A 57,292-nucleotide genomic window follows, 5' to 3' on the forward strand; every position below is an offset into this window, starting at 1 on the left:
CTCAGGGAGAGGGGCCGGGGGTGAGGGCCTCAGGGAGAGGGGCCGGGGGTGAGGGTGCCTCAGGGAGAGGGGCCGGGGGTGGTCGCCTATAGCAGCCTGGAGCGCTCAGGTGAGTGGCAAAGTGTCTTAATCTGGTTTGAAGCGACTTAGCTCCAAGAGGCTAGAGCAACAACGAGAGGGGCTGGTGAAGAGGGTTGCTTTGCCTAAAACCTTGGCCGCTGTGGGAGCGACTCTCCTCCTGCTCAACAGCCCGGTTGCCCCTGCCCAGACGCTCCTCGACCGGCAGCCTGTGCGGGTGGTGCAAGGGATCCCTTTGTACCAAGAGGAAGTCTGGATTGGGGACGATCGGATCCCGGTTGCCATCGTGGTCATTTCCCTTACAGCGGGCCAACTGCGCCCCATCTGGGCCAATCCTGCCAGTTTGGTGGGTCTGGGGGAGCTGTCTTCCTTTGGCCCTGAACAGGGAGCCGTGGCGGCCATCAACGGCGGTTTTTTCAATCGCAACACCCGCCAGCCGCTGGGAGCCATTCGTCGGGATGGCCGCTGGATCTCCAGCCCCATCTTAGGCCGTGGGGTCATCGCCTGGTCGGATGGGACGGCAGGGCAATCCGTGCGCTTTGCCCGTTTGCAGATGCAGGCAGAGTTGCGCAACGACCTTGGGGATCGGATCCCGCTGGTGGGCATCAACAGTGGCTACATCCTGCCCGGAGTTGCCCAGTACACCCCTGATTGGGGATCCACCTACACCACCCAAACGGATGGTGAAATGCTCCTGATGGTGCGGCAGGATCAGGTGCAAGACATTCTGCCGGCAGGCCTGGCCGGTAGTTTGACGGTGCCGATCCCGCCCAACGGCTACGTATTGGCAGCGCGGGGTCTGGAAGGTGCCCTGGAAGCCGGCAAACTGATCGCGGGGGATCGCCTCAAGTTGAGCTGGACTGTGGATCCGCCAGAGCTGGCTGCCTACCCCCACATGCTAGGGGCAGGGCCGCTCTTGCTCTTGGACGGCCAAGTGGTTCTGGATGCCCAATTAGAGGGATTTCAACCCCTTTTCCGCCGCCAACGGGCTGCCCGCAGTGCCGTCGGTCAACTGGACAACGGACATTTGCTGTGGGTGACCGCCGGCAATGCCCAGGAAAACCAAGGGCTCACCCTGCTGGAGATGGCGCAGTTGATGCAGCAATTGGGCTGTCGCCATGCCCTGAACTTGGATGGGGGCAATGCTTCCACCTTGGTGCTGGGGGGAGAAACCGTCAATTTGCAACACCGACACCCAGAACAACGCACACCCCGAGTTCACAACGGCCTAGGGTTTTTCCCCAGTTCAAGTCGTTGACATACTTTCTGACATAGAGGGTAAGGGTTCTTGTTACCGAAAACAGCGGTGCCCATCTCCACGGTCGTTCGGGCTATTCACGCCAGAGAAAAGACTTGGCTCCAGTTGCACAACGGGATCCCGCCAATCTCAGAACCCAAGGCTCTAGAGCTTGTATAGGTTAGCCTTACGTGGGATCCAAACTAAATGGCCAATGCTTATTTCTCGTGATAGGAATAGAGATTAAACTGAGAACAAAAAATTAGCCTTGAGATCGACCAGAAAAATAATTGAAGAGATAACTTGGCAAAAAATAGTTCCAGGATATAGAGGTTACATAATTCTTTGCGTCCCTTCTCAAAAAATATCGTTGATAAGTTGTTTTTGATGAAGGCAATTAATGGATTTGCATTTCGTCGCTTTCGAAATTAGAAATTAAGTTTAAGTTTTTGGACTTGCAGTCACACTTTTTCCAAAGTGAAGTCGAGACAACATGGGGGGCTCTCCGGCTCCTAGCCGAATAGATCCCCCGCTGGGCAAGGCTTTTGAGATGAGCAGAGCTTCGCCGCCATCTGGTGGCCAGGCCGCCGATATCGGTATTCCTGTTTGCAAGAGCTCATCTCATTCGGAAAACATTGATTCCTTGCTTGCATTTTTATAAGATACTTTTGTGCTTAAGTAAAATACCTCTACACTCAGATTTTTGTTTGGACTTGAACGTTAATTAAGATTTTGTTCAAAAGCTTTTCTTTTGGGCTCCTGCCTCTTGTGCCAAAAAGCTAAGATGGGCAAGGATTGTGTTTTCTGTCACTCTATTTGAGAGGATTTGTATGCCGGCCAGAAGCAGAACCAACTCGTTGACGGATACGCACAGGTGGTGTTTCATGGAATCCATAGCCGACGCTCTCCACCACTTGTAGGCCCTGTGAACCTAGGGCCTAGTTCCTTAACCCACTTGCGAGATCAAGCCGTGGTTTGCACTGCCTCTCCGAATCCTATGCCCTCCCCCAAGGATGCTGTTCCTGCGGCCCGGGTTAAGCAGCCTGCCGCTCACGACCGTTTCCTGCAGAGGGATGGAGCCTTCTCCACCCAGTTGATCCCCCAGGGATCCCTGCAGCTCTACACCCACCCCAGCCGGGGCATGTTTACACCCGTCATGGCTCAGGCGCTGCGGCTGGCCGGCCAGGGGACGCGGGTGTTGATCGTGCAATTTCTCAAGGGCGGGATCAACCAGGGGCCGGAAAATCGCCTCTCCCTGGGGCGATCCTTAGAGTGGGTTCGTTGTCGTCTGCACCGCTGCATCGATACGCCTCATCTGGAGCCCGAGGAGCAGATGGCTCTGGATGAGCTGTGGCAATTTACTCAGGAGGTCGTCAGAAGTGGCCGCTACGACTTGGTGGTGTTGGATGAGCTGAGCTTGGCCGTGAAGTTGGGCCTGATCCCGGAGGCGCAGGTGCTGGATTTGATCGATCAGCGTCCGGCCTGGATGGACATGGTGATCACCGGGCCGGAGATGCCGGACTCCCTTCTGGAGCGGGCCGACTTGATCACGCAATTGCGCCTACGTGCAGGGATCCGTGCTGCTGATGCGAACGTTGCTTGTCCTCCCGATCCTCCTCAAGTCCCCTAGCTTTCCAGGGAGTCTGCTGCAGCCATGCTGAAAAACGACCGCTGGATCTGCGAGCAAGCGCGGCAAGGGATGATCGAGCCGTTCTGTCCTGAGCTGGTGAGGGCCGTTGAGTCTCGACCTGTTTTGAGTTATGGCCTGTCCTCTTATGGCTACGACATCCGCCTGTCGCCGGTGGAGTTCAAGATCTTTCGCCATGTGCCCGGTACGGTGGTGGATCCCAAGCGGTTTAACCCCAAGAACCTGGAAGCGGTGGAGCTGCACCACGACGAGATGGGGGATTACTTTATCATCCCGGCCCATTCCTACGGGTTGGGCGTGTCTTTGGAGCGGCTGCAAGTCCCGGATAACATCACCGTGATCTGCATTGGCAAATCTTCCTATGCTAGGGTGGGCCTAATTGCCAACCTGACGCCGGCTGAAGCGGGGTGGCGGGGCTATCTCACCCTGGAGTTTTCCAATGCCTCCAGCGCCGACTGCCGTGTGTACGCCAACGAAGGGGTGGTACAGCTTCTTTTTCTGGAAGGGGATCCCTGCCAGGTGACCTACGCCGACCGCGCCGGCAAGTATCAGGATCAGCCCCAGCAGGTGGTGGTGGCCAAGGTTTAGCTTAATCGGCGGGAAGCCCCGCACTGTACTGGTGAATTGTGTTGACTCAAGAGCCAATCAGTGTCGGGATGAAAGCCGTTCGTCCTACAATTGAGGAGAATAAGTTAAATCTCTGGAGAGGTTCCCGCCGTGGGTCGCACGCTGAGACCTCTGTACAAACAAGTCTGTGAAGCGTGAAGCCCATACTCTATCTAAGTTGCGTTTACTCAACGAAGATGAGTGTCGGGAGTCGTTCACACGCCTCCCTTCTCCTAAAGGGTGGAGGCTTCCGGTTGGTGATCCCCAATCCTGTTGGATCTCGTTTTCGATCCATCTCCATGCCCGACTTTTCTGCGTCCGCTTCCCCCAACAAGGTCGAGCTGCCGCTTGGCGCCGGCGACAGAAAGCCTGATCCGGATCTGCTCACCGCTGCCTACGATTACACCCTTCCTCCCGACCGGATCGCGCAAACGCCGGCGGAGCCCAGGGATCAGGCGCGAATGCTGGTGGTGTACCCGGATCGGCACGAGCATCGCCGCTTCTGCGACCTGCCCGATTACCTGCGGCAGGGGGATCTGCTGGTTCTCAACGATACCAAGGTGATCCCGGCCCGCCTGTTCGGGGCTAAGGAGCCCTCCGGGGCGCGGGTCGAAGTGTTGCTGCTGGAGCCTCAGTTGGAAGGGATCCCGACCGTTGCGCAGCCTCTGCCTGACCGGGTGGGGTGGCGGGTTTTGGTCAGGCCGGGCAAACGGGTCAAGGTGGGGGATCGGATTCGTTTTTGGAGCAAGGAAGGATCCCCCGCTGGGCTGAGGGCCACCGTTTTGGCTTTGGATCCTGAGACCGGCGGGCGAGTTGTGCAGTTTGAGTGGGAGGGGGCGCGGCCTTTTGAGGCAATCCTGGAGCAGGTGGGCCGGATCCCGCTTCCTCCTTACATCAGAGCTGCGGGCTCAGCCCAGGTTCGCCCAGGAGATTACCAAACCCTCTGGGCCAAACATCCCGGCTCGGTGGCCGCCCCCACAGCAGGTCTACATTTTACCCAGGAGCTGCTGCAGAGGTTGGCCCAGAAAGGGATCCAAATCGCCTACATCACCCTGAACATCGGCCTGGGTACCTTCCGCCCGGTAGAAGCGGAGCGGGTGACCGAGCATCGCTTGCACAGCGAGTGGCTCAAGGTGTCGGCAGAGACGGTGGCCGCCATCCAAGAAACCCAGGCCCGAGGGGGGCGGATCATCGCGGTGGGAACCACCGTGGTGCGCTCTTTGGAAACGGCAGCAGCCTCTGGCGCTCTGCAGCCCTGGCAGGGGAAGAGCGATCTGTTCATCTACCCCGGCTACTCCTGGCGGGTGGTTCAGGGCCTGATCACCAATTTTCATCTGCCCCGCTCCAGCCTGATGATGCTGGTGGCTGCGCTGATCGGGCGGCAAAGGCTGCTGGATCTCTACCAAGAGGCCATCGACCAGGGATATCGCTTTTATTCCTTTGGGGATGGCATGCTGATCTTGCCTGCGGGGGATCCCTGAGAGCTTTTGCAGGAACTGGCCCCGCCAGCCGGGGTTGAAGGACGGTCTTGCCTGCCGGCAAACCAGTCCCGGATGCGATCCCACTCCACCTGGTGATAGCCATCTGCCGCCCAATTGGCCCGCCGCTGCAACAGGTGCAGAGGAAAGAAGGTGGCCAAAGCCAGCACCGGGATCCCTGCCGAACGGGCTGACTGGATGCCGGGATAGGTGGCCTCAATGCTTAAACACGCCTGAGCAGACAGCTCCATCCGCTGCAAAAGCAAACGGTGGCGCTGCCCTGGGGCCTCATCCCCTGTCACGCGGTAGGAGCCAGCCAGCCGAGTCAGGGCCGGGCAACGCGACTGGAAACGCTCCAGAAAAGCACTGAGCTCGGCTGTCGATTGGCCACACAGCAGGCCGACCTTCAGTTGCAGCCGCTCCAGTGTCTCCAGGGTTTCCGCCAAGCCGGGAATGAGAGACCATTCCGTGTGCCCCTCTAAAGCTTGTCGGTAGTACAGGGCCTTGCGTTTTAGCAGCTCTTCCAGTTGTTTGGGGTTGAGCACCCGCCCCTGCTCTCCCCACAAAGCCGGCAGTCGCTCGCGATCCGGTCGGCCCAGGTAGTGCAGCCGGTAAAGCTCCCGCTGGGATCCCGACTGGGGCCAGCGTTGCGTAGCAACAACAGTCCAGGGGCGCAGGTTCTCTTCCACCAGCAGTTGGTTGATGGCCTGCAGGTGCAGACCCTCGTCATCGGCCACCACCCCACTCCAGTTCAGGATCACCCCTTGCAGCGCCATACAGGCCCCATCACCTTCTGCCCACAACCGCAGCTCGGCTGCCGGATCTCCACTCCATCAAAACTCATTGACCTACTCCCCCATGGCGGCGCTGCAGCGTTTGCGGCTTGTCTATCCGTTTTGAACGCGACGCTCAAACTCCTCGCGGGTAGTGTCCACCAATTGCACCGCCTCTGGATAAAGCTCAGGATGGCTTTGCTTCAGCCAACTGAGCACCCGCGCCAGTTGGGCTGCACAGAGATCCAAATCGGCTTGAAAAATAACCGCCGCCGCCATGTGCTGAGCATATTCGGGCGGGTGGCCTTGCTGCGCCAGCTCTGCCGTCAAAGCGGCCAAGGCCTGCTGACGAACCGACGGCGACACACTTTCGGGAGAAGACATAGACCGAGCTCTTCAATCGGGAGAGTAGCGGCGCAAGGCTAGAGTGACGTTGTGCCCGCCAAATCCGAAGGCATTGACCAAAGCAGACTCGATGGCCATCGGCCGCCCCTTGTGGGGCACAAAATCCAGCCCCGCGCACTCTGGATCGGGGTTGTCCAAGTTGAGGGTGGGGGGAACCCAGCCGTGGTGGATGGCCAGAGCTGTGGCTACTGTGGCAATGCCACCTGCTCCCCCCAACAGGTGGCCGGTCATGGATTTGGTGGCGCTGATGGCCAAGCGGGGGGCATGCTCCCCGAAGACCGACTGGATGGCCTGGACTTCAGCGATATCCCCCACAGGGGTGCTGGTGGCGTGGGCGTTGATGTATTGAACTTGTTGAGGTTGGATCCCGGCGTCCTTGAGGGCCAACCGCATCGCCCGGGCTGCCCCCTCGCCGCCGGGGGCGGGGTTGGTCATGTGATGGGCATCGCACGTGAGACCGTAGCCCACTATCTCGGCATAGATCTTGGCACCGCGGGCGCGGGCGTGCTCCAATTCTTCCAGCAACAGGATCCCGGCCCCCTCTCCCATGACAAAACCATCCCGATCCCGGTCAAAGGGCCGGCAGGCTTGTTCGGGGGCGTCGTTGCGGGTGGAAAGGGCCTTCATGGCGCTAAATCCCGCCATCGACAAAGGGGTGACCGCTGCTTCCGTGCCGCCCGTAATCGCCACCTGCACTTCTCCCCTTTGGATAAGCCGAAAGGCATCGCCAATGGCATTGGAGCCGGAAGCACAGGCCGTAACCGTACAGGAATTGGGGCCTTTGGCGCCAAAGTGAATGGCCACGTGTCCCGCGGCCATGTTGGCAATCATCATCGGTACCATGAACGGGCTGCAGCGATCCGGCCCCTTGTGCAAGTAGATAGTCTGCTGCTCCTCCAAAACCCGGATGCCGCCGATGCCGGTACCCAAAATCACTCCCACCTGCTCGGCGTTGAGATCGGTGATGCGAAACTGGGCGTCCTCCAGCGCCTGTTGGGTGGCGGCCAAGGCCAGATGGACAAAGCGATCGGTACGCTTGGCATCCTTGCGCTCCAAATAGTCGAGGGGATCAAATCCCTTCACCTCCCCGGCAATACGGCACTCGTGGCGGGAGGCATCGAAATGGGTGATCGGACCAATGCCGGAGCGCCCTGCCAGCAAGCTCTGCCAAAATTCGGCAGGGGAGTTGCCGATGGGGGTAACGGCGCCCAGCCCCGTAATCACAACGCGGCGGGTCGGCCTGAGAGCAGTGGCGGGATCCAGGGTAGCCATCGTCTGGTATCAGCCCAGAGGTATGGGGGCAGGTTAGGCAGCTTTCTTCGAGAGAATGTAGTTAACAGCATCTTGCACCGTAGCAATCCCTTCCGCATCTTCATCGGGGATCTCTAGGTCGAACTCCTCTTCAAAAGCCATGACCAGCTCCACCGTGTCGAGGCTGTCGGCTCCCAGGTCGTTCTGGAAATTGGCTTCCGGAGTCACTTTGTCGTCCTCTACGCCCAGTTGATCGGACACGATCTTGCGAACACGGCTGTAAACTTCGTCTGCGCTCATGCTTGGAATCCCAACTCTCGATTCAGCGTGTCTTGGCCAGGCCAACCGGCGGCCAATGAAGCAACCCTCATTGTATCGAACAACGGATCCCCTTGCTGCTGCAACCAGGGGATGTGGGGGTTGGGCCACGGCCTTTTCGGCGGTGAGAAGGAGAGGTTAGGATAGTTTACTGCATCTCTACAACTGGATTGTCAAGGAGACCTCGCTTCCATGCCCCGCGCTTACGAAACGATGCTGATTGTGCGTCCCGATGTGTCGGATGAACCCCTCGAACAACTGCTCAGCAGCCAGGAGGCGCTCCTGCGAGAGAACGGGGTGACCCAGGTGGAGATTACCAATAGGGGCAAGCGCCGCTTTGCCGGCTTTGAGATGAAAAAGTTCAAGGAGGGCCTGTACATCCAATTCAACTATGCGGCTGAACCGAGCGCGGTGGCCGCCTGGGAGAAAAATCTGCGCATCAACGAGAGCGTGCTGCGCTACATGACCCTCCGCGTCGGCTAGGTTTGACGGGATCCCCATCTGCGGGCATGATGGAAATGCTGGTATCTGCCCTTCGACCCCTGAATGGCCCTGTCATGAACTCGATTGTATTGATGGGCGAGGTTCTGTCCGAGCCGGAGCTACGCTACACTCCCGATAACTTGGCTGTTACGTCCTTGGTGATCGGCTTTCCCAGCCTGCGCCCGGATGAGCCACCCTATCGGGTGCGCGTTTCTTCTTTTGGGGAACTGGCCAAAAGGGTGGTGGACACTTGCCACGTGGGGGATCAGGTCACGGTGGAGGGCCAACTGCATATGAATGTGGTGGAGCGGGATGGGCGTAAGGAAAAGCTGGCCGAGATCACCGCGCGTCGCGTCCACCAACTGGGATCCGCCCAGGTTCTCTCTCTGACGGGGATGGGTGAGTTTGCAACGGTGGACTCCTCGGAAGGAGAGGGGGCTTCCCCACCGGAGCCGGACGATATCCCGTTCTAGCAGCGCCGGGGATCCCCCATGTTTGCGGAACTTGGCGCCGGATCCCCGCAAGTTATCGGCTACTCGCTGCAGGGGCGCCCCATTTACCTTTGCCGGCTCACCCAGGGGATCCGCTCCTTGCTGCTGGTCGGGGGAGTACACGGGGATGAGGTAGAAGGCTATGCCCTGATCGAGCGCTATGTGGCCTCTGGGAAATGGAGATCCTTGGAGGGCAGGGCAGCGCTTTGGGCGATCCCACGCCTGAACCCGGATGGCTGTGCCCTGGGGCAACGGCTCAACGCCAACGGCGTGGATCTCAACCGCAATCTGCCCACGCAAGATTGGATCCCGGCCTCTTTGGAAGCTCGCTATCCGCCGGGGCCAGCCCCAGGCTCCGAGCCCGAGACACAGGCGTTGTTGGCGAGTTTGGCCCAGATTCGGCCTCAGTTTATCCTCTCTGCCCACTCCTGCCAAAGCAATCCCTGCGTGAACTACAACGGCCCTGCCCTTGAGCTGGCCCAGGTGATGGCTGCTCACAATGGCCTGCCGGTAACCGACGACATTGGCTATCCCACCCCCGGCTCTTTGGGCACCTGGGCAGGGCAGGAACGGCGGATCCCCACCCTGACGCTGGAACTCCTGCGGGGCACTCCCCTCGACCAAGTCTGGCAGGAGCAAGCCGAGGCGCTGCAGGCGGTGCTGGAGTGGGCGGTTCAGGACGATGCGTTCTGACCTGTGTCAAGATCTCTGAACTTTCATTGCCAATCCGACAAGTCATCCGAGATGCCCGCGGTTTTCTCGCCCAGATCTTCTACAACACAGATAGATGGAGGTAAAGAAAAGAGGAACTTGGAGTCGAAACCGAAGTCAAGCCTTGTCTTTTGCCCATCTGTTGGCCATTTGGAGGAAGTCGGTATGTTCAGCAGGATTTTGGTGGCGGTGGATCGGTCGGAGCTGAGCCAGGGAGTGTTTCAAAATGCCGTCCAACTGGCCAAGGCCATGCAGGCCGAGATGATGCTCCTCCATGTTTTGTCTCAGGAAGAGCCCGGTGCGCCGGAGCCGCCGATGATCCTAGGTGTAGATTACAGCTCCACCATCAGCGCCGAGCTGTGGCAGTCTTATCGAGAGCAGTGCGCCATCTTCGAGCAAAACCAGATCGACTATCTGCGCTCGCTGGTGGAGAAAGCCGCTGAGCAGGGAGTTCGCGCCGAGTACAGCCTCAACTACGGCAACCCCGGTCGGGTCATCTGCGATCTGGCCCGCTCTTGGCCGGCGGACTTGATTGTGGTAGGCCGCCGCGGCCATTCTGGCCTGAGCGAGCTGTTTTTGGGCAGCGTCAGCAACTACGTGCTCCACCGCGCCCCCTGCTCGGTGTTGACGATCCAGGGCGAGTCTCTCAAAAAAGCAGCGCCAGCCAAAGAAGAGACAACCACCCCCTCTGCCGGCTGAGATAAGGCCCGCCGGCCACCGCCTTCCTAGGAGCCCGCAGAGGATTCTGCCCCACTCTCCAGCAAGCGATTCACTTCGGTTTCCACGCTGTTGAAGGTGCTGAGGTCGATGACGGCAATGTCCGGCTGATAGCTGCTTCGTACGTAGGCGCGCAGACCGGCAGACGTCAAGCTCAACGTCAAGGGATCCCGACCGTCCTCGGTTTTGGGCTCAAAGGTCAGCTTCAGATCCGGCTCGGCCAGGGCTTTTTGGGCGTCGGGATCCGTCTCCGGCACGAACTCCTTGGCGCGGGCGGCGTTGAGGCTGGAGAAGAGAGAGCTGAGGTTTACAGGCTGGCCCGGTCGCTCTGGATTGTCCCAGCGCAGCTCCAGGGATCCCTTCTCCTGGGGCAGAGGGTTGAGGGTGAGCTGCTCCCCTTGAGACTCCAGGATGACTTGGCCCACCTGGTTGGGGTTGAGGCGGGCAAGGCGGTGATCCCGCAGCTCCTCGAAGTCGGAGCGGAGAATGTCGGCGGTGCTGGTGAGCAGGGCGGCCACCGCCGGGTGCTCCGAGGTGATGACATAGACTTGACCATCTTTTTCCGATCCCAAGGCCACCCTCAGGGTTTTGCCGTCCTTGAGCTCAACGGTTAGCTGAGCAGAAGGCTTCTCCAGACCATAAGGAGCCAGCTCCGCCTTGGTTTCAGCCGGGAACTCCACCGCCTGCAGGCGAGACAACGTATTGAGCAGACGGTCGACGTTGAGGTCATCAGCAGGCAGCGCCCTGGGCTCGAGGATCTGCCAAGTATCTTCTTGCCGCTGCAAACGAACAACCTCTGGATCGGCCTCAGCCAACTGCACCTGCAGAGACTTCACTGCCGCCGTCTCGAAGCGCAGCAGAGTTTTGTCCCGCAAAGCCAAAAGGGAAGGCAGCAGGGATCCCTTCTGGGCGCTGGCCAAGAGCACCACCTCTCCCCCTGCTGGCCGGGCGTAGAAGCCGGAACTGTCGAAGTTGTCGTTGCCGATGTCCAGGCGGTAGGGATCCCCTTCTTGGGGGAAGAGGGCGATCTGGTGGCGCGGCTGATCAAGACCAAAAGCGGCCAGGTCGGTGGCCCCTTCCAGCGTGATTTGAGGCGTGAGGCGGGAGAAGGTGTTAAGAAGTTGCTCCACCGGGAAGTCCAGCGCCGCTGACTGGATGGGACGGATAATGCGCCAACGGGATCCCTCTTGAGGGGCGCGCTCCAAAAGGATTTCCTCTGGCTCCCCCTCTTGCTGTTGGCGGAGCTCAATGCGGGCAATGGTGTCGGGGGCAAAGTGAAAGAGCCGCGCCCGCTCCGCCTGCTGCTGCTGCCGCAGTTGCTGGAAGTTATCGAAGAGGAAATACCCCAGCAGAGCAGCCACTGCCAAACCCAAAAGAATCCAGGTGCTGCGCTTGAACATGCTTGTCCTCCTTCGGCCCTACCGTCTTTGCCACCAGAGCACAGCTCCCGATCCCAACGCCACAACCGGCAGGAGCACCGTCGATCCCAGCACCAGCCAGCGGAAGTTTTGGCCGGTCAGGGTGAGACGGCGATCGGTAATGGATTTGGGGCGAATGGAGATTTGTTCAGTTCGCTCGGTGAGCCAGTTAACCGTGTTGAGGAAAAGATCGCGGTTGCCCTGCTGCCTCAGGTTGCCGTCGAGGGCAAAGTTGACGTTGCCGATCACCACCAGGCGGGCCTCGGTCGGCGACTCCTGGGCTTCTGAGTTGTTCTGATCGCCTTTCACCTGCCGGGTCAGGGCTACGCCCAAGGTCAGGGGGCCGGGCTTGTCTTGATTTGGGTCAAATTGCACGGGGCCAGCTTCCAGGTTGGGGCCGGTCTCCCCCCAGCTCTGCGGGCCGGTGCGCAGCAGGGGTGTGGCCTGGATCCCTTCGCGGGCTTGGGTTTCTACAGAACGAGCCAGAGGAAAGAGGGTCATCAGCCGCTGCTCGGCCAAGGGGGCGGTGATGGGGTGATCCCCGTAGGTGGTAACTAGGGCAACTGCCGGCCCCGTGCCCAGGAGTTGGCTGACGCTACTCACCTCGATAAGGATGTCATCTCCCAAAACCACGCCCCACTCCTCCAGCAAGGGATCCAAGCCGGCATCCACCCGCGGCCCAATGAGCAGCAGCAGCCGTCCTCCCTTGGCCAGGTAGTCCTGCAGCTTCTCCACCTCGCCGGGGAAGAGAGCCCGCTGCGGCCCCGCCAACACCAAAACCTCTGTCTCGTCAGGGATCTCGGCCTGCACCAGGTTCAAGGGCTCCACTCGGTAGCCCTCCTGTCTCAGGGCTGCCACGGCCTGGGCCAGGGTGGGGGTGCCTTCCCGCGCTTCTAGGCCCACTTCCCCATGCCCTTGCACGAAATAGGCCAGCAGCTCCCCGCGGTTGACCACTTTAGACAAGACGGGGGTCAGTTTGCTCTCCAGCTCAGGGGCAGGGGGCTGGGGCAGTTGCTGCCGGCTTTCTCCGGCCTCCACCACCAGGGTGTTGTTTTGCGTCACCTGCAGCCGCTGAATGGTGAGGGGATCCCGATTGGGATCGACAAACGCAAACTGGAAGCGCTCGGGGTTGAGGCGGCGGTAGCGCTCCAGTTGTTCCCGCAGGTTGGGATCCGGCGCCGTGGTAACCACCCAGACTTTGACGGGTTGCGCCAATCCCTGCACCAGTTGCCGGGTTTGAGGCGACAGGGTAAACAGGCCCTCCTCGGTGAGATCCAGGCGCAGGTCGTAGCGCACCGCTACCACATTCACCAGCACCAGGATGACGGCCATCGCCACCACCGCCACCAGGATGTTGGCGTTGGTTTGGGTGGAGCGCAGCCCCAAGAACAGGCTCACCTCCTGCCGGTGGGTGAAGCCCCAAACCAACACCAGGGCCAGGCCTACTGCCAGCAAGCTGAGGGGCACCGCCGTCCAGCCGGTGAGAGCGGATCCCACCAGCAGGCCAATGGCAATCACACCAAGGCCGACGATCCCCGCCCAATCTGCCAACGCCCGCCAATCTTTTATCACCGCACACCTCCCAAGACAACCTTAGCTCTGCTGCCAGCGCAGGCTTTCTACCGATTGCACCGTGGCAAACAGCCCCAGCAGGATGATGCTGAGGAAAAGGACGACGCTACTGCTGCTGAGGATCCCTTGCACCCAGTTGCTATATTGCTGCAGCAAAGAAATATGCCTCAGGGTAGCGGCAATCCAGTTGTTCTCCTGGCCGGCCGCCGCGTCGATCACCCAGAGCAGCAGAATTAGCCCAAAGGTAGCCACCGCCGCGATAAGGGTGCTGTCGGTCAGGGAAGAGATGAACAACCCCAAGGCCATGACGCTGCCCGCCAGCAGAGCAAGTCCCACATAGCCCATTAGGGTTAGGCGGTAGTCCACTGCCGGGGTGGCGCTGCTCAGCACCAGCACGTGGTAGACCAGCGGCGGCAACAGCAGCGTCATAAAAAACACCCAGACCGCCAGCCACTTGCCCAGGGCCACCTCCAAGTTGGTAATAGGGGAGGTGGCCAGCAGCTCCATGGTGCCCCGCCGCCGCTCCTCGGCGTAGGAGCTCATGGTAAAGATGGGCAATAAAAATAAGGAAAGCGTGCCCAAGAGGTTGAGAAACTGCTGCGACAGGATGGTGGCGGCATCAAAGGGGTTCTCTTGGCCAAACTGGGCAAAGAGATCCACCTGCTGGGAAAAGCTGATCACCCGCACCAAGATATTAAAGAAGAAAAACCCCGCCAGCCCCCAGAACACCGCCGCCACCACATAGGCAATGGGGGAGGTGAAGTAGCCGCGCAGTTCTTTACGAAAAATGGCCACTGCTCCGTTCATGCTGCTTCCTCCAATGCGCCCTCAGATCCCTCTTGGGTGGTGAGCTGCAGGAAAATCTCTTCCAAAGAAGCCTGGGGACGGCCGATCTCGTAGAGGGCGATCCCCGCCTGCACCAGGGCCCTGGCCACCTCCGGGATCCAGCCTAAGGACTCTGTCCCGCCGTCGCGAACAGCAGCAGCGTTGCTTTTAAGCTGCACCTGCCAGCGAGGGGGATCGGATCCCAGGGGCTGCAAACTCACCACTTCAACCTGGGGCAAATGCTGCAGGGCCGCTCGGATGGCTGCTTCCTCAGGAGCGCCCACCACCAGCTTCGCCTGCTGCCGATCCTGAAGCTGGGCTGTCAGCTCGGCGGGCGTGCCGATGGCCGCCACCTGGCCGCGGTTGATGATCACCACCCGGTCGCAGGTCATGCTCACCTCCGGCAAGATGTGGGTGGAGAGGATGATGGTGTGCTCTCCCGCCAAGCTCTTGATCAGGTTGCGCACCTCGATGATCTGCTTGGGATCCAGCCCAATCGTGGGCTCGTCCAGGATGATCACCGGCGGGTCGTGCACCAGAGCCTGGGCCAGTCCCACCCGCTGCTTGTACCCCTTGGAGAGCTTGCGGATCAAGGTGTGGCGCTTGTCTTCCAGGCTGCAGCGGCGGATCACCTCGTCCACCCGCCTAGGCCGGTCGCCGGGGCTGACCCGCTTGATCTGGGCGACAAAGTGCAGGTAGGCCTCCACGGTCATATCGGGGTAGAGGGGCGGGTTTTCCGGCAAATAGCCGATGCGCTGCCGCACCGCCATCGAGTTTTCGTGGACATCAAACCCGGCCACCCGCGCCGTCCCCTCGCTGGCGGGCAGATACCCTGCCAAAATGCGCATGGAGGTGGTCTTGCCGGCGCCGTTGGGGCCCAAAAATCCCATGATCTCGCCGGCGTTGACCTGGAAAGAGATATCGCGAATGGCCGTAAAGCTGCCGTAGGTTTTGCTCAGATGCTCCACTTCGATGGCAGCCGTGGTTGCAGGAGCAGTGGATAAACCTATCATCGGCGGCTCCTAACCTAGAGGGTCAGCGTGAGTTGGCCAACAGCCTAAGTCTGTAGGTGTGTAAAGCGAGCAGCCCCTGTCTTGAAACAAACAGAGGTGGGGAGCGACAGAGGCGGCAGCGCTGAGGCCATCAGCAAACTTAGCACAGCAGCGGCGGGGATAAGCAAACGGCACCGGGATCCCCTCCCCCCTTTTGGTGGGGTGCTCAGGGGGCCAGGGATCCCCACGCTTCCAACCCCAAGACTCGGCTCTCCCCAGGACAGGGCGCCACCACCTCGCCAATAGGGAAGGCTTCCGGCAGCAGCGATCTCAGCAAATCTTCCGCCTCAGGGGGCACCACCAGCACATAGCCCACCCCCAGGTTAAAGGTGTTGAACATCTCCAAAGTCTCCACCTGGCCCTGCTCCTGCAGCCAGAGAAATTCCTGTGGGATGGGCCAACTGTGGGGCTGCAGCCGCGCCGCCTGGTCAGGAGCCAAACAGCGGGGCAAGTTTTCCGGGATGCCGCCGCCGGTGATGTGGGCCATGCCGTGGATGGGGATCCCTGCTGCTTGCAGCCTCTGCACCGCCTGCACGTAGATGCGGGTGGGGGTGAGAAACACCTCCGCCAAAGGCCGAGCCCAACCAGAGGGCTGGTGATCCCAGCGCCAGCCCCGCTCGGCCACAATGCGTCGCACCAGGCTGAAGCCGTTGCTGTGCAGGCCGCTGCTGGGCAAGGCCCACAGCCGATCCCCAGCCTGCACCCGCGAGCCGTCGAGAATGTCCGCCCTCTCGACAATCCCGACACAAAATCCCGCCAGGTCGTACTTGCCGGGCGGATAAAACCCCGGCATCTCCGCCGTCTCTCCCCCCAGCAGTTGGCAGCCGGCCTCTTGGCAGCCCTCCAGAATGCCGTCGATCACCTGCCAGAGAGCTTCCGGCTCCAGCTTGCCGGTAGCCACGTAGTCCAGGAAAAACAGCGGCTTGGCTCCCACCGTCAGCACATCGTTGACACACATGGCCACCAGGTCGATGCCCACTCCGTGGTGCTGCCCCCACTGCTGGGCAATCTCCAGCTTGGTGCCCACCCCATCGGTACCGGCAACCAAAACCGGTGCCCGGTAGCCCGCCGGCAGCTCGAACAGGCCAGCAAAGCCGCCAATGCCCCCCAAGGTTCCTGAAGAACCTGAAAACGGGACTTTAGTTCGTTCAACGCGCTCGCGAATCCCCTTGACAAAGGCGCGGCCCAGATTGATGTCAACCCCTGCTGAGCGGTAGTCCAAGATGCCGAAAATCCTTGTGCTGACGGGACTTAGGCTTTTGCCCTCGACCGGGCAAGCTTGTCAACTTAGAAACCTATGGTACATTAACTTCTGTTTTACTGTCGCAGTGGATGTTGTACAGGAGTTTCGAGAGGAGCGCGGCCTCATGCGAAATTGGAAGCGGCTAGGACAGGGACTGGCTCCCGCCCGCCAAGTGGGCTTAGTCGGCTGTCTCTGTGTTACGGCTCTCAGCTTGCCGGCAGGCATGTTGGGCAGCCCGAACTCGCAGGCACAAGCCTCAACTCGCAGCGGATCTCCCAGTGCCAGAGCAACCCAGCCATCCCCCAAAGCCCACTCGCTCTCCCCGGCAACTGACCTTATCTCCCCTTCCCAACCCAACGCCCCCCTGCCGGCCAAACTCGGCACCTTGCACTCGCAGGACTCGGAGTCTCTCCTCCTATCTCGACAGGCGATCCCTTCGCGGCCGACAGAAGAACCTACCCTCAAGATCGGCGAACAACAGCAGTCGTCCAGCCAGCCTGTCTCCACCCTCTACGACTACCAGATGGACGGTCGGCAGGTGGTCACTGTCTATGTGAAGGATTTGCCTATTGTCAGCTTTGTCGAGCAGCCTGGGCTGGAACCACCGCTGCTGCGGGCCAGCACCCTGGTGGCCCGGCTCAACCAAATGGCCCAGGGATCCCTGAAGGACACGACCATCGCCCTGGCTTGGGCAGAGCCCCAATCCGGGGATCCCCTCTACGCAGTTCAGGTCAACGGCGAGGAATTGCTGCGCATCGACGGGGGAGTGCTGCTGCCAAATCACCAACGCCCGGTGGATACGGCGGTTTTGGCTGCCAATCGTCTGCGCCGTCTGCTGCTGGATGCGCCCCCCATTTCGGCTCCGGCCCTACCTCAACCGGCTGCTCTCACCGCCAAGGCCACCGTTGTAGGCCCTAAGCCAGAAACAGCCGCTCAACCAAAACCTGCCCCTGTCCGTACCGTTGGGCCTGTGCAGGAAGGGATCGCCTCTTGGTATGACCTGCACCCCACCCGCCATGAGATGACGGCTGCCCACCCCACTCTGCCCTTCGGTACCGAGGTGCGGGTCACCAACCTGAGTAACGGGCGCCAGGCCGTCGTGCGCATCAACGATCGCGGCCCCTTCATCCCCGGTCGGATTATCGACCTTTCCCTGCGGGCGGCAGAGGCCCTGGGGATGGTGCGCTCTGGGCTGGCGCCGGTGCGGGTGGAAGTGGTGCAGCCCTAGGCTAGGGTACAGGCGAAAAGCGCTTGGAATCGGGGGAATAGCGCCAAGAAATGCCGTCGGGATCCCGGCTGCGGCTCCACTCCGGAAAACCGGTTTTGAATTTCCAGTAGGTGATGGCGGAGACCACTACCCCCAGCCGCTCCGCCAACTGGGTTTGATTGAGGGGGCGCAGCGTCGCCCGCGGCACTGTAATCGCCTCCTGTGCAGGCGACTCTTGGGAGGGCACGGGCAATGAGGCTGTGGCTGCAGTTGCCAGTGCCTCCCGTTCCAACGGACGACTGGGACTGGGCCGCAGCAGGCTGAACTGGCTCAATAGGCCGACGTTTTCCAGGTTCAGAAGATTTTCTAGGTTAGAGGTCTGATGGATTAGCTCCAGCTCACGGCGTAACTCATCCTCCAGCACTCGCAGATAGTGTTCCCGCTTTTGCTCCGACTCGGCATCCTTGAGCAGACCCAGGGCAAAGCTGAGGTTCGAGAGGGGCTCACTCAGATCTTGCAAGAACTTCTTGAACAGAGTGCCCTTCACATCCGTGAACTGCTGCAACTGCTGCAGTTTTTGCCGCAGTTCCTCGATTCTTTTCTCTTCCAGCTTGCGGCTCTCCAGGCTCTGCCAGTGGTTGTGCAGGGCAATTTCAATGGTGGTGTAAAGTTCCCGCTCTTTGAAAGGCTTGATGATGTAACCGAAAGGCCGGGTCTCTTTGACGCGGGAGAGCGTATCGTCATCGGCGTAGGCCGTCAGATGCACCACCGGAATGTTGAAGCGCTCGGTGATCCGCTTGGCGGCTTCGATGCCGTCGATATCCCCCTTCAAGACGATATCCATCAAGACTAAGTCCACCGACATCTCTTCCAGCCGCCGGATCGCTTCTTCGCCGGAGGAGGCGATGGCCGGCACCGCATAGCCAAATTTTTTCAGGACGTTGGCGATATCCTTGGCGATGATCTTCTCGTCTTCGACAACCAGAATGCTGCCTTTGGCAAGCATGGGAACTTTCTTCAAGGCTGGCTCCTCGGAAAGGTGATGATGAAGGTAGTGCCCGATTTGTTTCTCAATTCTATCTTGCCCTGGAGCTGATCGGTGAGGGTTGCAACCAGTTGTAAACCCAGAGATTGAGTTTCCTTGAAGTCGAAATCGCGGGGCAAGCCGATGCCATTGTCAGAGACGCGCAACTGAGTATATTTGCGGGTTTGGCTAAAACAAACCTCTATCTCCCCGCTGCGACTTTTTGGGAAGGCATACTTGAGGCTGTTGGTGACCAGCTCGTTGATGATCAGGCCACACAAAACTGCATCGTCGAGGTTGAGGCGGATCCCTTCGGCGCGGATGCTGGCGCGAATGCTCTCGGGGTTCACTCCGTAGGAGTGAAAGAGGTTGGAGATCAAATTGTGTAAGTATTGCTTGAGATCCACAGCGGCCAGATTGTTGGATTGGTACAGGCCCTCGTGGATCAAAGACATCGCTTGAATGCGGCTGCCGGCATCCTTAAAAACGCGGGCGTACTTGCGGCTTTTGATTTGATCCGCCTGGAGCCGCAGCAGGCTGGAGATGATTTGTAGGTTGTTTTTGACGCGGTGGTGAATCTCCCGCAGCAGAATCTCTTTTTCCTGAAGGGCAGCCTGGATCTGCAGCTTCGCCTGTCTTTCTTCAGTAATATCTTCGCAAATGCCAATAACGAAGAGGTTTTTGCCTTCGGGATCCCGCACTGCCGAGACCGCCAGGCGGCACCAAACCACCTTGCCGCTGCGGTGGATGTAGCGTTTTTCTAGGTGGTAGTGATCTTGTTGGCCGTTCGAAACCTCCTGGAAAAGTTGCCAATCTTTGCCGATATCTTCCGGATGGGTGAGGTCGCAAAAACTCATGTGGGTCAGTTCGGCGGCGCTGTAGCCCAAGATCTCTTCCAGAGCGGGGTTTACCTTGAGGTAACGGCCCTGTCGATCGACGATGGAAATGCCCAGGGCCGACTGCTCGAAGATGCCCCGCAGGCTCAGCTCGCTTTGGCGCAGGGCCGCCTCCGCTTGTTTGCGCTCGGTAATGTCCAAAATTTGGCTGAGAAAGTAGCTGGGATCCCCTTGGGCGGTGCGCACCAGGGTGATGCGGAGAAGGGCGTAGACGATTTGCCCGTTCTTGTGGATGTAGCGCTGTTCCTGTTCGCAGTGGTGCACCTCGCCGGCCAGCAGGCGGTTACTGTTTTCCAAGGTGACGGCGATGTCGTCGGGATGGGTGATGTCGAGGACGGTTTTTCCCTTGAGATCCTCTAGGGTGTAGCCCAGGGTTTCGGTAAAGGCGGCGTTGATCTGCAAATAGGTGCCGTCCACCTGGGTCATGGCCTTGGCAATCGGGGACCACTCAAAAGATTGGCGGAAGCGTTCTTCACTTTCTTTGAGGGCGATTTCTGCCTCGACGCGGGCGCTGATGTCGATCACCTGGTTGAGAAACTGGGTGGGCTGCCCTTCCTCATCGCTGAGAAGCGTAGCCTGAAACAGGACATGGACGACCTGACCGGAACGATTGATGTAGCGAATCTGGCGCTGGCTGACAGAGACTTTCCCCACCAACAAAGCCTCATTGGCCCCCAGCAGTTGATTGACATCTTCCGGGTGGAGAATGTCCAGTTGTTGCCGATGTTTCAATTCTTCGGGAGTATGGCCGACAATCTGGGCAAAAGCCTCGTTGACCTGGATAAATCGCCCCTGCAAATCCACCAGGGCAATTCCATTGGGGGCCAGCTCAAAAATCTGCCGGAAATGGTTGGCGCTCTGTTGCCAGGCTTGCTCTATACGACGACGTTCGGCTTCCAGTTGCTTGGACTCGGTGATGTCTTCGACGATCCCTGCCACTCGATAGATTTTGCCCTCTTTGTCGGCAATAGGAAAGGTGCGTTCCCGCAGCCAGAGGATGCAGCCATCGGGGCGGCAGAGGCGAAAAACCACATCGGTGGGTTGGCCCTGAAGTTTGGCTTGAAAAATGGTGGGGAACAGCCAGCGATCGTCAGGGTGAATGTGGCGCATCCAGGCCTGGGGATTGGCGTAGGCCTCTGCAGGGGAAAGGCCCCAAATGGTTTCACAGGCGGGGCTGACGTAAATCAGCTCTTTGCCGCAGAGCGTTGAAATCCAGAACAGTTGTTGCGTATTCTCCGCCAGTTGTAGAAAACGATGTTCGCTTTCTCTGCGGGCTTCTTCTAACTGTTGTTGTCGTTCTTTAAGCTGGCGGGATGCTGTGATATCGGTAACAAATCCTTCAAAATAGAGGGGATCCCCCTGCTCGTCGTACAGGGTGCGGGCATTTAAAGAAATCCAGATGACTTTGCCGTCTTTGCGGCAGACCTGGCGCTCTGCATCCACGACTTGACCTTCTCTCAGCATGTGCTGCAGGAACTCAGATCGCTGCTCTGGGTCGCTATAGATTTGGGTGCCGATATCGGAGACATTGCGCATCAAATCTTCCGGGGATTCGTAGCCGAAAATATGGGCCAGAGCTGGGTTGGCAGCCAGATATTTTCCCTCAGGGGTGGTTTGAAAAATGCCTTCGACGGCGTTCTCGAAGATCTGTTGGTAGCGGGCAGCGGTGCTGCGGCTGTGCTGCAGTTGCGCCCGAAGTTGCGCGAGGGCTTGTCGCTGCTCCTGGGCCTGGAGCAGGATGTGTCGCAGGCTGAGGGCGATGAGGTCGATCTGTCCCCGTTCGGGGAGGCTCAGTGGGCGGGGGCGCTCCCCCCGCAGGTGAAGTGTCGCCAGCGGCCTCCCGCCCTCATCCAGCAGGGGAAAGGCTTCCTGAAAAGGCCAAGATCCGCCGATGGGGTTGGGCGGCTCGTTGCCAGGGATCCCCTGGGGGTCGCGGTAGAGGATCCCTTTTGCAGGCGAGTCGGGATCGGATCCCGGCTGGACCAGTTCTAGATAGACCAAGGGGACGTTCAGCAGTTGCCCCAGCAATTGCAACAGCGGGTACAGCGCTGCAGCGGACTCCGTATTCAATTCTGTATTCAGTTCAGTTTGAAGGGACGGCTCTTCCCTGGCGGCGGCCTGCCCGGCAACAAAACCGTTCACAACGGATCTCGGTGACCTAGAAATGGGAGGCGACATGGGAAAAACTCGGCTGGGAAGCTAGCTCTACCCAGTCCATCGCGATAGATGGGGGGCACCTGCTGAGTTGGTCTTCACAGGGCAAAAAGCAAAGGATCCCCGGCAGGTACGCCCGTTCTGCACCCACTATCTATACTTTAGCGATGCTCTGGAGAAACTTTAGTGAAACATGCTGCTGACGGAGCTGTCTTCGTGGATGCGCCAGATCGCCTCTCCCAGCACGTTCGCCACCGAGAGGACGGTCAAGCCTGGAAAACGCCGCTCTGGAGGAATGGGGATGGTGTTGGTGACGATCACCTCTTCAAACAGTCCGCCCTGCAGGCGTTCGATGGCCGGATCGGAAAAGACAGGGTGGATGGCGCAGGCATAGACCGCCTTGGCCCCCGACTTGCGCAGCAGCTTCGCCCCTTCCGAGATGGTGCCTGCCGTGTCGATCATGTCGTCTACGAGGATGGCGATTTTACCGCGCACATCGCCAATGAGGTTCATGACTTCCACATCGTTGTGGGCCTGGCGGCGCTTGTCGATGATTGCCAGCGGAGCTTCCTTGAGTTTTTTGGCAAAGGCACGCGCCCGCGCTACCCCGCCCACATCGGGAGAGACGACCACAATATCTTCGTCGAGCAGGCCTTTTTCTTTGAGGTAAGCCTGCAGTACCGGCTGGGCGTAGACGTGGTCGAGGGGAATGTCGAAGTAGCCCTGGATCTGGGCCGAGTGCAGATCCATGGCCAGCACCCGGTGTGCCCCCGCCTGGGTGATCATGTTGGCCACCAGCTTGGCGGTGATGGCTTCCCGTCCGGCGGTTTTGCGGTCGGCGCGGGCGTAGCCGTAGTAGGGCAAGACGGCAGTGATCTGGCGGGCCGAGGCGCGGCGGCAGGCGTCGATGATCACCAGCAGCTCCATCAGGTGATCGTTGACCGGGCGGCAGGTGGGCTGCACCAAGTAGACATCGGCACCCCGGATCGACTCCTGGATTTGGATGTACAGCTCGCCATCGGCAAAGCGCTTGCGCAACATAGGCCCCAGATCCATGCCCAGGTAGCGCGCCACCTCCTGGGCCAAATCCGGATTGGCGCTGCCTGAGAAGATTTTGAGGCGGTTACTGTCTGAGATGGGCGGCAGGGGAGAAGGGCGAAGCAGAGGGGCAGGGCGAACCACAGATCGATGCTGAACTCGTCCGTAGCCAACGCCTGACGGCGAGCTGCCGATATCGTAGCACCGACGCTTGCAACCTCAGCAACTGTATTCTTCGGGATTTTGGGTCTGGGGGGGCAGGTTAGCATAGACGGGATGAAGGTGGAGCTGCTGCACATCCACAAGCGCTTTGGGGCGGTACAGGCGAACCGCGATGTGTCCTTGCGGGTGGAGGCGGGCACGATCCACGGTCTGCTGGGGGAAAATGGGGCCGGCAAAAGCACCTTGGTCAAGATCTTGAGCGGCTTTCTGCGCTGCGATCTGCGGGTTGGACATTGAGTCGGCGCTGTGGGTCTGGAGTCAACTGCTGGAACGCGCCCAAGCAGGGACGGCTATTGTTTTTGCCTCGGCGGATTTGGACGAGATCTTGCCGTACAGCAACCGAGTCCTGGTGTTCAGCAGCGGACAGGTCTCGGAACCCATGCCGGCGGCGGAGCTCACCGTTTCGCGGCTGGGGCAGTTGATGACTCTCCCCGTCCTGCCCAGCACCCACGCTTTGCCGGAGCATTTGTGAAGAGCATAGCAATCCAACAGAGCAAGGCTTAGAGTAGCAGTGGCCCCAAGCCTTTTTGCTCAACGAATCCGGCCATGGGATCCCAGGATAACATTCCACCTGAGGGAGCCGAGCAGTCCCGCTCTTACTCGTTCAACTTCACCGTTTCGGGATCCCGGCAGCAGGTTTTGCGGGGGTTGCAAGCCTTGCTGGAGCTGGGTTTGCTGACGCCGGAGCACTTTCGCCATCTGGTGGAGCAGTATCGGCTGGAGGCGGAATCGGCGCCAGGAGCCACTTCTGTCGGCGGGGGGATCCCAGCCAGTCTGGGCTCGGCCTACGTGCTCTGGATTTTAGGTTTGTTCGGCCTTTGCGGTCTGCACCGCTTCTATCTGGGTCGCTGGCGCACAGGGCTGCTCTGGCTGCTGACTTTTGGGCTGCTGGGGATCGGCCAGCTCCTCGATTTGACCTGGATCCCGCAGATGGTGCGGGAAAGAAATGCTGGCTTGGCCGGCTCTGGGGTTGTCGTGGCGGGGGAAGAGCCGCCAGCCGAAACCAGGGAGCTCTCCTCTCCCCCGGGGATAGCTGTGTTGTTGCGCAACTTGCTGTCTGAGCTGAGCGTAGCTTGGCTGCTGCTCCTGGGCCTGTTTTTGGTGGTGGTCTCTTCGGGGGTGCTGGCGGCCAGCCGCTGGCAAGAGTTTTCCCCGGCAGCTCAGTACGGGGTGCTCTTGGCTTATACGGCGGCGTTTGGGGTGGGGGCGAGGTGGGCGCAGCGGCAGGACGGGCTGCGTCTGACAAGCCAAACTTTAGAGGCTGTTGCTTTGCTGCTGCTGCCGATCAACATGTGGGCGCTGGACGGGCTGGGGATCCCGTGGGGGATCCGAGCTGTTGCTTTGGGGTTACTCATAGGGATCCCGTGGGGAGCCTGGCGACGGGCCGACTTGCTGGGGGCGGGTTCTGCTTTCTACGGAACGTTGGTGAACTTCTTATCTCTTTCTGGTTTACACCTCTTCTGGAGCCTGGGGCCGCCGGAGTCTCGTCCCACCCTTGTCCTTGGGATCCTCTACTTGGGGATCCTCAGCACCGTGATTTACACCTGGAGCCGCCGCTCGCTGGCCCGGCTGTGGCTCATCGGGGCGGCTGGCTCCTTGTTGATCTTGCGGGGGCTGCTCTCAGGGCAGGTGCAGGTGTCGCAGTTGGGGTTGGCGGTGGCTCTCTTGGGTTGGCTGCCCCAAAGCCCGGCTGAGGACTACGAGCCGGCTCAGGTGGGGCGGCCCTGGTGGAGCGGGGTGCTGTTGATTTTGGGCTGGCTGCTGGCGGCCAGCGACTGGGGGGAGAACGCCTGGCAGGTGTTGGCCATCAGCCTGCTGGGAATCCGCTTCTTAGCGAGGCGACTGAGCCAACGTCAGCAGAGGGTGGAGTTGGCGCTGCTGTTTTTGCTGGGTCTGGAAACTGCCTGGGCCTTTTGGCAGGTGTGGCCGGCAAGCTGGCGGGAGAGCGTGCTGGCGCTCTTAACGGGTGGGTTGCAGCCCCTCGACGCTGTTTGGGGGCTGCTGGGGCTGGTGCTGTTGCCCTATGAGGTGCTGTGGCTGGGGCTGGCGGTCCGCTGGCAGCAGAGACCTCGGGAAGGCGAGGAGGCGGGTTTTGCGGCGCTGGCAGAACCGACGGAGCGCTTGGTGTTGGGGCTGGGCGGATCCCTCTTGCTTTTGAGCTTTCCCCAGCCGGCGATTTGCTTTTGGCATTTGCTGTTGAGTACTGGCATCCTGGCCTGGTGGCTGCGGCAGAAGTCCAGGGTTGGCGCTGGGTGGGTATTTCTGACCCATGCCTATGGGCTGGGGGCGCTTCTGGCCGGGATCCGCTGGCTTTGGCCTGATTGGAGCCTGTCCAGTTGGGGGGCCATCTTGCTGCTGCTGGGCTTGCTGGAATGGACGGGGCGGGTGGCGCTGGGCGGGCGGTTGTTGGCAGCCTCAGGACATTTTGGGGGACTGCCGGTGCGGCTGTGGCAGCAGAGCGCCGAAGGGATGGGGCTGGTGCTGCTGGGATCCAGCTACTTTGTGTTCTTGGCGCAGGGCACGGAGTCCATTGGCTGGCTGTGGCTGGCGGTGCCCTCGGTTTTGACGGCGGCGCAGGTGTGGGCCTGGCCGCCCCTGGCGTTTATGCCTCGCTGGTTGCAGATCCCGGAGCAAGGGGGATCTTTTTCTTGGCGACAGGGGATTCCGGCGCGGGGATCCCTGCGCCTTCTGGCGGTGCTTTCCCTGGTGATGGCCCAGGGGCTCACCCTCGGCAGGCCGGGCCTGGATCTGCTCGGGCTAGGGCTGGGAGTGCTGCTGCTGGCAACTCAGGTGTGGCTGTGGGCTTCTCCCTCTCCCAGTTCTCCCGCTCCAGAAGCACTGCTGGCGGTGGCCTTTGGTGTAGGGATCGGCCTGGTGGGAATCAGCCGGCTATTGCCGACGCTCACGGAAGCGGAGTGGCTGCTGGCCTTGGCGGTGCTGGGGTTGCTCTTGAGCGGCTGTCGCTACGGAATTTTGCGCCTCTCTTCTCGCCTACAAGCCGCTTACCGACCGGCCCTGGATGGCTGGGGCCTGCTGTTGGGGTTGGTGCTCCTCTTTGCCCTCACAGTGGCGACAACGGCGGCCCTGGCGGATCCTTCTCGGCTCCCCATTTCCGTCGGCAAGCAGCCCATGTTCCCCGGCGCTCTGCCCTTGGCGGCTGGGGTGGCCCTGGTGGCGCTCGGCCTGCGGCTGGGGGTGGCTCTCTCAAGGGGTGGCTCGGCGGTCGTTGGCGCCGACGGGACGGACTCTGCCACCGGCTCGGTTTCCTGGGCGGTGGTGGAAGGGATCGCCTACGGGCTGATCTGGGCTTTGGAGCTGGGGGCGACCGGCATCCTGCTCTGGGTTGTGCAGGGGTCCCGTCCCGTCCTGCCTCTGTGGGCCGTCCTCAACCTGGGCTTGGGGATCCTCTTCTGGATAGGGCCGGAGAAACTCCTGTTCCCCGGCGGGGGAGAGCTCCTGCAGCGAGTCCAGACCCTGAGTTGCTGGAAGACAGGGCCGCTGATCTATGCCGGGCTGGGTTGGCTGGGATCCCATGCCCAGTGGAGCGAGCTGACGGGCGTGGGCAGCTTAGGCCTGGCCATCGTGTTGTTGGGCCTGGGGCAGGGGATCCCAGGGGCACAAGAGCAAGGTGGGGACTCCGTCCCACTTACGCGAACGGAAGAAGACCCTCCTGTCAACTGGAAGGGGATCCTGGGGGCCTGCGGGATGTCACTGGCTGCCTACGAGAGCTGGATTCACTTCCTGAGCCAGCAGACAGGGGGATCCTGGGGAGATGGACTGGTGCTGACCGCGTTGCTGGGATGGCTCCTGGCAGTGGTCTACCGCCTTTGCCCCCCTTGGCTGGTGGCGACCCTGCAGCTTAAAAGAGCTTGGCTGCGCTGGATGGCCTCGGCCAACTGGGCCCTGGCCAACCTCGTCCTTTGGCCTGCGCTTTTCGATCTTCGCCTCAGCCGGTGGGGGCGGCTCCTCTGGGTGCTGACGGGATCCGGCCTGGCGGCCTATGCCGCCGCCCAGGGGAGAAGATCGACGCCGGGATCCCCGACAGAGCCGGGCTGGCTGCCAACGGCCTGGTGCCACCTCAGCGCTTGGCAGGGAGTCGGCATCTGCCTGGGTAGTATGTGGCTGGGCTTCCCCAGCTTGAGGGTGGAGCAATGGGCCGGATCCCTGCTCTGTGGGCTGGGACTCCTCTATTACTTTCTGCCCTGGCAACGGTGGGGCTGGCCGGCGGATCCCTGGTCAAATACGGCCTTGGTGGCGCCGTTGCTGGCCCTGGTGGTGACGGCGGGCGGCGACAACAACAGCAATTTGTTGCTGGGGGCAGCCTACTACGCTTTTTTGGCCATCTGGCGCTCCCAGGTGCGCCTGGGCTACATCAGCTTGTTTTTGAGCAACTGGATCCTGTGGAATTACGGCTGGCAGCAGGATTGGGCTTCCCTGACCCTCTATGCCCTGCCTCTGGTGGGATCCCTGCTCTATGTGGCCCAGGTGGATCCCGGACTGCAACAGGCTGGTGCTCGAGAGAGTCGGCACCGGCTGCGGGCCTTCTCGTCGGGTCTATTGGTGTTGCTGACTTTGATCGAAACCCACGGGCAACTGGGGGCGGGGTTTTGGCCGGTGGGGCTGGGCTTGGCTTTGGGGGTACTGGGTTTGGCGCTGCGGGTGCGGGCCTACCTGTGGGCGGGCACCCTGGGCTTTGGCCTGGGCGTCTTGCGGCAGGGGTGGCTGTGGGTAACCACTGACCCAGTCCTGTTGTGGGGGATGGGGATCTTGCTGGGGGTGCTCTTGATTTGGGCAGCAGCCAATTTTGAGCAGCGCCGAGAACAGGTGGGATCCCGGCTCTCTGCCTGGCTAGAGCAACTGCAGGGCTGGGAATAGAGATAAACTGGTGCCGGCGTCGCTCCATCAGATATGGCCCTCTTCCTGTCCAGCGCTGATCCGAAAGTGCCCCCCCAGTCAAGGTGGAAACAGCTCCTGCAGCAAATTCTGTTGCCTTGGCGGGAGTTCGACGGCATTTTGCTGGCCACGGTGCTGGCCTTGACGGGCATCGGCATCATCGCCATCCGCAGCGCTGTCTGGGAGCGTCCCATCAGCCACTACTGGCTGCAGCAGTTGATCATGGCCGGGATCAGCCTGGTGTTTTTGGCGATGGTGGCGCGGATCCCCTACGAGCGGCTGTTGCGCTGGCATTGGTTCACCTATGGCCTGACTTTGGCGGGCTTGATTGCAGTGCTCTTTTTCGGCACGGCGGGAGGAGGGGCAGAGCGGTGGATCTCCATTGCCGGCGTCCAGGTACAGCCTTCCGAGTTTGCCAAGTTGGGGGTCATCATCACCCTGGCGGCCATTTTGCACCACTGGCCAATCAAATACTTCAGCCAAATCTGGGTGGCTGTTGCCGTCGTCGCTCCTCCTTGGGTTTTGATCTTCCTGCAGCCCAACTTGGGCACCGCCCTGGTGTTTGTGGTGATCTTGCTGGTCATGCTCTACTGGGCCGGGGCCAAGGGCAGTTGGATCCTCCTGCTGCTGTCGCCGGGGGTGGGGGCCATTCTCTACGGCCTGCACACCCGCCCGGAGTTGAGCTGGATGCTCTGGGTCTGGCTGATGTGGTGCCTGGGCATGGCGAGCCTAGCGGCTTGGCGGCTGCCTTGGCGGTGGACAGGAGCGATGACCTTTGGAGTGATCAACCTGCTCTCCGGGCATCTGGGCCAGGTGGCCTGGCACATCCTCAAGCCCTACCAGCGGCGGCGGCTGGAGATTTTTATCGATCCCATGCAAGAGCCCTGGGGATCCGGCTACCACCTGATTCAATCCCGCATCGCCATCGGCGCCGGTGGGCTCTGGGGCCGTGGCATCCAGCAGGGCACCCAAACCCAACTGGACTTTATCCCCGAGCAGCACACCGATTTCATTTTCTCGGCCATTGGGGAAGAGATGGGCTTTGTCGGCACCCTGACGGTGCTGATCCTGTTTTGGATTCTGTGTGCGCGGCTGATCTGGATTGCCCAAGGAGCCAAGGACAATTTCGGGTCTCTCATTGCCATCGGGGTGTTGGCGATGATCCTCTTTCAGGCGGTAGTCAATATCGGCATGACGATTGGCTTGGCCCCCATCACCGGCCTGCCCTTGCCTTTTTTGAGCTATGGCCGCTCGGCTCTGTTGACCAACTTTCTGGCCATCGGCCTGGTGGAATCAGTGGTGATGCACCGCCAACGCACCACCTTTTTCAAGTAATTTCAAGAGTTCCCCTCTCCCTCTTTTTCTAGCGGCACTGACCCAGGCCAGTACCCATCTGTTCTTCGCTCGACAGGGATCCCGCTCGTCTGCAGAACTCCCATGAAGTCCGAAAAGGCTGTAATTTGAATGGCTGCAATCGATTCAGTATGAAATTGACCACCCCTGGCAATGGGGATCGCTCCCTTGCTCTACCCCTGCTGGGGTAGGTATCCTATTCCCACCCCCCTCCCGTCGTCCCTTGTAGGGAGCCGCGGCGCGGTTGGGATCCCTTTGTCTGTACCGGTCTTGTCCCCATGTCTCAACCGGCCCTGGAGTCGATTCTGCAGGAAAAACGCCTTTTCCCGCCGCCTCCCTCGTTTGTGCAGCGGGCTCGCATCACCCCTGAGCGCTACCAACAGATTTGCCAAGAGGCGGAAGCGGATCCCTTGGGGTTTTGGGAGCGGCTGGCACAGCAGGAATTGCACTGGTTTCAGCCTTGGCAGCAGGTGTTGCACTGGGATCCGCCCCAGGCGCAATGGTTTGTGGGGGGACAGCTCAACCTCAGCTACAACTGCCTGGATCGCCATTTGGACAATGGCCGCCGCCACAAGCCCGCCCTCATCTGGGAGGGGGAGCCGGGGGACACTCGCACCCTGACCTACGAGCAGCTCCACCGCGAGGTCTGCCGCTGGGCCAACGGCCTCAAGTCTCTGGGCATTCAAAAAGGGGATCGGGTGGGGATCTACATGCCGATGATCCCGGAGGCCGTCATGGCCATGCTGGCCTGTGCGCGGATCGGGGCAGCCCATACGGTGGTGTTCGGCGGGTTCAGCGCCGAGGCCCTCAAGGAGCGGCTGCGGGATGCGGAAGCCAAAGTCGTCATTACCGCCGATGGGGGCTGGCGCAAAGATGCCATCGTCCCCCTCAAGTCCCAAGTGGACTTGGCGCTGGCGGAAGGGGTGCCCAGCGTCGAAAAAGTCCTGGTGGTGCAGCGGACAGGACAAGCTGTGTCGATGATCCCGGATCGAGATATCTGGTGGCATGAGCTGGCCCCCAGCCTAGAAGAAGCCTGCCCCGCCGAGCCTATGGACGCGGAGGCGATGCTGTTTATCCTCTACACCTCCGGCACCACCGGCAAGCCCAAAGGCGTTGTCCACACCAGCGGCGGCTACAACCTCTACACTCACGTCACCTGTCAGTGGATCTTCGATTTGCAAGAAGAAGACATCTACTGGTGTACTGCCGATGTTGGCTGGATCACGGGCCACAGCTACATCGTCTATGGCCCCCTCTCCAATGGTGCGACGGTGTTTATGTACGAGGGGGCGCCCCGACCTGCTAAACCCGATTGTTTCTGGGAGCTGATCGCCCGCCACCGCATCTCGATTTTCTACACCGCCCCCACGGCAATCCGGGCTTTTATGAAAAGTGGTGACGCCCTGCCCCGCCGGCATGACCTCTCCTCGCTGCGGCTGTTGGGCACCGTGGGCGAGCCGATCAACCCGGAAGCCTGGATGTGGTACTACACCGTCATCGGCAGTGGGCGCTGCCCGATTGTGGATACCTGGTGGCAGACCGAAACCGGCGGCATTATGATCTCGCCCCTGCCGGGAGTTACACCCACCAAGCCGGGATCCGCCACCCGCCCTTTCCCGGGCATTGCGGCAGATGTGGTCGACATGGAAGGGAACCCGGCCCCAGAAGGGGGTTATCTGGTGATCCGCCGTCCCTGGCCGGGCATGATGCGCACCCTTTACAAAGATCCGCAGCGGTTCCGCTCCAGTTACTGGGAGCGGATCCCGCCCAAGGATGGGCAGTACTTCTACTTTGCCGGGGACGGCGCCCGCCGGGATGAAGATGGCTACTTTTGGGTGATGGGCCGGGTGGACGATGTCATCAATGTTGCCGGCCACCGTCTGGGCACGATGGAATTGGAATCGGCGCTGGTCTCTCACCCAGCTGTGGCGGAGGCAGCGGTGGTGGGGCGACCGGACGAGATCAAGGGAGAGGCGATCGTGGCTTTTGTCATCTTGGCGGAGGGCTACGGGCCGGGCGAAGCGCTGCGCCAAGCGCTGATGCAACATGTGGTCGAGGAGATCGGAGCCATCGCCCGCCCCAGCGAAATTCGCTTCACCGAGGCGCTGCCCAAGACCCGCTCTGGCAAGATCATGCGCCGCCTGCTGCGGCAACTGGCTGCCGGCTCCGGCATCAGCGGCGATACCTCCACCCTCGAAGACCTGGGGGTGCTGGAACGGCTGCGGCAAGGGGTGTGAACTGCCAGCACGCCAGCACTAAGATGGGGACATCGAGTCCTGGGTTGTCAAGCTCGCATGTCGCCTCTGGATCCCGCACTTTACTTTGACCACAGCGCCACCACTCCGCCTCGGCCTGAGGTGATCGAGGCTATGGGGCTGGCGATGCAGGAGAGTTGGGGCAACCCCTCCAGCTTGCATGGGTGGGGAGAACGGGCGGCCATGGCCATGGAACGGGCGCGGCAGCAGGTGGCCGAGCTGCTCAACTGTGAGCCGGAGACGCTGCTGTTTACCTCTGGCGGAACGGAGTCCAACAACCTGGCCCTGTTTGGGGTGGCGCAGCGCTACTCCACTCCCCAGCATCTCATCATCTCCAGCGTCGAGCACGCCTCGGTGGAGAATGCCGCCCGTCGGTTGCAGGCCCAGGGCTGGGAGGTAACCCGTCTGCCGGTGAACTCCGCCGGCCAGGTGGATCCCCAAACCTTGATCCAGGCGTTGCAGCCCAAGACCGCTCTGGTCTCCATCGTCCACGGCCAGAATGAGGTGGGATCCCTACAGCCGATTGCCGAGCTGGGCCGCCTCTGTCGCCAGGCTGGGGTGCTCTTCCACACCGACGCGGTGCAGACGGCGGGGCGGATCCCCCTGGATCTGGCGCAACTGCCTGTAGACCTGCTCTCCCTGTCTGGGCACAAGTTCTACGGGCCGCAGGGGGTGGGGGCGCTCTATGTGCGCCCAGGGGTGGAGCTGCAACCGTTGCTGCGGGGGGGCGGGCAAGAACGGCGGCTGCGAGCCGGCACCCAAGGGATCCCTGCCATTGTCGGCCTAGGGGTGGCGGCGGCTTTGGCAGCCCAAGAGCTGGAGCGGGAGACGGCCCGCCTGCGGCAGTTGCAACGGCAGCTGGCCCAGTTGCTGGCCTCTGTGCCGGGTTTACGGCTGATCGGCCCCTCGGATCTGGAGCAACGCCTGCCCCACCACCTCAGCTACTGCACTGCCCCGATCCCGGGGCACGTGCTGGTGAGGGAGATGAGCCGCCAGGGAATCGCCATCAGCGCCGGCTCTGCCTGTAGCAGCGGCCAGCGGATCCCCAGCCGTATCCTTTTGGCCATGGGCTATTCCGAGGTCGAGGCCCTGGGATCTATCCGCCTCAGCCTGGGCAAGGCCACCACCCAAGCCGCGGTTGAGCAGGTGGCCCGCTCCCTGCAGGCTCTCCTCCGCTCTGCTGCTGGATCCCTTGAGGAGAAGGCAACCCAACCCCTGCCGTCGGCTCCTGCCGCTGAATTGGCGGCTGGGTTAAGGTGATAGAGAGTTACAGGGCTGGTCGTCATGGCTGAGATGAGTCCGTATCAGGTCTTAGGGGTCAGCGAAGAAGCCTCCTTTGAGGAGATCCAATCGGCGCGGGCCCGGCTCCTGGCCAGCTTGGGTGCGGATGAACAGCAGCAGGAGCGGGTGGAACAGGCCTACGACGCCATCCTGATGCAGCGCCTGCGCCTGCGCAAGGAGGGCAAGATCGCCGTCCCCGACCGCATTCGCTACGCCGAACAACGGGCTAGCCGTCCAGAGACAGAACCGAGTTTGACCCGTCCTGCTGCCCAAAATCCCCCCTGGATCAGCCGTTGGCTGGATAGCCCTTCTGCCCCGGATGTGCTCTGGCCCGCCGTGTTGCTGGGAGGGCTGGTGGGTTGGGTTGTCTTGGCCCCTGATGAGTATCCCTCCCTGCAACTGGCGCTGGGGCTGATGACCTGCATCTATTTCCTGTACCGCAAGGAGCGCCGCTTCCTGCGCGCTTTTCTCTTGGCGCTGGCAGGACTGAGCCTAGGACTGATGTTGGCCTACGGCATTGCCCTTCCCCTTACCGGCGGCGATGCCCCCGGCGCCCTGTTGGTGGGGATCACGTTTGGGGTGATGTGGCTGATAACCAGCTTTTTGCGCTAGTTGGGGAGCTTCAGGTATACATTTGTGCTGCCTGTTCATTCAAGTCGTCCCAAGCCGGCTTGAGATACAGCCACTTCAAACAGCAACGAAACGGTTCGTTACGTCGTTCCCTAACTCCCCTCTCCCTGAGGGAGAGGGGTTGGGGGTGAGGGCCCTGAGGGAGAGGGGTTGGGGGCGAGGGTCTGGTTTGATTGAACCAGGCGGGCATCCTCTCATCTGCCGAAGCGCCGCTGCCGCGACTGATAGCTGAGCAGGGCTTGGTGAAAGGCGGCGCGGTCGAAATCCGGCCAGAGGATGGGGGTGAAGTACTGCTCGGTGTAGGCCATCTGCCAGAGCAGGAAGTTGCTGATGCGCATCTCGCCGCTGGTGCGGATCAACAGGTCGGGATCGGAGAGGCCGGTGGTGTAGAGAAATTGGGAAAAGAGGGCTTCGTCGATCTGATCCGGTTGCAAAAGTCCCTGTTGCACCAGGGTGGCAATCGAGCGGCAAGCCTGCAGGATCTCCTGTCTGCCGCCGTAGTTGAGGGCCACCGTCAGGCAAATGCCCTCGTTGTGCTGGGTGCGTTCCACCGCATGCAGGATCGTGTCCTGCAAAGACTGGGGCAGGGCCGACAACTGGCCAGCAAACTGGATGCGCACCCCCTGCTGCACCATTTCCGCCAGCTCCTGCCACAGCACCTGCTCAAACAAAGTCATGAGAAAATCGACTTCTTCGCGGGCGCGGCCCCAGTTCTCGGTGGAGAAGGCGTAGGCGGTGAGGGCGGGGATCCCCCAATCATCGCAACAGCGCAACAGCTCCTTCAGGGCCGCTACCCCGCGCTGATGCCCGACACTGCGGGGCAAACCCCGTTTTTGCGCCCACCGCCCGTTGCCATCCATGACCACTGCCACATGGCGGGGCAACAACTGCGGATCCAGGTCGGCAGGCAACTGCAGAAGATGGACAGGAGAAAGGGTCATGCGGCTCAGTCTTTGGGAAGGGTTTTCTCGGGTTTGCGAAAGCGTTTGGCCAGATCGAGCAGGGATCCCCACCAGCGCAGCAGTCCATTGTGCAACCACGGGTGGGCCCACAATCCCTGCAGCGGGGCATCTCGTTTTTTAGCATCGCGGGGATTGCGCAACCGCTGCACCAGCAGTTTGTGTAGCTCGGCACTGGTCAGGGGTCGCTCCAGGCGTCCGCCTTCTGCCAGCGAAATGGATCCCGTTTCTTCTGAGACCACAATACACAAGCAGTTGGCTTGTTCGGTGATCCCCATGGCGGCGCGGTGTCGTGTGCCCAGTTGTCGGGAGGCGGCCCGCTCCGAAACCGGCAGGATCACCCCCGCTGCGCGAATGCGATCCCGGTGGATGACAACGGCCCCATCATGGAGCAAAGTTGAAGTCTGGAAAATCGTCTGCAGGATCTCCCGCGACACCCGCGCCTGGAGAGAGACCCCTTTGTCGGTAAACACCCGCGAGTCAATGGGCTGATCTGGCTCGATTACAATCAGCGCCCCTGTCCGGTTTTGGGAAAGCTCTCGCACCGCCTGCACCAATTCTTCCACCAAATCCTCCTCAGGGTCGTCCTCGTCATTGCCTGCGTTGCCCGGCCACTCAACGCGGATGGCCCTCGCCAGTTGCTCCAGCAGCCGCCGAAACTCCGGCTGAAAGAGCACGCCCATGGCTACAGCTGCGGCCAGGAGCAGGCGATCCAAAATCAGGTGCACCAGCGGCAAGGAGGCTGTGGCCAGGTAGAGCACCAGGAGCACCATAAATCCCCGCACCAGCACCCCGGCCCGGCTCTCGCGGGTGTAGTAGAGGGCCAAAGCCAATAGCAAGACAGCCAGAGCCCAGTCCAAGAGGCTGAGAAAGGTAAATTGCTGTAGCCAAGCCCATAAGGCTGCCAGCATGCCAAAAAACCCCGTTCACGCTCCCCTCATTGCAGACCTTCTGCCTGTGCCGCTCTCAGAACCCTTGTTGACTGCGGCCCCCAGACCAGCCTACCACCCACCTCCTATCTGTTTTCCAGTCTCGCCCGCCCAAGACCGATGTGAGTTGCCCTTGCGGGACAAGCGGTACCCCCTTCCTCAACTGAGACGGCTGTGGTCAACCAACCTCCGCCTCACCGCCGCAGCCGCTCCGGTAAAACATCTTGACGAATTAGGTCGGCATAAGTTTCTCGCCGCAGGATCAGCTGGGCCTCTCCCTCATTGACCAGCACCGCGGCTGGTCGAGGAAAGCGATTGTAATTGGAAGCCATGCTGTAGTTATAGGCCCCCGTTGCCAAAACCACCAGCACTTCCCCTGCCATTGGGGCCGGCAGAAGCACATCCTTCAACAGCACATCTCCCGACTCGCAGTGTTTGCCGGCAATTGTGACCCGCTGCGTGGCCTCGGCCTCAGGGCGGTTGGCCAGAAGGGCGGTGTAGCGGGCTCCGTAGGTGATGGGGCGGGGGTTGTCGGACATGCCGCCGTCGATGGTGATGTAGAGACGTCCTTCGGGCAGGCCATCGCCCGGCGGGATCCGCTTTTGCCCCCCCAGGGTATAAGCGGTAACAGCAGCCGGCCCAATCACGGATCGTCCAGGCTCGCAGAGCACCTTGGGCAGCGAGATCCCGGCTTCTGCAAAAGCCTGTTGCACCGCTGTCGCCACTGTTTCCACCCACTCCGGAATGGAGGGGGGATCGTCGGATTCGACATAGCGGATCCCCAGGCCCCCACCCACATTCAGCTCTTGCAGAGGCAGCCCTCGCTCCAGCCCTTGCCGCCAGATCTGAGCCAGCACCCCTGCCAGATCCCGGTGTCCTTGCAGATCAAAAATCTGGGATCCGATGTGGGCGTGCAGCCCGACGCACTCCAACTGGGGATGGGCAGCTATCCGATCCATCGCTTCCGGCAGTTGCCATCGCCCGATGCCGAATTTGCTATCGGTTTGGCCGGTGCGGATGTACTCGTGGGTGTGGACATCGATACCGGGGTTAACCCGCAGCAACAGGCGGGCTGGTCGTTCAGAGGTGGCCAGGGCAGCCACCTGCCGCAGCTCGTAGAGGCTATCCACCACCAAAGTACAGCCCGTTTCCAGAGCCAGGTTCAGCTCCTCAACAGACTTGGCGTTGCCGTGCAGGTAGAGATCTTCGCCTTTGGCTCCTGCCTGCACAGCCGTGTACAGCTCCCCGCCGGAAGCCACATCCAGTCCCAGCCCCTCCTGCAGGGCCAAAGCACAAATGGCCAAGCAATTCCAGGCTTTCGTGGCGTACAAAACCCGGAATTCCCCCGCGTAGCAGCGGGCCCAGGTGTGGCGGTAGAGCCGGCACGCCTGCCGCAGAGTCCACTCGTCCAGGATGTAGAGAGGGGATCCAAACTGGCGCACCAGCTCCACCACGTCGCAGCCGCCAATTTCTAGGTGCCCCCGGCTGTTGATGCGGCTGGTCAGGGGGCGCAAAGACTGGTTGGGAGAAACTTGTTCGACGGGGGTGGGGGTGCCAAGGGTTGAAACCATAGTGACGAGCAAAAAGACTGTCCTACACCCTATCAAGTTTTCTCTCCAGTTTGGCCGAGGAAAGGCCCTCAAGCCCGCGCTTGCCAGGGGGATGGCTGCCTGCCCGGCCCCGCTAGGGCACGTTCCTCACAAGTGGATTCGATCTTGGCTGGCACTTTCTGCTACTATAGAAGGCCAGTGTCTGGGGGTCGATGCCCGAGGGGTTAAAGGGGGCGGACTGTAAATCCGCTGGCTTACGCCTACGTTGGTTCGAATCCAACTCGGCCCACCATCGGGTTTGCCCACGTGGCTCAGTGGTAGAGCACCCCCTTGGTAAGGGGGAGGTCACGAGTTCAATCCTCGTCGTGGGCTTACAGGATGTGGGTGGCCCCTGTTGGCTGGGGCAGAGTCTCGCCTGGCTTGCAGACCTCGCCGCTGAGAGAGAAGGCCCGTGTAGCCGTGATGCGCACCGGCACCAGGGATCCCTTCAGTTGTTCCGGATCCCCTGCGAAGAACACCAAGCGATTGCCGCGGGTGCGCCCCATGGCCTGGCGGGGGTTTTTCGGGTTGGGGCCTTCCACCAGCACCTCCTGCACTTGGCCCAGGAGTCGAGCGCTGCGGGCGGCAGCCACCTCGGCCACCAGTCGGTTCAGCCGTTGCAGGCGATCGCTTTTTTCCTCTTCCGGCACTTGGTCAGGCCACTCCGCCGCAGGGGTGCCGGGACGGGGGGAGTAGGCGGCGGTATTTAACAAGTCAAAGCCGATATCCCGCACCAGTTGCAGGGTTTCTTGGAACTGGGCTTCTGTTTCGCCCGGAAAGCCGACGATGGCATCGGCGCTGATGGCCGCTTCCGGCATGTATTGGCGGATGAGCTGGATGAGTTGGCGATAGCGCTCCTGGGTGTAGCCGCGCCGCATCCGCTTGAGCACGGCGTTGCTGCCTGCCTGGAAGGGGATGTGGAAGTGCTCGCAGACTTTGGGCAGCTCGGCGCAGGTGGCGATCAGCTCCTCGGTGAAGTAGCGCGGGTGGCTGGTGGCAAAGCGGATCCGCTCGATCCCTTCCACCGAATGGACGAAGCGCAACAGGCTGGCCAGGTTGGTCTTGGGATCCAGATCCCGCCCGTAGGCGTCGATGTTCTGGCCCAGCAAGGTCACCTCGCGGTAGCCCGCCCGGGCCACGTCTTCGATCTCGGCGCGAATGGCCTGCGGCTGGCGGGATTGCTCTTGTCCCCGCACCAGCGGCACGATGCAATAGGTGCAGCGTTCGTTGCAGCCGTAGATGACGTTGATCCAGGCTGTCACCCGGCTATCCCGGCGGGGTTTGGTGATGTCTTCTGGGATCTCGATGGGATCGGTGGCCACCACCTGGTTGCCGGCCTCCACCTGCGCCAGCAGATCCCCAAGGCGGTTCACGTACTGGGGGCCCATGACCAGATCCAACTCGGGGACGCGGCGCAACAACTTTTCTCCCTCTTGCTGGGCCACACAGCCGGCCACGATGAGCTTGATGGCCGGGTTTTTCCGTTTGCGCTGCGCCTGGATGCCCAGGTAGGAATACACCTTCTGCTCAGCATTGTCGCGGATGGTGCAGGTGTTGTAGAGAACCAAATCCGCCTGCGACTCATCTTCGGTGGCCACATACCCCAGCGACTCCAGGATCCCGGCCATGCGCTCGGTGTCGGCGCGGTTCATTTGGCAGCCGAAGGTGATGGTGTGGTAAGTGGGAGCAGCCATGGGAAGAACAGCACCAAAAGCCATCATTTTGAGCTTAGCGGATCCCTGACGGTTACGGAGTTTGCGACTGCATCGGCTAATCTGGAAAGGATCCTTACCCTGGCAAAGGTGCATGTTGCCAAAGCATCGTCCCAAGCAACTGTCGCTGGGCCCTCTGGAATCGGAAATCCTGGATATCCTTTGGGATTTGGGCAGTGCCAGCACCCGGCAAATCCACGAGCGCATCTTGGCCGATCCGGATCGAGAGCTGGCCTATGCGTCGGTAACCACCGTCTTGCAGCGCCTGAGCCAGAAGGGCTGGGTGAGCTGTGAGCGCCGCACCGATGCGCAGGGGCGAAACCTACCGATGCTGTGGCGGCCCCGTCTTTCTCGTCAGGAAGCGGCCAGCCTCAGGGCCTTCACCCACCTGCAACAATTTTTGGCCGTGGGGGATCCGGATACGGTGGCAGCCTTTGCCGACAGCCTGGATCAGGCCAGTGTGTCCCAGTTGCAGGCGATTGCCGAACGGCTGCGGGCAGCTCGTCAAGCTAGGAGGGAGACGCGATGAGCCACTTGGGCATGTTGGCACTGGGCTTAGGCCTCAGTTGGCTGTGGCGGGCGCAAGTGCGTCTGGATAAAGGTGGCGGGTGGGGCCGACGTTGGCAGCGAGCTTGGCTCCATTTCTTGCTGCCGCCGCTGCTTTTGCTGACAACTGCTTTGGCCTTGGCCTGGATGGGGCCATGGGGACAAATGGCCGGGGCGGGGGGCTGGTTCTGCTACGGCTGTGCCCTGCTGCTGCTGGCTGTGGCTGGCGGCGTGGCCTTGCGCTGGATGTGGGAATACTGGTGCTCCTATCGACGCGCCCACCTACAGGCTCTGGCCCAAGTGGATTTGCATGGCTCTCCAGCCTATGTGCTGGACTTGGAGATCCCTTTTGCCGCCCAAGTGGGGGTGTGGAATTCGCGGCTGGTGGTCAGCCGCGGCCTGCTGGAGCAATTGGATGAGGAGCACTTGCGGGCTGTGATCGCCCACGAAGAGGCCCACCGCCACTACCGCGACACCCTCTGGATGTTTGGGGTGGGCTGGCTGCGACGCCTCACCGGCTGGCTGCCCAACACCGAGATCCTCTGGCAGGAATTGCTCACCCTGCGGGAGCTGCGGGCGGATCGCTGGGCGGCCCAACGGGTGGATCCCTTGCTGTTGGGAGAAGCCTTGCTGCAGGTGGTGGGCTATGGGGTGGGGGATCAACTGGCATCAGCTTGGGTTGGCTTTGCAATGGCCGTGAGTTCAGACCCAGGACAACGGCTGCAAGAGCGCATCGATGCCCTGCTGCAGCAGGCAGAGTTAGAGCCTGTCGATCCCTTACCCAGTGCTCCAGTTCAGGGTTGGGCTTGGTTAGGGTTGGCCCTGTTGCCTTTGCTGGCGATTCCGTTCCATAGCTGATTGCGGTAGCGGGACGGAGTCCCAGAATCTGGCAGAATGCGCTACTCTAGGTCAGGCTTTCTGACTTCTACCGACTTACGGCAGTGCAGACCAACTTTTCCCTTTCTGAGGCGACTGGGTCGGCCTGTGATCCCCTGACGCGGGCGCAGATCCTCATTGAGGCTTTGCCCTACATCCAGCAGTACCAGGGTCGCGTCATTGTCATCAAATATGGCGGCGCCGCCATGGTGCATCAGGAACGGCGGGCCGAGGTGTTACGGGACATCGTCTTTCTGGCCTGCGTTGGCATCCGTCCGGTGCTGGTGCATGGAGGAGGCCCGGAGATTAACAGTTGGCTGCAAAAGCTGGACATTCCCTTCAAGTTTGTGGACGGCCTGCGGGTGACCGATGCCGCCACCATGGAGGTGGTGGAGATGGTGCTGGTGGGCAAGGTCAACAAGCAGATTGTACAGCTCATCAGCTTAGCGGGCGGCTCGGCGGTGGGGCTGTGCGGTCGGGATGGCAATTTGATCAAGGCGCGCTCCCAGGGCCGGGCGGAAATCGGCTTTGTGGGAGAAGTCAGCACCATCAACCCCCAGTTGGTGCAAACTCTGTTGGAGGGCGGCCAGATCCCGGTGATCTCCAGCGTGGCCGCCGACGAGACGGGCCAAGCCTACAACATCAATGCCGATACGGTAGCCGGGGAGCTGGCGGCCTCTCTAGGGGCAGAAAAGCTGATCCTTCTCACCGACACCCCCGGCATTCTCAGGGATCCCCAAGATTCTGGATCCCTGATTACGCTTCTGGATATCGAGATGGCCCGCCAGTTAATCCAGAGCGGCGTGGTCAGAGGCGGCATGATCCCTAAGGTGCAGTGCTGCATTCGCGCCTTGGCTCAAGGGGTGCGGGCCGCCCACATCCTAGACGGGGGATCCCCGCATTCTCTGCTCTTGGAACTGCTAACCGATGCCGGCGTGGGCACTAAGCTTGTCCCTTCCCAATTTTCCGCCCAGTTGGAGGGACTGAACAGCGGGCCTGCTAGGCTTCCTTAACGTTTTTGGGTGTCAGTCAGTGAGCCTTGCCACCTCTCCCCCCGCTGCCGATTTAAGTAGGGATCCCCAACCCCGGCGAGAAAGTGACTGGCGACTGCTGCGGCTGCTCTGGCCCTATGCCCGGCGGCACCTGAAGCTGTTGTTGGCCGCCTTGGCCTTTTTGCCGCCCCTGGCCCTAGCCGATGCGGTGCAGCCCTTGATCCTGCAGCGGGCCCTGGACGGCCCCATCGCCCAAGGCAACAGTGGGATCCTCGCCGGCCTCTGGCCCTACGTGGGCCTGTTGATCCTCACCCTGCTGGCCCGCTGGCTTTTTCAAGCCTTGGAAGGGTATACCAGCCAGAAGCTGGGGCAGTTGATGACCCGCGACATCCGCAATGATCTCTTTGCCCACGTGCTGGCCCTGCCGGCCCAATTTTTCGATCGCACCCCGGTGGGCAAGTTGATCACCCGCATCACCAGCGATGTAGAAGCTCTGGGGGATGTGTTTTCCACCGGCGCGGTCGGCATCGTCAGCGACCTCTTTACCCTGGCGGTAATCGCGGTGGTAATGCTCAGCCAGCGCTGGGATCTGGGCCTGCTGCTGATCCTCATTGTCCTGCCGGTTAGCGCTGTGGTCATCGAGCTGCAGCGCCGCTTTCGCGATGCCAACTTCCGCGTGCGGGAAGAGCTCTCCAAGCTCAACGCCTGGATCCAGGAAAACGTCTTGGGCATTGCTGTGGTGCAACTGTTTCGGCGGGAGCGGCTCAACAGCGAGATTTTTCAAACCATCAACCGGCGCTACATCCAAGAGGTGGATCAGACCATCCTCTACGACTCTGCCCTTTCCGCCGTTTTGGAGTGGGTTGCCTGGCTGGCGGTGGCCGCTCTCCTGTGGGTGGGGGGGCAGCAGGTGCTGGCAGCCGGAGGGGGATCCCTGCCTTTGCCCCGAGAACCCCTCACCTTCGGCAGCCTCTACGCCTTCATTCTCTTTTCCCAGCGCTTTTTCAACCCCCTGCGCCAGTTGGCGGAAAAGTTCACCGCCCTGCAGGCGGGGTTCACCGCTGTGGAACGCATCGACCACATCCTCAGCCTGCCCGTCGCCATCCAGGATCCCGTCCAGCCGCGCCACCTGCCCCCAACGGCCAAAGGGGAGGTGCAGTTCGAGCAGGTCTGGTTTGCCTACAACCCCGGCGAGTGGGTGCTCAAAGACCTCAGCTTCACCATCCGCCCCGGCGAAAAGGTCGCCCTGGTGGGGCCCACCGGCGCCGGCAAAAGCTCCATCATCCGCCTACTTTGCCGCCTTTACGAGGTAACTCGCGGCTGCATCCGCATCGACGGCGTGGACATTCGCGATCTGCCCCAGGCCGAGCTGCACCGTCACCTGGGCGTGATCCTGCAGGACGGATTCTTGTTCTCTGGAGATATCCAGCAAAACATCACCCTGGGAGAGAAGGGCGAGCTGGCAGAAGTAGAGCGGGTGGCCCGCCAACTCCACCTGCACGAGTTCATCCGCGAGCTGCCCCAGGGCTACGCCACCCCCGTGCGGGAGCGGGGCAGCAACCTCTCCAGCGGCCAAAAACAGCTCATTAGCTTTGTGCGGGCCCTGTGGCGGGATCCGAAAATCTTGGTCTTGGATGAGGCCACCGCCAGCCTGGATGTGGGCACGGAGGCCCTGATCCAATCCGCCCTGGAAACCCTGCTACGGGATCGCACCGCCCTCATCATCGCCCATCGCCTCTCCACCATCCGCAATGTGGATCGCATCTTGGTTCTGCAGCGGGGGGAACTGAAAGAACAGGGATCCCACGCCGAGCTCATGGCCCGCAACGGCCTCTACGCCAAGCTCTACCGGCTGCAAGGTCTGGGCGGCTAGCGACCGGCACCAAAGCGAGACCCAAGCGCCCGCAGGGTGGTGAAGCTGGCGTCCGCAAGGGCAACTCGAGCTTTGCAGAGCAACAGATTGCCACTGTCCAGGGCAATGTCCTTTAAGCTGGCCAAACCATCGCCGGTTTGCACCAGGGCACGGCGGCCCCAACTGGAGAAATTTTTGCTGAGGGTGTTGATTAAGCGTTCCATAGGGATTGCCCACTCCGCTCCTGAGTCTCCTACTTAGCCTACTCCCCCACCCGCAGATGTCCACAAGCCCAAAAGATATCGAGAAAATTATTACAGATTGTTAAAAGCTTGCCGTCAAAGCGGCAGGCTGGCTATGATGGCCTTCAAGTTTGGCAAGCAACTCAGAAAAGCGGTTAGCCATGAATCATCGGCCAGAAGTAGTGGAAGGCACAGAGGTCAAGCAGAAGGTAACTCTGTATCTCTCACCTGACCTGTACCGGAATCTGAAGATTCGGGCTGCCGTGGAGCAAGAGCCAATGTCAGCGGTGGCAGAGAAGGCCCTCACCTTTTATCTGCTGCACCCAGAAGTTATCGAAGGCGTACAAGGCAGCGCCTACCGCGTCCATCGGTGCCCTGAGTGCGGCCATCGGTTTGTTATCCGCAACGGAGAGGTGGTTTCGCTGCACCAGCCATCGGCTGAGGAAGCCATTCTCGAAGAGGTGGAGCCAGAATACTGGGGATCGGCTGTCGGCTCGGAAGAGCAACGGCAAGATGCGTTGGTGCCCTGCTAAAACGCTTCTAGGTGGGCTCCTTCGGCAACTGAAGCTAGACAGGAGCAAACACCAGCACAAAAGGTTTCTAAGATTCACTCAACAAGGACATCTTCCCAAGCGCGATCCAAGCCCAAGCAACCCAAACTCCGTTTTTCTCCTTTCTGTCGCTTTCCTTAGATTTCCCCTCTGCAGTTGGTGTTTCCCATGCAAGAGCTCAGCATCCTCATTCAAGCTCAATACCCACTGCTGTACCTGCTTACCCCAGAGGAGGAACGGGCGGAAGCGGCTCTGGCAGCGATTGCCCGCACCCTGAGGCCCCAGCGACGCCTATTCATCTGGACAGTTACCCACGGCATCATCGAATACGGCAACCCCCGCAGCCTCACCCAGCACAACACCCAATCTCCCCAGCCGGCCATCCAGTGGGTGATGGAGCAAAAGGATCCCGCCATCTGCGTCTTCAAGGATCTGCACGACTTTTTGGACAACACCGAGGTCAAGCGTTGGCTGCGCGATGCCATCGCCAGCTTGAAGGGATCCCACAAAACCATCTTGCTCATGTCGCCGGTGCAGGTGATCCCCGTCGAGCTGGAGAAAGACATTTGCGTAGTCGACTTTCCCCTGCCGGACATGGCTGCCCTGGAGCGCACCCTCAACCGGCAGTTGGAGCAGCTTCCCCGCGGCGGATCCGTAAGCCCTGAGACGCGAGAAAAGCTGGTCAAAGCGGCCCTGGGCCTGACGCAGGATGAGGCGGAAAAAGTTTACCGCAAGGCGGTGGTGACGCACGGTCGCCTCAGCGAGGCGGAGGTCGATATCGTTCTCTCTGAGAAAAAGCAACTGATCCGCCGCAACGGCATCCTTGAGTTCATCGAAGAAGATGAGACGATCGACGCGGTCGGCGGTCTGGAGGAATTGAAGCGTTGGCTGCTACAGCGCTCTGAGGCCTTTACTGAGCGGGCCCGTGCCTACGGCCTGCCTCAGCCCAAGGGGCTTTTGATTCTGGGGGTGCCCGGCTGCGGCAAGTCCCTGATCGCCAAGACCACCGCCCGTCTCTGGGGTTTGCCGCTGCTGCGCCTAGATATGGGCCGCGTCTATGATGGCTCTATGGTCGGCAAGTCAGAGGCCAACCTGCGCAGCGCCCTGCGCACCGCCGAATCGCTGGCACCGGCCATCCTCTTTATCGACGAGCTGGACAAAGCCTTCGCCGGCTCGGCAGGCTCTAGCGACTCCGATGGCGGCACCTCCAGCCGCATCTTTGGCTCCTTCCTCACCTGGATGCAGGAGAAGCGTTCGCCGGTGTTTGTCATGGCCACGGCCAACCGCGTAGAGCGCCTGCCGGGCGAGTTCCTGCGCAAGGGCCGTTTTGACGAGATTTTCTTCGTGGATCTGCCCAACATCAACGAGCGCATGGAGATCTTCCGGATCCACCTGAAGAAGCGGCGGCGTGACATCAGCCGCTTTGATCTGCGCCAGCTAGCAGCGGCCTGCGAGGGCTTCTCCGGCGCGGAGATCGAACAAGTTTTGATTGCTGCCATGTACGAAGCGTTTGCCCAGAACCGCGAATTTACGCAACTGGACATTTTGGCAGCAACGAAAGCAACTCAACCGCTATCTCGCACCATGACGGAGCAAGTGGTAGCGTTGAGGGAATGGGCCCAGCAGCGGGCTCGGCCTGCAGCAGCCTCTGTAGCCGAGTACCAGCGGCTGGAGTTCTAGGAGGAGTGGGAAGCCAGAGTTGCCTTGGCAGAGGCAAAAATGGCAAAACCTCCAATTTGAACGTTGCCCATTGTTTGTGTTGATGTTCCAAACCCTAAACACAGGAGAGAAACACCATGTCTCATTTTAGCACCTTGCGCACCAAGATCACCGATGGCCAGATTCTGGTTAACTCCCTGCGCGATCTCGGCTACACCGTCAAGATGAACGCCGATGTGCGTGGCTACAACGGCCAGCGTGTTCGTGCCGACATCGTGGCCCAATTGGAAGGCGACTACGATCTGGGCTGGTCCAAGAACCCCGACGGTTCCTACGACCTGATCGCCGATCTGTGGGGCGTGGCCAAGAAGCACAACCAAACCGAGTTGATCAACTCCATCAACCAGAAGTACGCCGTCAACAAGACCTTGGCCGAGGTGAAGCGTCCTGGCTTGAACAACGCCAACGTTAAAGTGGTGATGCACTAAGCCGGATCCAGTCTCGCCATTGCTGCGGCCATCTGCGCCGAGTAGATCACAAAGAGGGGCTGAACTCAGCCCCTACTTTTTTGCTGCTTTTGGGTTGGATGAGCCGAGCAGGAACTTACACTACGCTTCGCTGAGGACGGCAATGCCGGGCAGCTCTTTGCCCTCCAGCAGCTCCAGGCTGGCGCCGCCCCCGGTGGAAATGTGGGTCATTTTGTCGGCCAGGCCGACTTTTTCCACAGCCGCCACCGAGTCGCCGCCGCCAATGATGGTGATGGCCCCGGCCTGGGTGAGGTCGGCCAGGGTGCGGGCAATGGCTTCTGTACCCACAGCAAAGCGGTCGAACTCAAACACACCCATCGGCCCGTTCCAGACTACGGTTTGGCACCCCTGCAGGGCAGCCTGGAAGGCTTTGACCGATTCGGGGCCGATGTCCAAGCCCATCCAATCATCGGGGATCTGGTGGATGGAAACCGTCTGGGCGTTGGCGTCTTTGTCAAACTTATCGGCCACCACCACATCCACCGGCAGCAGTAGCTCCACGCCCCGCGCTTTGGCCTTCTCCATCAGGGAGCGGGCCAGCTCCAGCTTGTCGGTTTCCACCAAAGACTTGCCGGTTGGGATCCCTTGGGCTTGGTAGAAGGTGAAGATCATGCCGCCGCCCAGCAGGAGCTTGTCCACTTTTTCCAGCAGCCGCTCAATGACGCCAATCTTAGTAGAGACTTTGGAGCCGCCGATGATGGCCGCCAGAGGTCGCTGGGGGTTCTCGATGGCGCCGGAGAGAAACTGCAGCTCCTTTTCCACCAGGTAGCCGGCCACGGCAGGCTGGAGGTAGGTAGTGACGCCGGCGGTGGAGGCGTGGGCGCGGTGGGCGCTGCCAAAGGCATCGTTGACAAACAAGTCGGCCAGCGAGGCCAGCTTGCGGGCAAATTCCGGGTCGTTGGCTTCCTCTTCCGGGTAAAAGCGAACGTTTTCCAAGAGGGCCACCTGTCCGTTTTCCAGGCGGCTGACCACGGCTTCCGCCTCAGGGCCAATGCAGTCGGGGGCAAAGGCCACCGGCTGGCCCAAGAGCTGGGAAAGGCGGACAGCCACAGGGGCGAGGCTATTGCCCTCGCGGGTGATCTGGAGGGCGCCAGTCTCTTTGTCTTTTTTGATGGGGCGGCCCAGGTGGCTGGTGAGGATGACCTTGGCCCCCGCCTGGGCCAGAGCTTGGATGGTGGGCAGCGAGGCGCGGATGCGGGTGTCGTCGGTAATGTTGCCCTGGGGATCCAGAGGGACGTTGAAATCGGCGCGCACCAGCACACGCTTGCCGGTCAGATCAAAGCCGGATGACAGCAGGGATCCCAGTGTTTGTTTGGCCATCGTCGTCCCTCCCCCTGGAACCAAGAGAATCGCTTTTTTCTCCCGTATCCTACCAGGGATCGGATCCCGGCGGGAAACAAGTGCTCTCCGGGTTTTCTCCCCACCGCCAGTGGCTGGAGCGATTGTAACGGTTTGCAAATAGAATAAATAATGTTGCTCATTGTCATCATCATGCGTGTAGCCATTGCTGGAGGAGGGCTGGCGGGGCTGGCCTGTGCCAAGTATCTATGTGATGCCGGGCATCAGCCGCTGCTGTTTGAGCGGCGGGATGTGCTGGGGGGGCTGGTGGCCGCCTGGAAGGATGCCGATGGTGACTGGATTGAGACGGGTTTGCACAACTTTTTCGGCGCCTACCCCAACACCTTGCAACTGTTCCGGGAGCTGGGCATCTCCGATCGCCTGCAGTGGAAGGAACACAGTTTGATCTTCAACCAGCCGGACAAGCCGGGCACCTACTCCCGCTTTGACCTGCCGGACATTCCTGCTCCCTTCAACGCCATTGTCGGCATCCTGCGCAACAACGACATGCTCACCTGGAGCGAAAAGGTGAAATTTGCCCTGGGCCTAGTGCCGGCCATGGTGCGGGGCCAGCGCTACGTGGAGCAGATGGATCGCTACAGCCTCTTAGAATGGCTGCGCCGGCAGGGCATTGACGAGCGGGTCAACACGGATATTTTTATCGCCGTCTCCAAGGCGTTGGCCTTCATCAACCCAGACGAGATCTCGGCCATGGTGCCCCTGACGGCCCTGAACCGCTTTTTGCGCCAAAAGGACGGCTCGAAGATCGCCTACCTGGATGGCGCCCCGCCGGAGCGGCTTTGCCAGCCGATGGTGGACTCCATCGTAGCCCGCGGCGGCCAGGTGCATTTGAATGCGGCGCTGCAGGCCATCGACCTCAACCCCGACGGCAGTGTAGCGGGCTTTCGCTTTCTCACCCCTGCCGGGCCGCTTCAGGTCACCGCCGACGCCTACGTCTCAGCCCTTTCGGTGGATGCGCTCAAGGAGCTGCTGCCGGCTCGGTGGTGGGAACTGCCCTATTTTCAGCAACTGCGCGAGCTGGAGGGGGTGCCGGTGATCAGCCTGCAGATTTGGTTTGACCGCAAGCTCACCCACATCGACCACTCGCTGTTTTCCCGCTCGCCGCTCTTGAGCGTGTATGCCGACATGAGCAACACCTGCCGCGGCTATGCGGATCCACAGCGCTCGATGCTGGAGCTGGTGCTGGCCCCGGCTGCCGAGTGGATCGACCGCAGCGACGAGGAGATCTTCGCGGCCACGCTGGAGGAGCTCCAAAAACTCTTTCCCCAGCACCTCACCGGCCCCAACCCGGCGCGGGTGCGCAAATGGGTGGTGGTGAAAACGCCGCGCTCGGTCTATAAGGCCACACCGGGCCGGCAGCAATACCGTCCCACTCAGGTCACTCCCATCCCCAACTTTTTCTTGGCGGGCAGCTACACCCTGCAACCCTTCCTGGGCAGCATGGAGGGGGCCATCCTCTCCGGCAAGTGGGCAGCCGAGGCCATCAGCAAGGGGAGCCCATCCCCGGCGGCTGCGCTCTCAAGGTTGGCAACCGCAGGGGTTTGATCGCCTCATTTGGAGCAACCTGACTGTCAGGGCTATCCAGCCTGTCCGCTTTCCCGTAGTGTTGAGATGTGCCCTCGCTGTCCCCATCTGGCCCTGCGCCCCTGGAGATGAGCCCGATGAGTCCGCTGGAGCAATCTTTTGCCCTCTGCCGCCAGATCACGGCCAAGCACGCCAAGACGTTTTATCTGGGATCCCTGCTCTTGCCTCGACCCAAGCGGCGGGCCATCTGGGCCATCTATGCTTGGCTGCGGCAGACCGATGAGTTGCTGGATGGGCTGGAGGCCAGCCAGACGGCGGTGGAAGTCACCCGCAGCAAGCTGGAGCAGTGGGGATCCCATCTGGAGTCCTTGTTCCAGGGGGGGGAGCCGCAAGCCCCCACCGACCTGGCCTTGATCCACACCATCCACACCTACCGCCTCTCGATTGAGCCCTTCCGCGAGATGTTACGGGGGCAAAGCATGGATCTGGACACCCGGCGCTACGCCACCTGGGAAGACCTGCGGGTTTACTGCTACCGGGTGGCCGGGGTGGTGGGGCTGATGTGCTCGGAGATCATGGGGTTTGTGCCGGGTCGGGATGGCCGCGAGGAGGCGGTGGCCCTGGGGATCGCCATGCAACTGACCAACATCTTGCGCGATGTGGGGGAAGATGCCCGCCGCGGGCGGATCTATTTGCCTCTGGAGGACTTGCGCCGCTTCAACTACTCAGAGCGGGATTTGTTTAACTATGTCATCGACGAGCGCTGGATGGCCCTGATGGACTACGAGATCCGGCGAGCTCGAGAGCTCTATGCCCAAGCGGAACGGGGGATCCCTACCCTACAGCCGGACTCCCGCTGGCCGGTGGCCGCTTCTTTGATGCTCTACCGGCAGATCCTCAACGCCATCGAGCGCAACCACTACCAGGTGTTTCGCACTCGGGCCTATGTGTCCACCCTGAGCAAGGCGCTGGCGCTGCCGGTGGCCTGGTGGCGCTCCAACTACTACGGCTATTAGTAGTGACAGCAAGCCGTTTCCCACTGCGGATCCCAGTGGGCAAGCCCCAAACCCGTAAAGAGCGAGGAAAACCTATGGTGATGCCCTATCGGCAAATCTGGGAAGACAGTTTAACCATCTTCTGGCGCGACTGGCTGGATCTGCGCGGGCGGGTCTGGCAGGTGGTGGCTTCGGGGCTGGTGGCTCCCCTCATCTACATCGTCGCCTTTGGGGTGGGGCTGGGCGGATCCCTGCGGGCCGAGGCCCTGGCTGACGTAGGCGGATCGACGGCGGCAGGTTCCTATTTACGCTTTATTTTGCCGGGGATGGTGGCTCTTTCGGCCATGACGATTAGCTTTGCCGGCACTACTTTCTCTATTTGTGGATCGCGGCTGTTTACCAAGAGCTTTGAAGAGCTGCTGCTCTTGCCGGTGCATCCGCTGGCGCTGCATTTGGGCAAGGTGTTGGCGGGCATTGCCCGCGGCCTGCTCACGGCCTTGGGAGTGTTGGCGGTGGGGGTGCTGGGGACAGGAGCCTGGGGCCTTCTTCATCCCCTGGCGCTGTTGGTGCTGCTTTTGGATTGCGCTGTCTTTGCCGGCATCGGGGTAATCGCCGGCTTAAAGGTGCCCAGCTTGGAGAGTGTGGGCGTGCTCACCAACTTTTTGATTACGCCCATGTCCTTTCTGGGGGCCACTTTTTTTGATCCCAGCCAGTTGCCAGGCTACCTACAGGTGCTGGTCTATTGCCTGCCCCTTTCCTACGCCAGCATCGGCATGCGGGCAGCCGCCTACCAGCCCCCTGCCCAGTTCCCCTGGTACACAGTGGCGGTGCTGGCGGGGTTGGCAACCCTTCTGGCCCTGGTGGGTGCCTACCTGTTTTCCCACCAGCAGGATTAGTTGCCCTTGCCAAACACCTCTGGGTAGCGGGCCAGTTGCTCCTGCAGGTCTTGGTCGTAGCGCAGGGCAATTACCCGGTAGCCCTGTCCCAAAAGCTGGGAGCGCACTTGGCGATCCTGGGCAGTCTGGTCGGGCTCGTCATGCACTGCGCCATCGCAAAAAACACAGACGTTGGGCTCGTAGAAGAAGTCGACCACGCAGCGGGGATCAGGGATGGCCTTCTGGGCGTCGTCGGGAAGGCGGTAGCCTTCTTCGGCCAGCAACTCCAGAAAGCGGCGCTCCAGGTGCGAGCGAGGGTCGATGAGCTGGCGCAGCCACTCCAGCTGCTCTTGGCGGGAGCGGCCCAGGGGACGCAGCTCGGTGCGGCTTTTGGCCAGCTCTCCCAGAAGATCCCGGATCTGGTGGCGGTCCAGCTGCAGCGCCTCCCGTTGGTTGGCGTAGCTGAGCAGGCACTCGTAGCAGGCGGCGCGGCACTCAGGCCGCAGGTCTTGGATCCCGGCTTCTGAGAGCTGGAAGTGGCAGATCTCCAGGGCTGCTCGCGCCACCTCCGCCATGGCCTCCGGCTCCTCCACCAACCGCTGCAGGACGCCGGCTCCCCCTTCTGCCGTCTCGTAAAACAGCAGGGCCCGATGGGATCCCTGGCCAATGGACTCGGCGGCCAGCTCCGTCTCTTCTAGCTCAAAGGCCTCTTCGATCCCCCGCTTGAGGGCGTAGCGCAGGCTGGTTTCTAAAGTTTGGGGATCCCCTAAGCCGGGCTGCGCCAGGCGCACCAGCAGCAGGTTGTGGGTACTGCGCACCGCCAGGCGGATGGACGCTCGGTTGGACAAGCCCGCCCTGCTCCGCTCAAGCTGAGCTCGCGAGGGGACTTCCCCATTTTCAAAGTTGACCGAGAAACCCCGCCCTCCACTTCCCCGCCAGCCGTGGTTGATGCGCAGCAGGGTGGCCGCCGGGGCATAGCGCAACTGCAGCAGGGGGGTTTGTCCGCTCAGCACATCAGCTTCTTGGACGCGGTAGCCAGAGCTTTCGGAAGCAAACTGGAAGAAGGTCTGCAGCTCGTAGCCTTGTCGCCGCCGCTCCTCTTCGTCAGCCGTGATGCGATCCCGCCGCCGCATGCGCACATTGGGCATTTCCAGAAGCTGGGTCAAGAGGCTATTTTGCCCATCGAACGGGGTGCCGCAGACCGGACAGCGATCTAGGTAGGGATCGGCAAAGGCCCCACAGCTAAAACAGAGCTTGTGGCTACTTCTGCGCTCCTCCAGGCCGCCGGGCGGCGCCTGGAACGCCACCGCTTCCCACTGGCAGCCTTCGTGGTAGAGGAAGTTGTGGGGAGCAAACTCGCGGATGGCCAAAAAGCGGGGCCGGGCGATGAACTCCCCCTCGCCGCCGCGGGGCACCCAGGCCCGCACGGGCAAGGCCGGAAAGTTGTAGCCGGGCAGGAAGCCTTCGCTGGCCAAGTAGCGGTAGGGGTAGAAGTCGCTTTCCTCCCGCTGGGTGTCGATTTGGAGCAGCAAATTCCGCTGGCGCAGGGCTTCCTGCTGGCGGCGCTCGGCTTCCTGCTGGTCTTTCTTTTCGCGAGTCGTCTGGAGCTGGCGGTTAGCGGCTTCCAACTGCTGGGCGGCAGCCCGATAGAGTTCTCGCCAGCGGTCGAAAGCTCGGTCAAAAGCCTGGGGCGCCTCTTCGATGACCTGCTGGAGCCAGCGGCGGCTAAACCAGCCGCTCTGATCCAGAACCTCTCGATCGGCGGCCAAGAGCGCCTCCACCCGCTCCATCACCTCTTGCCGGGCCGCTTCCCCTAGCTGGATTTGGGCAGCCACCTCTTCCCGCAGGGGCAGCCCCTCGCGATCCAAATCGAGAACTCTTTCCATGGAGTTACCCAGGGGCAGGCGTACCTGGGCCAGCCAAACGGCGTGGATGTGAGCCCGCAGTAGCGCCTCGTTGGTTAAGTCCAGGCGGGGAGGGCGGACACGACCGGCCACCATCTCGGCGCGGCGGCGGAAGTAGTACTGGTCGTGGCTGTTGAAGGCGCCGCAGTAGCTGAGGATTAGCCCCGCCTGCCCCTGGCGACCTGCCCGACCGCTGCGCTGGGCGTAGTTGGCCGGAGTGGGCGGCACGTTGCGCAGATGCACCAGATCCAAATCGGCAATATCGACCCCCAGCTCCAGGGTTGGCGAGCAGACCAAGTAGGGAAGGCGGCGAGCTTGGTCTTCCCCGCGAAAGCGCTTTTCTCGCCACTCCCGCTCTCCCGCTCGAACCACCTGGGCCGTGTGCTCTCTGGCCTCCAGGGATCCCAGCCCTGCTGCCCCGCTCCGATACAGGCGCTGGAAGAAGAGATTGACGGGGCGAGGGGCGGAAGCGTAGCCCTCCTGCTGAGCGCGGCGGGAGTACAAGGGATCCGCAGGCGGCGGCGAGCCATCGCCCAGGCACCAGCGCAGACAGCCAGCGTTGAGCTGGTAGGCTTCCTGGCCATTCTCCCGCCGCAGCAGGTCGTAGCTGACTAGAAGAGAAAGCAGGGATCCCAAAAGCTGGTCGTAGGTTTCCCGGGTTAGCTCAAGGCGCTTGGCAAGAAAGCGTCCGATGGCGCTGCGGGGGCCTAGGCTGAAAGTTGTCCCGTCTTGTCCGTTGCGGCTTTGGCGGACAAAGCAGGTAGCCGTCCGCAGCTCGTCGTACTCTTCTAGGCCCCAAAACTCGTTGAGGTGTTGCTCGGCCCGTCGGCGCAAGTTTCTCTGGAACTCGGTTCTGAGCACAGGCACATCGATGGCCAGTTTGCGCCGAAACTGATCCAGCAGAGCCCGCAGCAGGCGTTCCCGCTCCTCGACGCTGGCCTGGACAAACCAGGGATTGAGGGGGGCCAAGGCCGAGCTCTGGCAAAGCTCCTTGAGGCCGCGGTATTCAATTTTCAACAAGCCCACCTGTTCCAGGTTGGGGTGGGTAACCCGCCAGCCGCGCCGCAGATCCTCGTAGAGGCGGTATTCGGTTAGCTCCGTAAAAGTCCGCCAGACCTCTTGGGCAGCCGGCGACTGGGGATCCAGCAAGGGGTTTTGGGCAATGGCGGCAAGGGTGAGGCCGGCAGCCTGCACCACCTCTGGGGCCACTTCTGCAAAGCCCAGCTCTTGCTTTTTAAGAAGGGCAGCGTAGAGCGAGGCCCGCAAGAGGGCCACGTGGACAAAGTCGTTGAAGTGGCCGGCCTGCAGGGAGGCATCCTGGCGGTTGTCGGTAAAGGTAAGCAGCTTGTCCTGGGCTGCCCCCGTTTGAGCAGCATGGCGCAGCAGAGAAGTGGCCAGAATGGTGGTGGCGCTGGAGCGGCCTTCGCTAGAAAGGGAAGCCAGCTTGGCAAACTCCCGCTCCCGTCCACTGTAGTACTCGCCGCAAGCTAGGCAGAGAGAAAAGGGCTGGGGCTGCCACCACAGCTTCTGGGCTCCTGCCTGGGGCACCTCGGAAAAGGAGCCGTCCGGGCGGACCCAGACCGCTTGGGGGACGCGCCTTCTCCAATGGGGCTTGAGCCGGCCTTCAGGGGTGTACCAATCTTCCGGGATCTGTTCCTGCGACCACTCCCCCTCCAGGGGATCCAGACTCAGGTAGCCAGCTTGCTGCTCTTCGCTTTCCTCCACCTCTTCCCCGAGGGGATAGGGCACAAAGCGATCCCCGGACTTGAGGACATGGTAGTAGTCCTGCCCGCACTGGCGGCAGAACTTGACAGGGAAAAAGAGCTTGCCCTCACCGGCCTGCATCTGCCCCTCCAGGGAAAATTGCCGCTTTTCCCGGCTCTCCAGAGTGGCGTAGAGGGTGCGGCCCTGGGAGATAAATTGGTGCAACTTGAAGGCCACCCCCCTGTTGCCGTCTTTGAGGTTGCTGGCGTGGGCGAGGAACTGGCGCAGAGACTCAGCGCAGAACTGGGGATCCCTGTCAACCTGCTTGGCCAGTTGGGCGGCGACCTCAGAAAGCTCCCTGGGCAGGCGGCGCCTGAAGCCGCCATCGGGCGTGGGCTCCAGGCCCAGTTCGTACTCCAGCCAGCGCGTCAGGGGGTGGCGGCGCAGGGTGGCCAGGTCGGCGGGAGGGAGAGAGTCGAGGGCGCTTTTTAGCTCCGCTGCACTAGGAGAGTCACCCTCACTAAAGGGATCCAAGGTTTCCTCGATAACGTGCTCCGCTCTGAAGGGATAGCCAAAGAAGCGGCTGGCAAAGTCGGCCACAATCTGGCGGCGCTCCTGGGCGGTGGCTTCTGGCCGGGAGATCATGGTGGCGCTGGTGCCGATGTGGACGAGGTTTGGGGCGGCGCAGCGCTCCTTGAGGCGTCGCACCAGCATGGCCACATCCGCCCCCTGTCGACCGCGGTAGGTGTGTAGCTCGTCAAAGACCAAAAAGCGCAGTCCACCAGGACTTAAGAAGCGCTGATCCTCAGGGCGAACCAACAGCAGCTCCGCCATCATGTAGTTGGTAAGCAGAATCTGGGGCGGCTTCCGCCGCAGCTCTTCCCGATCGCTTTCGGCAGTTTCCCCGGTGTATTTGGCAAAGCGCAGGGGGAAAGGGCGACCATAGCGGCGCTCGTAGCGTTCGCGCAGGTCTTGCAAAGACTGGTATTGGGAGTTCACCAGGGCATTCATGGGATAGACCACCAGGGCCGTCACCTGGTGCTCGGATCCCTTCTGGCGGATCCAGTTGTCGAGGATGGGCAGGAAGTAGCAGAGGCTCTTGCCGGAGCCGGTGCCACTGGTTACCACGAAACTTTCTCCGGCTAGGGCCTTGGTGATGGCCTCCTCCTGGTGGCGGTAGAGGCGAAACGGCCTGCCATCCTCAAAGCGGAAGATGTGGGCTGTTTCTTGGGCAATCCGTCCGGCTGCAGCCAACTCGTCAACGGTTGAGCCGTCCTTGTAAGAGGGGCTGAGCTGGACAAGCGGCTCTGGCCAGAGGTGGATCCCTTCTTCTAGCGCTTGGTCTACAAAGGCTTGCGCCCGTGGGTCGGCAACCAGAAAAAACGAGCGGACAAAATCGCGATAGTCGGCCAGGACAGCGGCGTGGAGATCAAAGATCGTGGACATCAAAGCTACTCCACAGGGCCCTCCTAGCCAACCTAAACCCAGTCTGGAAGTGCAGCAAGTATTTTCCTCACCTCCACTCCCTCTGGGGGAGAGACTTCTGCTGGAGTCAAGTCGCCACCAAGATGAGAGTTTGATCCAGAGCGCAATCTAGAGATAGTCATTGGCACACAAGTGTTGCTCGTGCAAATCTCCCTCCCATTGCAACTTGCTTGCCGCGTAAGTTGCGGATCCCAGCCTGCTTGTGGAGTTGAGCTAGGGTGCGCAGCGCTTTGTGAATCACCTCGCGCTTGGTCTTGAGGCCGGTTACCTGGCGGACCCACTCGATGAGTTCATCGTCCAGAGCCATGTTGGTGCGTATGGGGATCCGCTTGTGTATAAGAACGCAGTCTTATGCGGATCCTATGCCTAGATTTAGCGGTGCGCCAGCCGCTCCCATGCCTCCAGCACCAAGTGGCGGGTGCGGTATTCGCCAAATTGCCGCATTTCTTTTTCCTTGAGCACGCGGAAGGTCTCGCCGGGGAAGGTGCTGGCAGCCACACGTCTGGCATACCCCGCCGGATCGAGAGGATCTTCCACCTCTTCCCAGGGATCGAGGATGTTTTCTAGCTCACGCTCGGTCAGCTCCGCAGGGTCGAGAATGTAGCGCAGTTGCTTGCGCGTTAGACCGTAGAGCCGGGCGTAGTAGGCGTCCAGCTCGGCGCGGAGCACAGCGCGGCGGTCTTCATCCCAGCGGAAAGGTGGGCAGGGGATACCCTCTCCCCCTTGATCCCCCTCTCCCAAAGCTTTGGGAGAGGGGGTTGGGGGGTGAGGGCCAACCACCGCTCGCAGCGCCTCAAAGCACTCCGTCTCGCCAAGGCGGATGGCTTCGTTCCAGACATTGTCCGCGAAGGGCTTCATGTCCCATGCGGTGTAGGTCAATTCCAACACCCGCGGCACGATGAAGGCGAGGTCGGCAGAGGTGTAGGCACTCGGCGGGAGGACGGGGAATTGCTTCATGGTGAAGTATTTCAACGATACTCCACCAATCTTTTGTCTGGCTACATAATCGAAAGCTATACAATCCATGCAAGCTAGAAGCGCAGCAATCACAAGCGCTTTCTGCTGGGGAAGCATTAGTAGAAATTTGTCACCGTATCCGACGCAGGGGGCTATACTTGCTACGACGGTGCGCTCGTTCGTGGAGCATGTTACATCGCGCCAGCCGAGCAGCCAGCCGCGTTTCCACTCGCCCAGGCGAGCTTCGACCTCCTCTGCCGGCACCCAGTACCAGGGCTGGACGACGAAGTGCGGGTCGGCGTGCTGTGCTGCGTCAGGGGTAGGTAGTTGGGTGCTAGAACGCGAATCCACTCCCTCATACGTGCCGTAGCGGTGGTCGTAGTGCCAGAGCATTTTGGCTTCGTAGAGGGGGAGGTAGAGTCCCTCTCCCCCTTGATCCCCCTCTCCCGAAGCTTCGGGAGAGGGGGTTGGGGGGTGAGGGCTACTTCTCCCAAGACTCTGGGAGAAAGGGGTTGGGGGGTGAGGGGTTGGATGCTCGTAGGAATGAGTAGCGACATAGTCGGCAATTTCTCGGAGGACTTGTTCCGTCTGGTCCAATACCTGGTCATTGGTAAAGCGCAGAACGGCAAAGCCATGTTTGCGCAGGATTTCCTCCCGCAAACGGTCGCGTTCCTGCTGAGTGGGTTCGCGGTGCACGCCCCCATCTATCTCGATGATTAGACGGGCGTCGTCACAGAAAAAGTCGGCGATGAATTGTCCAATCGGGTGTTGACGACGGAACTTCCGGCCTAACAGC

The 57,292-nt window shown here is 61.2% G+C and carries 47 protein-coding genes and 2 tRNA genes (1 of these 49 cut by a window edge); 28 read left to right on the forward strand and 21 right to left on the reverse strand.

All coding sequences use genetic code 11. The features are described 5' to 3' along the window. The first annotated feature begins 199 nt into the window (after positions 1–199). The 4 genes from NW826_RS11310 to queA all read left to right on the forward strand — a co-directional run bounded on the left by NW826_RS11310 (position 200) and on the right by queA (position 5,050). Positions 200–1,336 (forward strand): phosphodiester glycosidase family protein, encoded by a 1,137-nt coding sequence (locus tag NW826_RS11310; RefSeq protein WP_414510176.1) that lies wholly within the window; start codon positions 200–202, stop codon positions 1,334–1,336. Positions 1,337–2,312: 976 nt separating this feature from the next. Next, complete coding sequence (locus tag NW826_RS11315; protein WP_414510177.1) at positions 2,313–2,945, forward strand: cob(I)yrinic acid a,c-diamide adenosyltransferase; 633 nt, start codon at positions 2,313–2,315, stop codon at positions 2,943–2,945. Positions 2,946–2,969: 24 nt separating this feature from the next. Then, positions 2,970–3,551: a dCTP deaminase gene (dcd, locus tag NW826_RS11320; protein ID WP_414333857.1), complete on the forward strand. Its 582-nt coding sequence runs from the start codon at positions 2,970–2,972 to the stop codon at positions 3,549–3,551. Positions 3,552–3,868: 317 nt separating this feature from the next. Continuing rightward, entirely contained in the window at positions 3,869–5,050 is a 1,182-nt protein-coding gene (gene queA / locus NW826_RS11325) for a tRNA preQ1(34) S-adenosylmethionine ribosyltransferase-isomerase QueA (protein ID WP_414333858.1), read from the forward strand. Here queA and NW826_RS11330 read toward each other — a convergent pair. The 4 genes from NW826_RS11330 to NW826_RS11345 all read right to left on the reverse strand — a co-directional run bounded on the left by NW826_RS11330 (position 5,002) and on the right by NW826_RS11345 (position 7,776). Further along, a complete protein-coding gene (locus NW826_RS11330; RefSeq protein ID WP_414510178.1) occupies positions 5,002–5,823 on the reverse strand; it encodes an HAD family hydrolase in 822 nt (273 codons plus the stop codon). The genes queA and NW826_RS11330 overlap by 49 nt on opposite strands. Before the next feature lie 111 nt (positions 5,824–5,934). Next, positions 5,935–6,204 (reverse strand): hypothetical protein, encoded by a 270-nt coding sequence (locus NW826_RS11335; RefSeq protein ID WP_414333861.1) that lies wholly within the window; start codon positions 6,202–6,204, stop codon positions 5,935–5,937. A gap of 12 nt (positions 6,205–6,216) precedes the next feature. Then, on the reverse strand, positions 6,217–7,497 hold the full coding sequence (gene fabF / locus NW826_RS11340) for a beta-ketoacyl-ACP synthase II (RefSeq protein ID WP_414336660.1): 1,281 nt from the start codon (positions 7,495–7,497) through the stop codon (positions 6,217–6,219). A gap of 33 nt (positions 7,498–7,530) precedes the next feature. Beyond that, complete coding sequence (locus NW826_RS11345) at positions 7,531–7,776, reverse strand: acyl carrier protein (RefSeq protein WP_041436540.1); 246 nt, start codon at positions 7,774–7,776, stop codon at positions 7,531–7,533. Positions 7,777–7,986: 210 nt separating this feature from the next. Between NW826_RS11345 and rpsF the strand changes: the two genes are divergently transcribed. The 4 genes from rpsF (at position 7,987) to NW826_RS11365 (ending at position 10,178) form a co-directional block, all read left to right on the forward strand. Continuing rightward, entirely contained in the window at positions 7,987–8,277 is a 291-nt protein-coding gene (gene rpsF, locus NW826_RS11350) for a 30S ribosomal protein S6 (RefSeq protein WP_414333865.1), read from the forward strand. A gap of 74 nt (positions 8,278–8,351) precedes the next feature. Further along, positions 8,352–8,750, forward strand: coding sequence for a single-stranded DNA-binding protein (locus NW826_RS11355; RefSeq protein WP_414336663.1), 399 nt, complete (start codon positions 8,352–8,354; stop codon positions 8,748–8,750). An 18-nt stretch (positions 8,751–8,768) separates the two neighbouring features. Continuing rightward, complete coding sequence (locus NW826_RS11360) at positions 8,769–9,461, forward strand: M14 family zinc carboxypeptidase (protein ID WP_414333868.1); 693 nt, start codon at positions 8,769–8,771, stop codon at positions 9,459–9,461. Positions 9,462–9,644: 183 nt separating this feature from the next. Continuing rightward, a complete protein-coding gene (locus NW826_RS11365; protein ID WP_414510179.1) occupies positions 9,645–10,178 on the forward strand; it encodes a universal stress protein in 534 nt (177 codons plus the stop codon). Between the two features lie 26 nt (positions 10,179–10,204). Here NW826_RS11365 and NW826_RS11370 read toward each other — a convergent pair whose 3' ends face one another. From NW826_RS11370 to purM, 5 genes are all read right to left on the reverse strand, one after another. Further along, positions 10,205–11,596 carry a DUF4340 domain-containing protein gene (locus NW826_RS11370; protein WP_414510180.1) on the reverse strand — a complete coding sequence of 464 codons (1,392 nt, stop codon included), beginning with the start codon at positions 11,594–11,596 and terminating at the stop codon, positions 10,205–10,207. 18 nt (positions 11,597–11,614) lie between these two features. After that, the gene (locus tag NW826_RS11375) at positions 11,615–13,186 is read right to left on the reverse strand and encodes a GldG family protein (protein ID WP_414510181.1); all 1,572 of its coding nucleotides are present in this window, start codon (positions 13,184–13,186) and stop codon (positions 11,615–11,617) included. 21 nt (positions 13,187–13,207) lie between these two features. Further along, entirely contained in the window at positions 13,208–13,993 is a 786-nt protein-coding gene (locus NW826_RS11380; protein WP_414510182.1) for an ABC transporter permease, read from the reverse strand. Beyond that, positions 13,990–15,024, reverse strand: coding sequence for an ABC transporter ATP-binding protein (locus NW826_RS11385; protein ID WP_414347617.1), 1,035 nt, complete (start codon positions 15,022–15,024; stop codon positions 13,990–13,992). The genes NW826_RS11380 and NW826_RS11385 overlap by 4 nt, the downstream gene beginning before the upstream one ends. A 205-nt stretch (positions 15,025–15,229) precedes the next feature. Further along, entirely contained in the window at positions 15,230–16,285 is a 1,056-nt protein-coding gene (gene purM / locus NW826_RS11390) for a phosphoribosylformylglycinamidine cyclo-ligase (RefSeq protein ID WP_414510183.1), read from the reverse strand. 145 nt (positions 16,286–16,430) lie between these two features. On the opposite strand from purM, the gene NW826_RS11395 reads away from it, so the two are divergent. Beyond that, a complete protein-coding gene (locus NW826_RS11395; RefSeq protein WP_414333880.1) occupies positions 16,431–17,534 on the forward strand; it encodes a septal ring lytic transglycosylase RlpA family protein in 1,104 nt (367 codons plus the stop codon). Between the two features lies 1 nt (position 17,535). On the opposite strand, the gene NW826_RS11400 is transcribed toward NW826_RS11395, so the two are convergent. The 3 genes from NW826_RS11400 to NW826_RS11410 all read right to left on the reverse strand — a co-directional run bounded on the left by NW826_RS11400 (position 17,536) and on the right by NW826_RS11410 (position 22,769). Further along, a complete protein-coding gene (locus tag NW826_RS11400) occupies positions 17,536–18,534 on the reverse strand; it encodes a response regulator (protein WP_414510184.1) in 999 nt (332 codons plus the stop codon). Further along, on the reverse strand, positions 18,531–21,575 hold the full coding sequence (locus NW826_RS11405; protein ID WP_414510185.1) for a PAS domain S-box protein: 3,045 nt from the start codon (positions 21,573–21,575) through the stop codon (positions 18,531–18,533). Before NW826_RS11405 ends, NW826_RS11400 begins: the two co-directional genes overlap by 4 nt. Positions 21,576–21,770: 195 nt before the next feature. Then, positions 21,771–22,769: a ribose-phosphate pyrophosphokinase gene (locus NW826_RS11410; RefSeq protein WP_414510186.1), complete on the reverse strand. Its 999-nt coding sequence runs from the start codon at positions 22,767–22,769 to the stop codon at positions 21,771–21,773. A 132-nt stretch (positions 22,770–22,901) separates the two neighbouring features. On the opposite strand from NW826_RS11410, the gene NW826_RS11415 reads away from it, so the two are divergent. The 7 genes from NW826_RS11415 to NW826_RS11445 all read left to right on the forward strand — a co-directional run bounded on the left by NW826_RS11415 (position 22,902) and on the right by NW826_RS11445 (position 33,241). After that, complete coding sequence (locus NW826_RS11415) at positions 22,902–23,084, forward strand: ATP-binding cassette domain-containing protein (RefSeq protein WP_414333887.1); 183 nt, start codon at positions 22,902–22,904, stop codon at positions 23,082–23,084. Continuing rightward, positions 23,074–23,319 (forward strand): hypothetical protein, encoded by a 246-nt coding sequence (locus tag NW826_RS11420; RefSeq protein WP_414510187.1) that lies wholly within the window; start codon positions 23,074–23,076, stop codon positions 23,317–23,319. Before NW826_RS11415 ends, NW826_RS11420 begins: the two co-directional genes overlap by 11 nt. A 74-nt stretch (positions 23,320–23,393) precedes the next feature. Further along, the gene (locus NW826_RS11425; RefSeq protein WP_414510188.1) at positions 23,394–27,722 is read left to right on the forward strand and encodes an NINE protein; all 4,329 of its coding nucleotides are present in this window, start codon (positions 23,394–23,396) and stop codon (positions 27,720–27,722) included. 33 nt (positions 27,723–27,755) lie between these two features. Then, positions 27,756–29,075 carry a rod shape-determining protein RodA gene (rodA, locus tag NW826_RS11430; RefSeq protein ID WP_414510189.1) on the forward strand — a complete coding sequence of 440 codons (1,320 nt, stop codon included), beginning with the start codon at positions 27,756–27,758 and terminating at the stop codon, positions 29,073–29,075. Positions 29,076–29,371: 296 nt separating this feature from the next. After that, positions 29,372–31,330, forward strand: coding sequence for an acetate--CoA ligase (gene acs / locus NW826_RS11435; RefSeq protein WP_414510190.1), 1,959 nt, complete (start codon positions 29,372–29,374; stop codon positions 31,328–31,330). A gap of 57 nt (positions 31,331–31,387) precedes the next feature. Beyond that, positions 31,388–32,608 (forward strand): cysteine desulfurase family protein, encoded by a 1,221-nt coding sequence (locus tag NW826_RS11440; RefSeq protein WP_414510191.1) that lies wholly within the window; start codon positions 31,388–31,390, stop codon positions 32,606–32,608. A 33-nt stretch (positions 32,609–32,641) separates the two neighbouring features. Continuing rightward, positions 32,642–33,241 carry a CPP1-like family protein gene (locus tag NW826_RS11445; protein ID WP_414336036.1) on the forward strand — a complete coding sequence of 200 codons (600 nt, stop codon included), beginning with the start codon at positions 32,642–32,644 and terminating at the stop codon, positions 33,239–33,241. 212 nt (positions 33,242–33,453) lie between these two features. Here NW826_RS11445 and NW826_RS11450 read toward each other — a convergent pair whose 3' ends face one another. The 3 genes from NW826_RS11450 to lysA form a co-directional block, all read right to left on the reverse strand. Further along, positions 33,454–34,200, reverse strand: coding sequence for an isoprenyl transferase (locus NW826_RS11450; protein WP_414348939.1), 747 nt, complete (start codon positions 34,198–34,200; stop codon positions 33,454–33,456). A gap of 5 nt (positions 34,201–34,205) precedes the next feature. Continuing rightward, on the reverse strand, positions 34,206–35,129 hold the full coding sequence (gene cdaA / locus NW826_RS11455; protein ID WP_414510192.1) for a diadenylate cyclase CdaA: 924 nt from the start codon (positions 35,127–35,129) through the stop codon (positions 34,206–34,208). 212 nt (positions 35,130–35,341) lie between these two features. After that, positions 35,342–36,718, reverse strand: a complete 1,377-nt coding sequence (lysA, locus tag NW826_RS11460) for a diaminopimelate decarboxylase (RefSeq protein WP_414510193.1) — start codon at positions 36,716–36,718, stop codon at positions 35,342–35,344. A gap of 185 nt (positions 36,719–36,903) precedes the next feature. Between lysA and NW826_RS11465 the strand changes: the two genes are divergently transcribed. Further along, positions 36,904–36,989: transfer RNA gene (locus NW826_RS11465), tRNA-Tyr, on the forward strand. Positions 36,990–36,997: 8 nt separating this feature from the next. Beyond that, positions 36,998–37,069 (forward strand) — tRNA-Thr (locus NW826_RS11470). Here the strand turns inward: NW826_RS11470 and miaB are convergent. Next, complete coding sequence (miaB, locus tag NW826_RS11475; RefSeq protein WP_414510194.1) at positions 37,069–38,430, reverse strand: tRNA (N6-isopentenyl adenosine(37)-C2)-methylthiotransferase MiaB; 1,362 nt, start codon at positions 38,428–38,430, stop codon at positions 37,069–37,071. The two genes, NW826_RS11470 and miaB, sit on opposite strands and share 1 nt — an antisense overlap. A 112-nt stretch (positions 38,431–38,542) precedes the next feature. On the opposite strand from miaB, the gene NW826_RS11480 reads away from it, so the two are divergent. From NW826_RS11480 to NW826_RS11495, 4 genes are all read left to right on the forward strand, one after another. Beyond that, on the forward strand, positions 38,543–38,977 hold the full coding sequence (locus tag NW826_RS11480) for a BlaI/MecI/CopY family transcriptional regulator (RefSeq protein WP_414334904.1): 435 nt from the start codon (positions 38,543–38,545) through the stop codon (positions 38,975–38,977). Then, positions 38,974–39,852, forward strand: coding sequence for a M56 family metallopeptidase (locus tag NW826_RS11485; RefSeq protein ID WP_414334903.1), 879 nt, complete (start codon positions 38,974–38,976; stop codon positions 39,850–39,852). Before NW826_RS11480 ends, NW826_RS11485 begins: the two co-directional genes overlap by 4 nt. Positions 39,853–39,935: 83 nt before the next feature. Continuing rightward, positions 39,936–40,883 carry an acetylglutamate kinase gene (gene argB / locus NW826_RS11490; RefSeq protein WP_414334902.1) on the forward strand — a complete coding sequence of 316 codons (948 nt, stop codon included), beginning with the start codon at positions 39,936–39,938 and terminating at the stop codon, positions 40,881–40,883. Between the two features lie 19 nt (positions 40,884–40,902). Then, complete coding sequence (locus NW826_RS11495; protein ID WP_414510195.1) at positions 40,903–42,735, forward strand: ABC transporter ATP-binding protein; 1,833 nt, start codon at positions 40,903–40,905, stop codon at positions 42,733–42,735. Here NW826_RS11495 and NW826_RS11500 read toward each other — a convergent pair. After that, the gene (locus tag NW826_RS11500) at positions 42,732–42,938 is read right to left on the reverse strand and encodes a hypothetical protein (protein ID WP_414334899.1); all 207 of its coding nucleotides are present in this window, start codon (positions 42,936–42,938) and stop codon (positions 42,732–42,734) included. The two genes, NW826_RS11495 and NW826_RS11500, sit on opposite strands and share 4 nt — an antisense overlap. A gap of 179 nt (positions 42,939–43,117) precedes the next feature. On the opposite strand from NW826_RS11500, the gene NW826_RS11505 reads away from it, so the two are divergent. The 3 genes from NW826_RS11505 (at position 43,118) to NW826_RS11515 (ending at position 45,654) form a co-directional block, all read left to right on the forward strand. After that, positions 43,118–43,489 carry a hypothetical protein gene (locus tag NW826_RS11505; RefSeq protein WP_414510196.1) on the forward strand — a complete coding sequence of 124 codons (372 nt, stop codon included), beginning with the start codon at positions 43,118–43,120 and terminating at the stop codon, positions 43,487–43,489. Between the two features lie 186 nt (positions 43,490–43,675). Next, entirely contained in the window at positions 43,676–45,187 is a 1,512-nt protein-coding gene (locus NW826_RS11510) for an AAA family ATPase (RefSeq protein WP_414334897.1), read from the forward strand. Positions 45,188–45,303: 116 nt separating this feature from the next. After that, on the forward strand, positions 45,304–45,654 hold the full coding sequence (locus tag NW826_RS11515) for a DUF1257 domain-containing protein (RefSeq protein ID WP_414334896.1): 351 nt from the start codon (positions 45,304–45,306) through the stop codon (positions 45,652–45,654). A gap of 120 nt (positions 45,655–45,774) precedes the next feature. Here NW826_RS11515 and NW826_RS11520 read toward each other — a convergent pair whose 3' ends face one another. Beyond that, positions 45,775–47,013, reverse strand: a complete 1,239-nt coding sequence (locus NW826_RS11520; RefSeq protein ID WP_414510197.1) for a phosphoglycerate kinase — start codon at positions 47,011–47,013, stop codon at positions 45,775–45,777. A 171-nt stretch (positions 47,014–47,184) separates the two neighbouring features. Between NW826_RS11520 and pds the strand changes: the two genes are divergently transcribed. From pds to NW826_RS11535, 3 genes are all read left to right on the forward strand, one after another. Further along, positions 47,185–48,597 carry a 15-cis-phytoene desaturase gene (pds, locus tag NW826_RS11525; RefSeq protein ID WP_414334909.1) on the forward strand — a complete coding sequence of 471 codons (1,413 nt, stop codon included), beginning with the start codon at positions 47,185–47,187 and terminating at the stop codon, positions 48,595–48,597. A 116-nt stretch (positions 48,598–48,713) separates the two neighbouring features. Further along, entirely contained in the window at positions 48,714–49,592 is an 879-nt protein-coding gene (locus NW826_RS11530) for a phytoene synthase (protein ID WP_414334895.1), read from the forward strand. Between the two features lie 74 nt (positions 49,593–49,666). Continuing rightward, complete coding sequence (locus tag NW826_RS11535) at positions 49,667–50,467, forward strand: ABC transporter permease (protein WP_414334894.1); 801 nt, start codon at positions 49,667–49,669, stop codon at positions 50,465–50,467. On the opposite strand, the gene NW826_RS11540 is transcribed toward NW826_RS11535, so the two are convergent. The 3 genes from NW826_RS11540 to NW826_RS11550 form a co-directional block, all read right to left on the reverse strand. Continuing rightward, positions 50,464–55,500 carry a DEAD/DEAH box helicase gene (locus tag NW826_RS11540; RefSeq protein ID WP_414510198.1) on the reverse strand — a complete coding sequence of 1,679 codons (5,037 nt, stop codon included), beginning with the start codon at positions 55,498–55,500 and terminating at the stop codon, positions 50,464–50,466. The genes NW826_RS11535 and NW826_RS11540 overlap by 4 nt on opposite strands. Before the next feature lie 157 nt (positions 55,501–55,657). Next, positions 55,658–55,846 (reverse strand): type II toxin-antitoxin system VapB family antitoxin, encoded by a 189-nt coding sequence (locus tag NW826_RS11545; protein ID WP_414510199.1) that lies wholly within the window; start codon positions 55,844–55,846, stop codon positions 55,658–55,660. A 65-nt stretch (positions 55,847–55,911) separates the two neighbouring features. After that, a protein-coding gene (locus NW826_RS11550) for a DUF559 domain-containing protein (RefSeq protein ID WP_414510200.1) crosses the window boundary here: on the reverse strand, positions 55,912–57,292 show its final stretch. The gene runs 3,326 nt beyond the window's last position; the window shows 1,381 of its 4,707 coding nt (coding positions 3,327–4,707); its start codon lies beyond the right edge, outside the window — the gene reads right to left on this strand; it ends in the stop codon at positions 55,912–55,914.

The sequence above is a fragment of the Synechococcus sp. OH20 genome, from assembly GCF_047502685.1.
GTDB lineage: Bacteria > Cyanobacteriota > Cyanobacteriia > Thermostichales > Thermostichaceae > Thermostichus.

Excerpts from the sequence above, each read along its gene's own strand:
- NW826_RS11545 (WP_414510199.1), bottom strand. The coding sequence starts at position 55,846 with ATGGCTCTGGACGATGAACTCATCGAGTGGGTCCGCCAGGTAACCGGC.
- rodA (WP_414510189.1), top strand. The coding sequence starts at position 27,756 with ATGGCCCTCTTCCTGTCCAGCGCTGATCCGAAAGTGCCCCCCCAGTCA.
- rpsF (WP_414333865.1), top strand. The coding sequence starts at position 7,987 with ATGCCCCGCGCTTACGAAACGATGCTGATTGTGCGTCCCGATGTGTCG.
- NW826_RS11500 (WP_414334899.1), bottom strand. The coding sequence starts at position 42,938 with ATGGAACGCTTAATCAACACCCTCAGCAAAAATTTCTCCAGTTGGGGC.
- NW826_RS11535 (WP_414334894.1), top strand. The coding sequence starts at position 49,667 with ATGGTGATGCCCTATCGGCAAATCTGGGAAGACAGTTTAACCATCTTC.
- NW826_RS11510 (WP_414334897.1), top strand. The coding sequence starts at position 43,676 with ATGCAAGAGCTCAGCATCCTCATTCAAGCTCAATACCCACTGCTGTAC.
- NW826_RS11380 (WP_414510182.1), bottom strand. The coding sequence starts at position 13,993 with ATGAACGGAGCAGTGGCCATTTTTCGTAAAGAACTGCGCGGCTACTTC.
- NW826_RS11450 (WP_414348939.1), bottom strand. The coding sequence starts at position 34,200 with ATGACCCTTTCTCCTGTCCATCTTCTGCAGTTGCCTGCCGACCTGGAT.
- NW826_RS11360 (WP_414333868.1), top strand. The coding sequence starts at position 8,769 with ATGTTTGCGGAACTTGGCGCCGGATCCCCGCAAGTTATCGGCTACTCG.
- fabF (WP_414336660.1), bottom strand. The coding sequence starts at position 7,497 with ATGGCTACCCTGGATCCCGCCACTGCTCTCAGGCCGACCCGCCGCGTT.
- queA (WP_414333858.1), top strand. The coding sequence starts at position 3,869 with ATGCCCGACTTTTCTGCGTCCGCTTCCCCCAACAAGGTCGAGCTGCCG.
- pds (WP_414334909.1), top strand. The coding sequence starts at position 47,185 with ATGCGTGTAGCCATTGCTGGAGGAGGGCTGGCGGGGCTGGCCTGTGCC.
- dcd (WP_414333857.1), top strand. The coding sequence starts at position 2,970 with ATGCTGAAAAACGACCGCTGGATCTGCGAGCAAGCGCGGCAAGGGATG.
- NW826_RS11415 (WP_414333887.1), top strand. The coding sequence starts at position 22,902 with ATGAAGGTGGAGCTGCTGCACATCCACAAGCGCTTTGGGGCGGTACAG.
- NW826_RS11530 (WP_414334895.1), top strand. The coding sequence starts at position 48,714 with ATGAGTCCGCTGGAGCAATCTTTTGCCCTCTGCCGCCAGATCACGGCC.
- NW826_RS11485 (WP_414334903.1), top strand. The coding sequence starts at position 38,974 with ATGAGCCACTTGGGCATGTTGGCACTGGGCTTAGGCCTCAGTTGGCTG.
- cdaA (WP_414510192.1), bottom strand. The coding sequence starts at position 35,129 with ATGCTGGCAGCCTTATGGGCTTGGCTACAGCAATTTACCTTTCTCAGC.
- NW826_RS11505 (WP_414510196.1), top strand. The coding sequence starts at position 43,118 with ATGAATCATCGGCCAGAAGTAGTGGAAGGCACAGAGGTCAAGCAGAAG.
- lysA (WP_414510193.1), bottom strand. The coding sequence starts at position 36,718 with ATGGTTTCAACCCTTGGCACCCCCACCCCCGTCGAACAAGTTTCTCCC.
- NW826_RS11425 (WP_414510188.1), top strand. The coding sequence starts at position 23,394 with ATGGGATCCCAGGATAACATTCCACCTGAGGGAGCCGAGCAGTCCCGC.
- NW826_RS11370 (WP_414510180.1), bottom strand. The coding sequence starts at position 11,596 with ATGTTCAAGCGCAGCACCTGGATTCTTTTGGGTTTGGCAGTGGCTGCT.
- NW826_RS11515 (WP_414334896.1), top strand. The coding sequence starts at position 45,304 with ATGTCTCATTTTAGCACCTTGCGCACCAAGATCACCGATGGCCAGATT.
- NW826_RS11365 (WP_414510179.1), top strand. The coding sequence starts at position 9,645 with ATGTTCAGCAGGATTTTGGTGGCGGTGGATCGGTCGGAGCTGAGCCAG.
- NW826_RS11315 (WP_414510177.1), top strand. The coding sequence starts at position 2,313 with ATGCCCTCCCCCAAGGATGCTGTTCCTGCGGCCCGGGTTAAGCAGCCT.
- acs (WP_414510190.1), top strand. The coding sequence starts at position 29,372 with ATGTCTCAACCGGCCCTGGAGTCGATTCTGCAGGAAAAACGCCTTTTC.
- NW826_RS11330 (WP_414510178.1), bottom strand. The coding sequence starts at position 5,823 with ATGGCGCTGCAAGGGGTGATCCTGAACTGGAGTGGGGTGGTGGCCGAT.
- NW826_RS11520 (WP_414510197.1), bottom strand. The coding sequence starts at position 47,013 with ATGGCCAAACAAACACTGGGATCCCTGCTGTCATCCGGCTTTGATCTG.
- NW826_RS11395 (WP_414333880.1), top strand. The coding sequence starts at position 16,431 with ATGCGAAATTGGAAGCGGCTAGGACAGGGACTGGCTCCCGCCCGCCAA.
- NW826_RS11440 (WP_414510191.1), top strand. The coding sequence starts at position 31,388 with ATGTCGCCTCTGGATCCCGCACTTTACTTTGACCACAGCGCCACCACT.
- NW826_RS11335 (WP_414333861.1), bottom strand. The coding sequence starts at position 6,204 with ATGTCTTCTCCCGAAAGTGTGTCGCCGTCGGTTCGTCAGCAGGCCTTG.
- NW826_RS11480 (WP_414334904.1), top strand. The coding sequence starts at position 38,543 with ATGTTGCCAAAGCATCGTCCCAAGCAACTGTCGCTGGGCCCTCTGGAA.
- NW826_RS11540 (WP_414510198.1), bottom strand. The coding sequence starts at position 55,500 with ATGTCCACGATCTTTGATCTCCACGCCGCTGTCCTGGCCGACTATCGC.
- NW826_RS11385 (WP_414347617.1), bottom strand. The coding sequence starts at position 15,024 with ATGATAGGTTTATCCACTGCTCCTGCAACCACGGCTGCCATCGAAGTG.
- NW826_RS11345 (WP_041436540.1), bottom strand. The coding sequence starts at position 7,776 with ATGAGCGCAGACGAAGTTTACAGCCGTGTTCGCAAGATCGTGTCCGAT.
- NW826_RS11445 (WP_414336036.1), top strand. The coding sequence starts at position 32,642 with ATGAGTCCGTATCAGGTCTTAGGGGTCAGCGAAGAAGCCTCCTTTGAG.
- NW826_RS11355 (WP_414336663.1), top strand. The coding sequence starts at position 8,352 with ATGAACTCGATTGTATTGATGGGCGAGGTTCTGTCCGAGCCGGAGCTA.
- miaB (WP_414510194.1), bottom strand. The coding sequence starts at position 38,430 with ATGGCTGCTCCCACTTACCACACCATCACCTTCGGCTGCCAAATGAAC.